Origin of the sequence: Bradyrhizobium sp. th-b2 (assembly GCF_000426785.1) — a bacterium.
In the GTDB taxonomy this organism is placed as follows: domain Bacteria; phylum Pseudomonadota; class Alphaproteobacteria; order Rhizobiales; family Xanthobacteraceae; genus Bradyrhizobium; species Bradyrhizobium septentrionale.
This window is the reverse complement of record NZ_AUGA01000015.1, coordinates 56,539-111,881: the sequence shown is the minus strand read 5'-3', so window position 1 is coordinate 111,881 and position 55,343 is coordinate 56,539. Positions and strand designations below refer to the sequence as shown.

Here is a 55,343-nt window from a genome sequence, read left to right as displayed (position 1 = left end):
CCTCCAGGCCGCTACGGGCGTCACGCTGGGCGGCATGGGTATGCTGGCCATCGGGATGCTGACGCACCGGCCCAAGAGCGATTGATCGGCTCTCATTCGACGAGCAGCCTCACGTGTGAAGCGGCGTGGCCGACACGGACGGACTTGACGCTGGTGTGCACACTGCCAAGCCAGTTGCTCGAGGTTTGGATCGGCGCGCTGGTCATCGCCTGTCACGCGCAGCAGGAGGCGGTACCCGGTTCGCCGGCACGCACGGCTTGAATGGGCGGACACGGCACCGAGCCGTAGGAACAGAACACGCAACAATCGCCCGACTTGGGCTTTAGCTTTGTGCCGCAGCCGGTGCATTCATAGAAGAACTGACAGGCGTCGGTCGGCATGATCTCCGTTTTCGCAACGGCGCAGTGCGGACAGGTGATCGTTGATTCAAGAAGCATCGGATCAGCCCTTGGGTGCGGACGGATAACCTGCCTTGGTGGTCGCCGTTGTGAGTTGGTTCACATCGGCTTTCGCATCATCATAAACAACCGTTGCGGTCTTGTCCTTGTAGGACACCGCAACCTTGGCAACGCCGGGAACGGCTTCAAGGCTTCCCTTGACGATGGATGGGCAGGCCGCGCAATCCATATTGTTCACGGCCAGGACAATCGTCTTGTCTGCGGCCATCACTGCCGGCGAAGCGATGATGCCGACGGCAAAAGCCGCGACGGCGACAAGCTTGTTCATGGGAAATTCTCCAGTCATGAGTCAAGAAAGAGAGGTGCGATGAAGTCGAGGCCGAGCGCGGCGACGACAAGGATCGTTGCGAGGATGAGGCTGGTTTTGACGATGCGGTTCGGCAGCGGGCGCGCGCAGGCCTCGCCATCGGCGCAGGCGCGCGTTGAGGATCGGCAGACCAGCCAATAGCCGTGCCCGAGGCACACGAGCGTGGCGGCGATGAAGTACGGCTGATAGGCGGCCAGCCGGGTGAAGTTCCCGATCCAGGCCCCGCTGACCCCGAGGCCAAACAGCGCAAGTGGCAGGATGCAGCAAGACGACGCCGCAAGCGCGCCAAGCAGGCCGCCCGCCGCGATTAGCCTTTGTCGCTGCCGATTGCCGGCAATGTGATCCGCCTGATTGCTCATCATGCGCTAAACCATGCATCCTGTAGTGACTACAGGATCAAGGGCTATTTCATGCGCGCCATCACGTCTTCGGGAGTCGGAAACATCTCGATCGGCGAGCTATCCGAGCTCAGCGGCGTGAACATCGAGACCATCCGCTATTATGAGCGGATCAAAATGCTGCCCGCGCGGTTCCGAACGGCGAGCGGTCGACGGGTCTACGGACCGGCCGAAAGACGGACATTGGTCTTCATCCGGCGATCCCGCGACCTCGGGTTCACACTTGAGGAGATTCGCGCCTTGCTGGCTCTGGGAGGGCCAGGACGCGCTCCGTGCGCCGACGTGCACAAGATCGCGAGCGCACATCTGGCGAACGTTCGTAAAAAACTCTCTGACCTCGTCAAGCTTGAATCCATCCTGGCGGAAACGGTTGCGCAATGCTCCGACGGCGCCACCCCCGACTGTCCGGTGCTTGATATTCTGGATGCCGGCCGGCCGACTAGCCAAATATCCGATGTCTGACGCACCGGTTGGACGCTCGTGAAGGAGGACGGTGGTCGAGGTGCGGTAGGCGACCTGGGGTCCCACGGCAGCCCAATTGCGAGGGGTCTTCACGGACTGCATCAGTGCTTCCAGGACAAGCCGAAAGTTCCTCGGAGGGAGCCGGAACGGACACGAACCCACGTTAGTTGAACAGAATGATTTTCGAAGATGGACCGTCATCACCGTGACCCGGAAAACCTTGCAGGCACGCTCCGAGCAAGCGCTCGTCGTCATCATTCTCAGCACCGGCGCGCTGATCGCCTATTTCGGCCTGGCGCTTTCGAGGATGTGAGAGGCTGGCTCCGAGGGTGCCTTGATGCGCCAAAGCCGGTGCCGCCCTGCCACTGAGTTGCCCGACGGCGCAAGCCCCTCGCGCAAAAATCTTTCTGTTTATCGGCACGCCCAACTCAGTGTATGAATCTCCCCGTCTCACCCGATCGAGGGGCGCTGCGCATCGTCACGGGTGTTGCGGTGAGATGCGGTGGACGCCGAGCGTGTGACTGACGAGAGCACGCGAAGCGGACGGGGAAGTCGTGTGGTCCTGACGCCCTAGCGGCCGGTGTCCCCAAGCAAAGCGCGAAAGCGTTTTGCGAAGGCGGTGACAAAAAAGCCCAGTCTCGCCGGGGAGAGCACGAAATAATCCGTAAGCCATCGCGCAGGGAAAGCCGGATTGCTCCGGTTACACCTGTGGTCCTACCCCCGAGCTTTCTACCTTTGCTCGGGGCCCATGGGTGCGATCGGCACCCGGCTTTCCCTGCGCCCTCTTCAAGGAGAGGGCGGAACGAGAAGCAAGGCTCGGACAAATCATGTCGCGAGAATGCGGGCGCATGCCCCACAGACCGTGCCACACATTCACCGTCGTCCCGGCGAAAGCCGGGACCCATAACCACAAAAGAATATTGTTGAGCGTCGCTGGAACGACGAGTCCCGTTCACTACAATTGCTGCGGCGTATGGGTCCCGGCCTTCGCCGGGACGACAGGGAAGTCGCATGCCTGCCGCACAAATCGGGGAGATTGCCGCCTGCCCGCAATTTTCGTACATGGTTTCACGCAATGACCTCGCAACTCTCTCCCACTTCCGTCGACGTGCTGCTGTTCGATATCGGCCGCGTCGTGCTCGATATCAGCCTCGACAAGGCGATGACGCACTGGGCACAGCATGCCGGTTGCGCGCCGGCCGACCTCGCCGGCCGTTTCGTCGTCGACGACAGTTACAAGCATCACGAGATCGGCCGGATCGACGACGCGACGTTCTTTACCAGCCTGCGCCGGTCACTCGGCGTCGAGCTCACCGACGCGCAATTCCTCGAGGGCTGGAATTCGATCTTCACCGGCGAGATGCCAGGCATCGCCCCCTTGCTCGCGGCCGCAGCCAGGCGAATGCCGCTCTACGCCTTCTCCAACACCAACCCGGCCCATGTCGCGCATTTCTCGGTCGCCTATGCCGAGTTGCTCAGCCACTTCCGGACCGTGTTCCTGTCCTCGAACATCGGCCTTCGGAAACCCGACGCCGCGGCCTACGATCATGTGATAGAAGCGATCGGCGTGCCGGCGTCGCGGATCCTGTTCTTCGACGATCTGGCTGCCAATATCGAAGGTGCGCGGGCGCGCGGCCTTCAAGCCATCCACGTGACATCGACGGATGACGTGGCAAGGGCGCTGACCGCACTTGGTATTTGACCATTTGCCTTGAGGAGTTTTGCGCGTGGCCCTGATGCCGGTTGCCGATGCCCTGTCCGCCGTTCTTGCCGGCGCCGAACCGCTGCCGGAGGAGATGGTCGCGCTCGATGCCGCCTACCACCGCACGCTGGCGCACGACCTCGCGGCGCGCCGCACCCAGCCGCCGGAGCCGATGTCGGCCATGGACGGCTACGCGGTGCGCGCCGCCGATGCGGCTCATCTCGAGGCCCGTCTCAAGGTGATCGGCGAAGTCGCCGCCGGCCGGCCGTTCGAGCGGACGCTCAGTGCCGGCGAAGCGGTGCGGATCTTCACCGGCGGCGTCATCCCCCATGGCGCCGACGCCGTCATCATCCAGGAAGACACCCGGCTCGACGGCGACCACATCTCGATCACGGAGGCTGCGAGCCCAGGACGGCACATCCGCCCGGCCGGCGTCGACTTCCGTGAGGGCGACCTGCTGCTGAACCGTGGCAGCCGCCTCTCCGACCGCGCGCTTTCGCTGGCGGCCGCCATGAACTATCCGGAACTCGCGGTGCGCCGCCGCCCGAAGGTCGCGGTGCTCGCCACCGGCGACGAGCTGGTGATGCCGGGCTCAAGGCCCGGCCCTGGCCAGATCGTCTATTCCAACGGCTATGCGCTGCGGGCACTGGCGCGCGCCGAAGGCGCCGAGACCGTCGATCTCGGGGTTGCCGCCGACACGGTGGCAGCGACCACCGCCGGCATCCGCCGGGCGCGCGAGACCGGCGCCGACATCCTGATCACCACCGGCGGCGCCTCGGTCGGCGACCACGATCTGGTCAAGCAGTCGCTGGAGGCCGAGGGCGTCGCGATGGCGTTCTGGCGGATCGCGATGCGGCCCGGCAAGCCGATGATGCACGGCCGGCTCGGGGCCATGCGGGTGATCGGCCTGCCCGGCAATCCGGTATCGTCCTATGTCTGCGCCTTCCTGTTTCTGGTGCCGTTGATTCGGGCTTTGAGCGGCCGGAACACGATCCATCATGTCCGCACGACCGCCCTGCTCGGCCGCGACCTCGCCGCCAACGACCAGCGCGAGGACTATCTGCGCGCGCGTCTCGAGGAGCGCGAGGACGGCGCGCCGATCGCGACTCCGGTGATGCAGCAGGATTCTTCGCTGCTCGGGAATCTCGCTGCGGCACGGGCACTTCTGGTGCGTCCGCCGTTCGCCCCCGCCGCCGCCAAGGGCAGTGAATGCGAGATCCTGATGCTGCCTGAGTGAGGTTTTCGCGGGCTAGCCGATTGCGCGCCGTCCTGATGCGTTCACCGGAAATTAAGTGGTTGCGGAACACATATCGAACATATAGTGTCCGTTCATGATTTGTTTCGAGTGCTGGTGTCTACAATCGGGAAGCCGCCAGGGAGCATTGCGCTCCCGAGATCAGGCCCCGTCTGAAGGCCCCAACTGAAGAGTCTCGGAATCGAACGACGCTACCAACCGGGGGAATACTCGAGATGCTCACGCGCAAACAGTACGAACTTCTGCGTTTCATCAATGAACGTCTGAAAGAGGCCGGCGTGCCGCCCTCCTTCGACGAGATGAAGGATGCGCTCGACCTGCGCTCGAAGTCCGGTATCCACCGCCTGATCACTGCGCTGGAGGAGCGCGGCTTCATCCGCCGCCTGCCCAACCGCGCCCGCGCCATCGAGGTCATCAAGCTGCCCGAGCTGTCGGCCGGCGGCGGCAACGGCCGCCGTGGCTTCACGCCAAGCGTCATCGAGGGCACCCTCGGCAAGCGCAGCAGCACGCCGCCGATCGCCGAGGACGACGGCAACCGTCCGGTCGCCGTCCCGGTGATGGGCCGGATCGCGGCCGGTACGCCGATCGAGGCGCTGCAGACCCGCAGCCACACCATCAGCGTGCCGCCCGACATGCTCGGCTCCGGCGAGCATTATGCGCTTGAGGTACGCGGCGACTCGATGGTCGACGCCGGCATCCTCGACGGCGATATGGCGCTGATCCAGCGCAACGACGTCGCCAACACCGGCGACATCGTGGTGGCGCTGATCGACGAGGAGGAAGCCACCCTGAAGCGCTTCCGCCGCCGCGGTGCATCGATCGCGCTCGAGCCGGCCAACACTGCCTATGAAGTGCGCATCCTGCCGCCGAACCGGGTCCGCATCCAGGGCAAGCTGATCGGGCTGTATCGCAAATACTGACGGCGGCGGAGCATGATCCGGAAAAGTGCGAAGCGGTTTTCCGAAAAGACCATGCTCGAACAGACATATGGAGCGGGATGACGATTTGAAGAAAAAGTCGTCCCGATCCAGGAACGAGCAACAGATCGGATCGTTCCTTGGAAGATAGCGCAGCGTGCGGACCAGCTTGGATGCGCCCCGATACCTCTCGCGCAGTGTAGCGCGTTTGTGATTGAGGCGTTCGACGGCCAGTCGTACAATCGCCCAGAAACGAGCAGACACTCGTTTGCTATCGTCCACTCTGGTAGAGGCCTGCGCCTCAGGGAGAGGCACGGGTCGCTACCTCGAAAAGAGGAGCCATCCGATGTGTGACTATAGTCTGCACGCCGTGGCATCGCGCCCCGCCATTGTCGGAGAGACGCTGATCACCACGACTTTCCGCGGCACGTCGACCCGCGGCTTTGCTTCGGAGAACGATCCCACTGTCGCGGTCTGCATGCTGCCGGGCACCGAGCTCGCTTTCGCCGAGAACGTTCGCTACGACAGCCGCTGGATCTGGACCAAGACGATGAATTTCCGCGTCGGCGTGTTCAACGAAGTCGAGCCCGACGTGCCCGATCGCCATCATGATGCGGTCGAATTCCCCGACGGCAGCCATGTTCTGGTAACCCAGCTCGTCGAGGGACAGCGCGTCAGCGTGCTGCAGTTGCCGGCACTGCATCCGCAGGTCGAGCACAAGCCGAAGGTTGTGGAGCGGCGCCCCTCCGCATTCGCGTCGCTGTTTTTGGGTTGAGCGCATCGTCGCCGCGGAATGAGCCATTCGGCGGCGGATGACCTTAAGCGATTTCGAGCGACCCCGGATTTCCGCTTCCGGGGCGCATGAGGAGATTTGCATCGGCGAGCGCCTTGGCGCATCATCGCGTACGGAAGACGTGCACTCACGGAAACCTGCGCAGTGGTCGACAAGGTCACATGGCAAAAGGCTGGACGCGTCACCGAGCCGGGCCGCTACTTGTTCCGGTTCGGCTGGCTGACAGTGACGGCCGATGATCTCAAGGTCTGGGAGCAGTTTCCCGAGGCCGTCTTCACCCTCGTCAAGAAGCCCGACGCCGGCCCCGATTCCGACGAGTACCATCTCGGCCTGTTCGAGCTGCCGACCGGCACCTCGCCCGGCAACGGCTAATCATCCCCCTGCAGGTCGGTCTCGGCCGGTGTCGCATCGACTGCGGGCCGCGGCGCGGCGGCGGGTGTACGGAGGACCGTCTCGCTCTCGCCGTCACCGGGAACCGCCGGCGACCACGGCCGGTCGATCCCGCCGGGCTTCACCGCATCGATGGCGTAGCCGTCCCTGTTTCGCCGTAGCACCAGCGCACCGTGGCGCCGCAGCCGCTCGGCATCGATCACCGAGGCCGCGCAGCCCTGCGGCGCCGGCCGCGCGGTGACGATCAGCGCCGCCCGCTCGCAATCGTCGGCCAGCGCCTCCGGCCGCATCGCCAGTGCGACGAAGGCACCGCCCGGACCCTGGGTCGCGCAGCCGCCCGGATCGCAGGAGACGCCCTCGCCGAGCGACGCATCGGCGGCGGTCCGCGCATCGGCATCCGCCGCCAGCCATTCCTTGACCAGGAAGGCATCCTTCGCGCTATGCATCAGATGCAGCCGCCCGTCGCCGCCGCGTACCGCGACGTTCCGGCCGTCGGCGGAAATCAGGACGTCAGGCAGCGGCACCCTCACCGCCCAGACTGTGGCCACTACCAGCAGCACCGCGCCGGACCAGCGCAGCGGCGTGCGCAGCAGTCCGAGCAGGATGATGCCCGCGCTTGCGACGATCAGCGGCCCGATGCCGAACGCCGCCATCCGCCCCACCGCGCCAGGCAGCGCGGCGACCCATTGCGTCACCAAAATCATCCAGTCGATGCCAAAGCCCATGATCGCCCAGAACACGCCATCAAAGCCGAACGGCATGGCGAGGAGGCCGAGCAGGCCCGCCGGCATCACGATCGCCGACACCACCGGCATCGCCGCGAGGTTGGCGAGCAGCCCGTAAGGCGTCACGCGATGGAAATGGAACGCGGCGTAGGGGGTCGTCGCCAGCCCCGCCACCAGCGAGGCCAGCATCAGCATCGTGAGCTCGCGCCCTCCCCACAGCGCGACCCGCGCGGTCGCCGAATGGTCGGGCGAGGCCAACAGGTTCGGCAGCCCGATCTGCACCAGCGCCACCAGCCCGAGCGTTGCGGCAAACGACATCTGGAAGCTCGGATGCACCAGCGCCTCCGGCGCGATCACGAGCACGATCAGCGCCGCCACCGCCAGGGTGCGAAAGGTGATCGCGCGGCGGTCGACCATCACCGCGATCAGCACCACCGCCGTCATGAGGAACGATCGCTGCGTCGCGACCTCGGCTCCCGACAGCAGAAGATAGAACGCCGCGGCGACGAGCGCGGCCGCGGCCGCCCATTTCTTGATCGGATGTGCCGCCGTGAGCATTGGGAACAGCGCGAGCAGCGCGCGCACCGCGAAGAACACCACGCCCGCGACCACGGCCATGTGGTAGCCGGAGATCGACAGCACGTGGCCGAGCCCCGAGATGAACATCGCATCATTGACCGGCGTCGAGATCGCGTCGCGCCGGCCGGTCAGCAGCGCGGTCGCGATCGCGCGCTGGTCGCCGTCGAGCGTGGTGCGGATGCGCGCATCGATGGCGTCGCGCAGGCCTTGCATGAAGGCGGCATAGCGCAGCGCCAAGCCGCCGGCCGCCGACGGTTCCCTGGTCTTGACTGCGCCCATCACGAAGCCGGAGGCGCCGATGCCCTGGAAATATAGGTCGCGGCCGAAATCATAGGAGCCCGGACGCTGCGGCCCGAGCGGCGGCATCAGCCGTGCCTTCAATTCGACGAAGCTGCCGACATCGGGCGCGGTGCCCTTCTTCACCGAAAGCCTGACGCGCTCGAGCTTCGTCATGTCGCGCGGGCTCTCCATCGAGACCACGCGCAGCACGAAGCGATCGGTCTTCTCGCGGATATCGCGCGTCTCGACGAAGCCGGTCAGCGCCACCGAGAACATCGGCCGCGCCAGCACGCCATGGGCGATCCGCGCCGTCTTCCACGTCGCTGTCGCAAAGCCCGCCGCGACCGCAGCCAGCATCACGATGGCGGGAAACACGCTCCGCCGCCGCAGCAGCAGCGCCAGCAGGCAGAGCGCAATTGCGACGGCGGCCGCGACCGACAGCACCGGCTCGTGCTCGGCCGCGAAATAGAGCGCGATGCCGGTGCCGAACGCCACCGGCACCCACGGCAACAGCCGGCCGGCGCCCGCCTCCGCGCGCGCCCATTGCCGCAATGTCTCGACGAAGGGCCGCCAGATGCTGGCGCGCATCGGGACATAGCCGCCGGCCGGCGCAGCCGCACGCGGCGGCCACGTCCCCGCGTAGCCGCGTCTGCCGCCCGGCGTCGTGCCCTGCTCCGCCATTCCGCTTGCGATCCCTGCCGGGACGAGAAGCTACCGGATGCTGTGACCTCACCGCTGGCGATATTATACTTGACGTACCCAAGCCGTAAATATAGTATTGCGGCATAAGGAGAAAGCGTCATGAAGTCCGTTCTCTCAGCCAAGCATTTCCACGACGAGGAAGCCGCCTACAAATTCGTTGAGGCGCGGCTTTGGCCGAACGGTCCCGTCTGCCCGCATTGCGGCGGCGTAGAGCGCATCTCCAAGATGGGCGGCAAGAGCACCCGCATTGGCACCTACAAGTGCTACCAGTGCCGCAAACCTTTCACCGTGAAGGTCGGCACCATCTTCGAAGCCAGCCACGTCCCCATGCGTCACTGGCTGCAGGCGATCTTCCTGATGACTTCGAGCAAGAAGGGCATCAGCAGCAACCAGCTCCACCGCACCCTTGGCTGCACCCTCAAGACTGCTTGGTTCATCTCGCATCGCATCCGCGAAGCCATGCGCGTCAATGGCCTGATGATGCCGCCCATGGGCAGCGGTGGCGGCGTTGTGGAGGCGGACGAAACCTTTATCGGCTTCGTTGGCGGCGCAAAGACCAGCGTTGCGTGGTCGAACAAGAATATCGTTTTCACTCTGGTTGAGCGTGGCGGCTCTGCGCGCAGCTTCCACGTTGACGGTGTGCGTGCCGCCGACCTCATGCCCATCATCCGCCAGAACCTCAGCCGCGAAGCCCAGCTTCAAACCGATGAAATGAACACATATTCCTATATCGCGAAAAAGGAGGGCATTGACCACGAAGCCGTCAAGCACTCAAAGGACGAATATGTGCGCCGCGAAGGTGACCGGCTTATCACCACCAACACCGTGGAAGGCTACTATTCGATCTTCAAGCGCGGCATGAAGGGCGTCTATCAGCATTGCAAAGAGAAGCATCTGCACCGATATTTGAGCGAATTTGATTTCCGCTACAGCAACCGCATCGCGACCGGATATGACGATCTGGCGCGCGCGGAGAAGGCGTTGAAGGGCGTTCGCGGAAAGCGCCTCACCTATCGAACGACTAATCAGTGAGACCGCACCATATGGCCCCAAAAGCAGGCGCGCCAAAAAAGAAAAAGGCAAAGCCTAAGCTGACTGACAAAGAGCAATCCGAGCGGTTCAAGCAGGCCGCTCGGGAGCTTGGCGTTGACGAAACGGGCGAAGAGTTCGAGAAGGCATTTAAGAAGATTGTGAGGCCGAAGAACTAGCGCCAACGGATGCGCTTGCCTTTTTCCTCCAGCCCTCCGCTTGCTAAACGATTCATGAATATTTCAACGTCACGAACTACTCGCAACGCGGTTAGGTCATCGTATGAACCGCGAGTATGAGACACGTAATTTCTGAATTCGTCCTTGAATCCCTGGAACGAGCGCAAAGACCCACGATAGAATTCTAGAAATCGATCTTTCAATGGGCCTTTGGTGATAGCGCTGGCGTCGCACTCAAATGCCTTCTCCGCTTCAGTGATCAATTCATTCCATTGCTGCCAAGCCACGGGACCTTTTCTAAAGGTTACTCGACGCTCAATAACAAGGGCACGCAAGCCTATCTCAACGCATCTCATCGCATGGAAAACAGCCGCAGTATTCCGTCCCAGAGCGTAGCAGGTGTTTGCTTCGATCATGTCCTCGTTCGCAGATTTGAAGGCCTCTTTTGCTTCCTGACCGAGTCCTAAGCCGTAGAATGGCTTTTTGGTCTGGGAAACTCGATGGAACCACTGCTCAATGAGTTCTCGTTCCAGAACCGCAATAAGCCCGTCCACACGGTCAACTAACTTGGCCGGATCATCGGCATACTTTGCGTCACGCATTTGAAGGTGGAAGGCGTCGAATTGGCGCGCAACCACATCCATGTCGATCTCTCGACACAGTTGAGCCAGCCTACTAGCCGCTATAGTCAGGGCTCCGTACCAGACGTCTAGGTTTTTTCCATCTCGAACGCTCATTGATAATTGCCTCAATGAACGGTTTTCGCTGATGGCGTTTCCAGCCCAGCGATCAAATGTTCGGCTAATTGCCATAAATCACCCCGACCGGGGGCAATACGATCCCCGGTGCTACTCACGGTAGCACCGCCAATCTGGGTACGCAAAGTATAATATCACCTCACCGCTAGCGGAACGGATGCAGAATACGGACCGGCAAGGCCGGATGCCTGGCTTCCGCGCCGGGCCACAGCTGCCGCCTGCGTCAAACCGATCGAGCCGAAAGTCTCATTAGGTACCGATCTCATTGGGATTAGACTGCCATGATGCCTCCACTCCCGGACAGACAGGGATGAGGCAGTGACGGCTCGCGGCACCTGAACGCCGCTGGAGCTCTTCTCAGGTGGCCCACAACTCCCCTGAGACCAGGCGTTGCGGACGAACTCGCAAATTTCGCCTGTAACGCCGTGCACCACGCGCACTCCGCGAGCGGATCAATCGCTGAAAAAACGCGAGGAGTAGCGTTTGCATTTAATAGGAGCAGCACATGGCAATTCAAGTACCGAGCGATTTTCGTCGCGTGATTGTCGCTGCGTCAGTGGGAAACATCATTGAATGGTACGACTTTTATATCTTTGGCAGCCTGGCCGCAGTTCTGTCGGTCAAGTTCTTTGAGCAATCCCACCCCGTCGCAGCCCTGCTGAGCACGATCGCGCTGTTCACTGCGGGATTCCTGATCCGTCCGCTGGGGGCCTTCCTGTTCGGATGGATGGGCGATCGGGTCGGCCGCAAATATACATTCCTGATTACGCTGACCGGAATGGGCCTGGGAACGGGAGCGATCGGACTGATCCCAACTTATGAGTCGATCGGCCTGACGGCCGCATTCCTTCTGTTCGGCTTGCGGATGATCCAGGGTCTATGCCTGGGCGGCGAATATGGCGGCGCCATCACCTATGTCGCCGAGCATGTTCCGGACGACAGCCGCGGCTACTACACGGGCTGGCTACAAACCTCGCCGACGCTCGGGATCGTGGTGTCGCTGGCCGTGATCGTTCTGACCCGGACCTGGGCCGGCAATCAGGCCTTTGACGAATGGGCGTGGCGCGTTCCGTTCCTGGTCTCGTTCCTGCTGGTGGCCATCGCCATCTACATCCGCCTCCAGCTCCAGGAGACGCCGATTTTCCAGGAGATCAAGGCACGCGGACAGATGACCAGGAATCCCTGGCGGGAAGCGTTCCTCGGCCCCAACATCAAGTACATCTTGATCGCCATCATCGTCCTGATCGGACAGGGCGTGGTCTGGTACAGCGGTCAATTCTGGGCACTGTACTTCCTGCAGCAGGTCTCCAAGGTCGATTCGATTACCTCGGCCTACATCGTCGGAACCGCGCTCCTGATCGCAACGCCGAGCCTGATCTTCTTTGGTTGGCTGTCGGATCACATCGGCCGCAAATCCGTGATCCTCGGAGGAATGCTGCTTGCCGCGATCACCTACTATCCGCTGTATCTTTGGCTCGGCATGGTCACGCAGCCGGGACACATCAACTATCCGGTCGCCGTCTTCATCATCTTCATCCTCGTCTGCTACGTCGGGATGGTGTACGGACCGGTCGGCGCGTTCCTGGCGGAGTTCTTCCCGGCCAGGATCAGGTACACCTCGGTCTCGGTGCCGTATCATATCGGCAATGGTTGGGGCGGCGGATTGGTGCCGTTCATCACATCAGCTGCCTTCGCAGCGACCGGCAGCATCGGCTACGCGCTGATCTACCCGATTGTGGTTCCCGCGGTGTGCTTCGTGATCGCCCTCTTCATCATGCCGGAGACACGCAAGACCAGAATTTGGGAACAGATCGAGGCGAGAGTCGCGTCGTGACGGAGCGACCTTGCTGAGGGGCGACTAGAGCATTTCCCGTTCCGATGGAATCGGAACGGGGCTCTAGAATCTTGTTTTGACGCGTTTTCATTACGCGAAACGGTATCCACTTCGCTCGAAAACGCTCTGCCCTGCAGCAAGAGCCATGGCCGCCTTCCAGCAAGTGCGGGACGATGGTTCTGAGTCGTCCCGTACTCGCCGTCTCCGGCGTGATTTTGCGGCAGAGCCTGCATCCGCGTTACGTCAACGCGGCCTGGAGGGGATCGTGCTCCACGCAATTCCAACCTCTCCGGCCGCCAGCGGTTTGCGGTCAGACCAACGTTTCAGTCGGCTTTCTCTCAGCCAACTCGGTGATGCCAGCGATCGTGCCACCAGGTGGCGAAATCACGATCCATCGTCAGCTCCCAGCAAGCGAGCACGATCACCACGATGCCGGCGAGCACGCTGCTCGTCGTGACCGATCCCTGTTCGTAGCTGAACGTCCAGGGTGCCAACACCAGAGCCAAGCCCATCAGCATCTCGCCCCATTCCTCCAGATAGGACGGAATGATGAATGCCTCCACGGCAAACAGCACGACGCCCAATCCGAGCACGATGGAAATCCAGAGAGCTGCCCCGGAGAAGCCCAGTGCAAACGGTGAGGCGACTAGCCAGACGCCCACCAACAGGCTGGCAGCATCCTGCCAGTGTTGAATGCGCATAATCCTCACCTCCTTCTTCCGAAGACATGGTGCGGCGGGGACAAAAAAGCATCTATCCGACCTGCGATGTGTTGCCGCTGCTGATCCGCGAGCCGACGACCATGCTGCCGTCCGTTCGCCCGGAAGCCGCTCGCCACAGCCTACGACCTTGGTCCCGCCTCGCGATGCAGCACGATCCAGGTAGCCTGCAAGTTGGGTGCAAGATCGCTGGATGAGCGGCAGCCGCGAGGCGCACGACGCCCGGCACCGCTCTGCGTACGTACTCTCCCTCACTACGAGGGCCCGCCGGCCCTCGACTTTGTGTCACGTTCCAGCGTGAAGCCTAGATCAATGGCGTCTGCGACGAGACGTGGTGGCAGGCGATCTTCCAGTCGCCGTCCTCGCGCGCGATCACCCAGGTGATCTTGACGGCGAGCGAAGGCGCATCGCCGTTGAGGAAGAAGGACGCGATAGCAGCCATGTTGACGAGACCGTCATTCACCTTTTCGGTTCTGACATCGCTGAACTGCACGCGCGGTGCGTCCCAGCGCGGCAGGCCGTTGAAATAGGCCTTCACGCCGTCGCGGCCGCGATAGAGTGTCGGGTTCGAGCCGAAGAAGAACGCGTGCTGCGAATAGAGCGCAGCAAGCGTCTCCGCATTGAGCTTGCTGAAACCCGCGGACCATCTTGCGATGATGGCGGAGGCGATATCGTCGGCTTCGTCAGGCATCGATCGCCTCCGTCTGTGATCCGCGCCGGACTGCGCTAACCCTTGCCACCGACTTCCTTGGCAAAGGTGTCGCGCAGGCCGATGGTGCGGTTGAACACCAGTCTGTCCGGCGTCGAATCTGCATCGCGCACGAAATAGCCCTGCCGCTCGAACTGCATCACGTCGGGTGAATTGCTCTCGGCAATCGCCGGCTCAACCCGCGCATCGGTCAGCACTTCCAGCGACTGCGGGTTGAGGTCGGCGGCGAAATTCGCCGCGTTCGGGCTCGGGTTGGCGAACAGCTGATTATAGATGCGGATCTCCGCCGGCTTCGACTGCGCCGCTGGAAGCCAGTGCATCGTCGCCTTCACCTTGCGGCCGTCGGGCGCGTTGCCGCCCCTGGTCGCGGGATCGTAGGTCGCGCGGAGCTCGACGATCTCGCCGGCGTCGTTCTTCACCACGCCGGTGCACTTGATGAAATAGGCATAGCGCAGCCGCACCTCGTTGCCGGGCGAGAGGCGGAAGAACTTCTTCGGCGGGTTCTCCATGAAGTCGTCGCGCTCGATATAGAGCTCGCGGCCGAAGGCGATCTTGCGGGTGCCGGCCTCCGGATTGTCCGGATGGTTGATCGCCTCGATCTCCTCGACCTGGCCTTCCGGATAGTTCTCGATCACGACCTTGAGCGGCCGCAGCACCGCCATGCGGCGCAGCGCGGTGCGGTTCAGCTCTTCGCGGATGCAGAACTCGAGCATGCCGACATCGACCACGCTGTTGGCCTTGGCGACGCCGATGCGCTTGATGAATTCGCGCACCGCAGCCGGCGGCACGCCGCGCCGCTTCAGGCCGGCAATAGTCGGCATGCGCGGATCGTCCCAACCCGAGACGTGGCCGTCGCGGACCAGCTGGGTCAGCACGCGCTTGGACAGCAGCGTGTAGGTCAAATTGAGCCGCGCCATTTCATACTGCCGCGGCTTCGACGGCACCGGCAGCTTGTCCAGCAGCCACTCATAAAGCGGCCGGTGATCCTCGAACTCCAGCGTGCAGATCGAATGGGTGATGCCCTCGATCGCGTCCGACTGGCCATGCGCGTAGTCATAGCTCGGATAGATCGACCATTTGTCGCCGGTGCGCGGATGGTGGGCGTGCAGGATGCGGTACAGCACGGGATCGCGCAGGTTGATGTTGCCGGCAGCCATGTCGATTTTTGCGCGGAGCACGCGGGCGCCGTTCGAGAACTCGCCAGCCTTCATGCGGCGGAACAGGTCGAGGTTCTCCTCGACCGAACGGTCGCGGAACGGCGAATCCTTGCCGGGCTCGGTCAGCGTGCCGCGGGACAGCCGGATCTCCTCCTGCGACTGATCGTCGACATAGGCGTGGCCGGCCTTGATCAGGCCCTCGGCCCAATCGTACAGGCGCTCGAAATAATCAGACGCAAAGAAGAGGTTGGTCCCCCAATCGTAGCCGAGCCAATGGACGTCGGCCTGGATGGAGTCGATGTACTCCTGCTCCTCCTTGGTCGGATTGGTGTCGTCGAAGCGCAAATTGCACTGGCCGCCGAACTCCTGGGCGATGCCGAAATTCAGGGCGATCGACTTGGCGTGGCCGATATGCAGGTAGCCGTTCGGCTCCGGCGGGAAACGGGTCACGATCCGGTTGTGCTTGTTGGAGGAGAGATCGGCCTGGACGATGTCGCGGATGAAGTCGCGCCCTGCCTCTGCCGTCGCCGTATCAGTCGTCATCAAAGGGTTCCCTGGAGGAGTCAGCTCAACCTTCTGCCAAATTCGCGCGGTCGGGCCAAGCCTAGTTTGGAGCCTGGTTTGGCGGGCAAAACGTCAACCAAAGCTTTAGTTATGTCCGGTTCCTGCTATACACCACCGCCGTTCCCGCATACGTCTCGCTTGATCATGACCAATTCCGTCGTTACCCGCTTCGCCCCCTCACCGACCGGCTTCCTCCATATCGGAGGCGCCCGCACCGCGCTGTTCAACTGGCTCTACGCCAGGAAGCTCGGCGGCAAGATGCTGCTCCGGATCGAGGACACCGACCGCGAACGCTCCACCAAGGAGGCGATCGACGCCATCCTGGACGGCCTGAAGTGGCTGGAGCTCGATTGGGACGGCGACGTCATCTACCAGTTCAGCCGCGCTGCCCGCCATCGCGAGGTCGCCGAAAGCCTGCTCGCCGCCGGGCGCGCCTATTACTGCTATGCCTCGCCGGAAGAGCTCACCGCGATGCGCGAGAAGGCCCGCGCCGAGGGCCGCACCCGCCTCTATGACGGCATGTGGCGCGACCGCGATCCGGCGACGGCCCCGGCAGGCATCAAGCCGACCATCCGCCTCAAGGCGCCGCAGACCGGCGAGACCGTGATCGAGGATCAGGTCCAGGGCCGTGTGGTCTGGCAGAATGAGAACCTCGACGACCTCGTGCTGCTGCGCGGCGACGGCACCCCGACCTACATGCTCGCGGTCGTGGTCGACGACCACGACATGGGCGTCACCCACATCATCCGCGGCGACGACCACCTCATCAACGCCGCCCGTCAGAAGCAGATCTACGACGCGCTGGAGTGGGAGCTGCCGAGCATGTCCCACATCCCGCTGATCCACGGCCCCGACGGCTCGAAACTGTCGAAGCGCCATGGCGCGCTCGGCGTCGATGCCTATCGCGCGCTGGGCTATCTGCCGGCCGCCTTGCGCAACTACCTCGTGCGGCTCGGCTGGAGCCATGGCGATCAGGAGATCTTCTCGACCCAGGAGATGATCGACGCGTTCGATCTCTCGGGCATCGGCCGCTCGGCGGCGCGGTTCGATTTCGCCAAGCTGGAAAACCTCAACGGCCACTATATCCGCCAGAGCGACGATCAATCCCTCGTGACCCAGTTCGAGAGCGTGCTGGATTATGTTCCTGACGGCGCCGCGCTGAAGGCCAAGCTCAACGCCACCACCCGCGCGCAATTGCTGCGGGCGATGCCGAGCCTGAAGGAGCGCGCCAAGACGCTGATCGAGCTGATCTCCGGCGCCTACTTCATCTTCGCTGATCGTCCGCTCGAGCTCGATCCGAAGGCGGCGGCGCTGCTGACGCCGGAAACGCGCGCGCTGATCGGCCGGCTGCGCACCGCGCTGGAAGTCGTGAACGACTGGACGGCGGAAACCACCGAGACCGCCATGCGGAATTTCGCCGAGCAGAACAACCTGAAACTCGGCGCCGTCGCCCAGCCGCTGCGGGTGGCGCTGACGGGACGGACGACATCGCCTGGTATATTCGACGTGCTGGCCGTGTTGGGACGCCAGGAGTGCCTTGCCCGTCTCGCCGATCAGGCGACGTGATCCTGCATGGACCCCCTCCAGGGTCCATCTTGCAGCGCACATTGCAATGAGCTACCCATCCCCGGACGCTTTCTTCACAAGCCGTTCCGCCCCGCCACGGGCCGCAAATTAGCGACTGGGCAAGGTCGGTTTTCGCAACGAATTCATCGGGGATATCGCGATGGACGCAAAATCCAGCAAGACAGCCACACTCACCATCGGCAACAAGAATTACGATTTCCCGATCCTGAGCGGCACGGTTGGGCCTGATGTCATCGACATCGGCAAGCTCTACGGCCAGGCCGGGGTGTTCACCTACGACCCCGGCTTCACCTCGACCGGCAGCTGCCAGTCGAAGATCACCTACATCGACGGCGACGCCGGTATCCTCGAATACCGCGGCTATCCGATCGAGCAGCTCGCCGAACACGGCGACTTCCTCGAAACCTGCTATTTGCTGCTCTACGGGGAGCTTCCGACCCCGGCGCAGAAGAAGGATTTCGACCATCGCGTGATCCATCACACGATGGTGCATGAGCAGATGGCCCGCTTTTTCCAGGGCTTCCGCCGCGACGCCCATCCGATGGCGATCATGGTTGCTGCCGTCGGCGCACTCGCCGCGTTCTACCACGACTCCACCGACATCAACGATCCGCGGCAGCGCATGATCGCCTCGATGCGGATGATCGCGAAGGTGCCGACGCTGGCGGCGATGGCCTACAAGTACACCATCGGCCAGCCCTTCATGTATCCGAAGAACTCGCTGTCCTTCGCCGAGAACTTCCTGCAGATGTGCTTCGGCGTGCCTTGCGAGGAATACAAGATCAACCCGGTGCTCGCCGACGCGCTCGACAAGATCTTCATCCTGCATGCCGATCACGAGCAGAACGCCTCGACCTCGACGGTGCGTATCGCCGGCTCTTCCGGCGCCAACCCGTTTGCCTGCATCGCGGCCGGCATCGCCTGCCTGTGGGGCCCGGCCCATGGCGGCGCCAACGAAGCGGCGCTCGCCATGCTGTCCTCGATCGGATCGGTCGACAAGATTCCCGAGTTCATCGCCAAGGTGAAGGACAAGAACAGCGAAGTCCGCCTGATGGGCTTCGGTCACCGCGTCTACAAGAACTATGATCCGCGCGCCAAGATCATGCAGAAGATGTGTCACGCTGTGCTGGCCGAGACCGGCCATGGCGACGACCCGATGCTGAAGGTCGCGCTCGAGCTCGAGAAGATCGCGCTCAGCGATCCCTATTTCATCGACCGCAAGCTCTACCCGAACGTCGACTTCTATTCGGGCATCACGCTGAAGGCGATGGGCTTCCCGACCTCGATGTTCACCGTGCTGTTCGCGGTCGCCCGCACCGTCGGCTGGATCAGCCAGTGGAGCGAGATGATCGAGGATCCGCAGCAGAAGATCGGCCGTCCGCGCCAGCTCTACACCGGCGTGGCGCGCCGCGACTATGTGACGATCGACAAGCGCAAGTAAGCTTCATTCTCAAGAGAATACGGAACGGCGCCATCATTCCCGATGGCGCCGTTTTCGTTTGCCCCGCGCAACTTCGGTCGCCAGCGCATCGAGGCGCGGCAGCCAGAAGGCCCTGAACCGGTCGAGCCAGTCATCGACCTCGCGCAGCCGCGCCGGCTCCACGGCATAGATGCGGCGCGTGCCATCGGCCCGCACCGTCGCGAAACCGGCGTCGCGCAGTATCCGCAGCTGCTGCGAGACCGCCGATTGGGTGATGCCGAATTCGCGTTGCACGACGGCAACGACGTCGCCCGAACTGTGCTCGCCGGTCGCAAGCAGCTCCAGGATTCGCCGGCGAACGGGATCGCCGAGGATGTCGAAGGCGTGCACGGCCGCTAGCCTCCGCCGCCCGACTCGGGCTCGCCGCAATAGAACGCCGTCGTGTTGGCCGCCGCCCTGCGCGCAGCGGTTTCTGCCGTGCCCGCCTTGATCGAGGCCATGCACCAGTCCGCGCTGCTGCGGCGAATGAAATCCTTGCCGTCGTCAGAACCGGGCCAGGCCGCCGCGCCGGCGCGATCGAATTCCCCGCTGGGGCCTGCGGCCACATAGAGGGCGAGCCCGATCAAAGCGAGGTCCCAGCCAACGCCGACCGCACCCGGTCCGTAACGATCCCAGAAGTCACCCTCGATGACCGAGAGATGCTCCAGTTCGAGCCGCGTGCCGCCGGCGCCATCGTCGGACAAGCTCACCGTGACCCAGCTGACGGCGCCCATCGCCTCCCAGGTCACGGCGAGCCGGCGCGGCGGCTCGCATGTCGTGATCTCGCCGCCCGCTTGCCCCTGGAACTGATAGCGGCCACCGAGCCTCAGATCACCGGAGATCGGCAGGAACCAGCGCGGAATGCGCTCAGGATTGGTCAGCGCGTCCCAGAGATCCGCAATGTCGGTGTCGTAGCTGCGGGTCGCGATGACAGCCCGCGCCGGTTTGCCGTCGCGTTCCCGGACGGCGACTTCGCGAACGACGGCTCCGACATAGGCGACCGGATCGATCTTCATGGGCGGCTCCCTGGTTGCATAATATTAGCTTTAGCTAATATTAGTCCACCCTAATTTTACAATGCAAGCGGAACCGCCGTGGCGGGATGCCGCCGCAGGCAAGCTCGTTGTCGGTGATTAGCCCGGCCGCCCGTTCATCGTCGCCAGCACGATGTCTGCCGCACGGACGCTCGGCGGCTGGTCGCCGGTCGACATCTTCGCATCCATCGTCGCGAACGCCACGAGCTGACGCAGACGCTCGGGCGTGTCCGCGAGCACCTCGCCCAGCGCCTCCGCGAGCTTCTCCGGCGTGCAGTCCTCCTGCAGGAATTCCGGGATGATCTCGCTGCCGATCACGAGATTGGCGAGGATCACCGACGACACCCGGATCGCACGGCGCAGGATGAACGCTTCGGCGGCGCCGACGCGATAGGCCGTCACCATCGGAATGCCCGACAGCGCGAGCTCGAGCGTCACGGTGCCCGACTTGGCGAGCGCGGCGCGCGCCACGCGGAATGCGGCGCGCTTCTCGGTCTCGCCGACCGCGAGCCGCGGCACGACCGGCCACGACGCGATGCCTTCGCGCACCATTGCCTCGAGATGCGGCATCGTGGGGAGCACGAGCTCGAACGATCTTTGTTTGCCGAGCTGACCGAGCGCCGCGCCGAACAGCGCCAGATGATGCCTGATCTCGCTGCGGCGGCTGCCCGGCAGCACCAGCAGGACCGGCGGCTCGGCGTCGCGCCGCTTCTGCTCCTCCGCGTTCGGCCGCAGCGAGGCGAATTGCTCGGTCAGGGGATGGCCGACATAGCTGCACGGTGGTCCCTGAAGCTTGCGATATTCCTCAGGCTCGAACGGCAGCAGCGCGAGCACGTGATCGACATAGCTTCGCATCGCGCGCGCCCTGCCCGGCCGCCACGCCCACACCGACGGCGAGACGTAGTCGACGATCGGGATATCAGGATTGCGCGCGCGGACACGGCGGGCGACGCGGTGGGTGAAGTCCGGGCTGTCGATGATGACGAGCATGTCGGGCGCATCAGCGAGCACCGCATCGGCGGCGCGGCGGATCAATCGCAAAATCTTCGGCAATTGCTTCACCACGGCGGCAAAGCCCATGATCGAGAGCTCTTCGATCGGGAACAGCGACGTGATGCCCTCGCTTGTCATCGCCCGGCCGCCGACGCCGGAGAATTTCACGGCATCGCCGAGGCGCTGGCGCAGCACCTTCATCAGCGCCGCGCCGAGCCGATCGCCGGATTCCTCGGTCGCGATGAGGAAGACCTTGCGGGGCGTGCTGGGAGGGCGCGCCTGCATCAGCCCGCCAGTCCGATGACAAAGAGCCCCCTGGCGTCGGCGGCCTCGATCAGGGCCTGCGGTTCGGCGGCCAGCGTGTTGCCGGCGATCACGGCGATGCCGGCGATGCCGGCCGCGGCCGCGCCCTCAACCGTCCGCGGACCGATGGTCGGCAGATCGAAGCGCAGGTCCTGGCTGCTCTTCGGCGCCTTCACCAGCACGCCGCGGCCGGCCTTGGCGCGAATCCGGCCCTCGGCGCGCAGCCGCCCCACCCGCGCCAAGAGCCCGTCGGTGCCTTCGATATCCTCGACCGCAACCACGTGCCCGTCGATCACCACCGCCGCCTGGCCGATGTCGAACGGGCCGAGTGCGTCGAGCACGCCGCGGCCGCGCGCGATGTCGGCAAGCGCAGCGCTGTCCGGCGTCGTGCGCGTCACGGCGCCCTCGGGCATCAGGAGATCGGGTGCGACATCCTTGATTCCGACCATGCGGAATCCCTGCTGCTCGAGAATGCGGCCGACACTCGACAGCAAATGATCGTCGCCGCCGCGAAACGCGCGCACGACATGGCCGAGCAGGCGCAGCGTGCCCCAGTCGAGCCGGATCTCCGACAGCGCGGGACGCACCAGGGTGCCGATGAAGATCAGGTCGCGGCAACCTTCATCGCGGAATAGCCGGGTCGCCCGCCCGAGCTGGCCGACCGAGATCCAGCGATGACGAAAGCGCTGCGCGCGCGCGGGATCGCAAGCGCCGCGCAACGCGAAGAGCACCGGCGTTATGCCGCGCGCGGTAAGCGAATCCGCAACCGCGAACGGCATGGCGCCGCCGCCGGCGATGACGCCGACCGGCGAGGAAAGCGAGGGAGCCGCTGACGTCATGCTGGCGGCCATCCGATGCTCAATCAGTGTCGGCTGGAAGGCAGAGCGGCCGGAGCTTGCCGCCCTCGATGAAGGCGAGGATTTCAGCGATCGCGGGATCCTCTGCCGCCAGCGGCTGCACCGAGGCCAGCCGCTCGGCAAAGATGCCGGGGCCGTGGAACAGCTTTTGATAGAACGCGCGCACCGCCGCCAGCCGCGACTTGGTGAACTGGCGGCGCCGCATGCCGATGATGTTGAGGCCTTCGAGCACCGCGTATTGGCCGTTGGCGAGCCCGAACGGGATGATGTCGCCGCGCACGCCGCAGACGCCACCGATCATCACCTGCGAACCGACGCGGGTGAACTGGTGCACCGCCGACAGGCCGCCGATATAGACGAAGTCGCCGATCTCGCAGTGGCCACCGAGCGTCGCCGACGTCGCGAAGATCACGCCATTGCCGACTATGCAATCATGGCCGACATGGCTGTTGTTCATGAAGAAGCCGCGATCGCCGACGCGGGTGAGCCCGCCGCCCTTGATCGTGCCGACATTCATCGTCACGCCCTCGCGGATCGTGCAGGCTTCGCCGACTTCGAGACGGGTCGGCTCGCCGCGATAGCTGAGATCCTGCGGCGGTCCGCCGAGCGCGGCAAACGGCGAGATGACGCAGCCGGCGCCGATCCTGGTATGCCCGCTGATCGTGACATGCGCGATCAGCTTGCAGTTCTCGCCGAGCACGACATTGGGGCCGATGATGCAGTACGGACCGATCTCGGTGCCGGCCCCGATCACAGCGCCATCCGCAATTCGCGCAGTGGGGTCGATCATGCTCATGCAGTTCAGGTCCGGAATTCGTTAATGGCGCCAAAGCGCTATGCTGTCAGTTGGGCGGTCGTTAGCGCGACTTTGCCTGCCCTGTCCAGTGACGTATGATGACGACCTGTTGCAAACGAGAAGGTCGCAACCGATTCATGGTCCGGGCCGCCGCGCTGATCCTCAGCCTGCTCTCTGCGCCGATCGGCCCGGAGACGGTCGATCTCGGCAACAGCACGACCGTCGACCTCTCGAGCTTCGAATGCCGCGACATCAATCGCAGCACGATCGTCCAGCGGGTCTGTTACAGCGCAGGCGAGCGCGCGCTGCTGGTCGCGGTCAGGGGCAGCTACCAGCACTATTGCGGCGTGCCCACTGAGACCTTCGACGCACTGATGAACGCGCCGTCGATGGGCGTCTTCCTCAATCGCGTGTTGCGGATCGCAGGTGCAGACGGCCGATATGTCTGCCGAACGTCCTGACGTGATTGTTAGTCCGTCAGCATCGCACCGACATCGGCTTCGGCGACGACCTGGCCGTTGACCTTGGCATCGCCGTGAAACCACCACATCGTCTTGCGCCGGCCGAGCGAGCGCATGTGGTACTCGATGGTGTCGCCGGGCATCACCGGCTTGCGGAATTTGCACTTGTCGATGGTGAGGAAATACACCGCGCGCGGCTTCTCGGTGCCTTCGACGGATTTGATGCCGATCACGCCGGCGGTCTGGGCCATCGCCTCGATCATCATCACGCCGGGATAAACCGGGCGGTCCGGGAAATGCCCCTGAAACGGCGGCTCGTTGAAGGTGACGTTCTTGATGCCGATGCCGCTGTAGTCGGTGCGGATCTTGACGACCCGATCGATCAACAACATCGGAAAGCGGTGCGGGAGCGTCTTGAGGATATCGTTGATATCCACCAGCTCGAATTTGACCGGTGCCTCCTCCATCACTCCTTCCCCTCGCCCTTCGTTTCGTTGTCGCGCGCCAGCCGCTCCACCGCGATGATTTCCCTGAACCACTGCTTGGTCGGCTTGGCAAAATGCCCGCCCCAGCGGCCGTTGGGTGGGATGTCGTCCTTGACCGCGCTCATCGCCGTCACCTGGGCACCGTCGCCGATCTTGAGGTGGTTATTGATTCCCACCTTGGCGCCGAGCGCGACGTTGTCGCCGATCGTCAGGCTGCCTGCGAGCCCGATCTGGGCCGCGAGCAGGCAATGCCGGCCGATGGTCACATTGTGGCCGATCTGGACCTGATTGTCGATTTTGGTGCCCTCGCCGATCACCGTGTCGCGCAGGGAACCACGGTCGATGGTCGAGGCGGCGCCGACCTCGACATTGTTCTGGATCACGACGCGGCCGGTCTGCGGCACTTTCACATGGCCCGCCGGCCCGAAGAAGATGAAGCCATAGCCGTCCTGGCCGATATTGCAGCCGGTATGGATCAGGACGTTGTTGCCGATCAGCGCGAACTGAATGGTGGTCTTGGCGCCGACATTGCAGTCCCGGCCGATCTTGACGTCGGCCCCGATCACCGCGCCGGCGCCGATGATGGTGCCCGCGCCGATCTCGACCCGCGGGCCGATCACGACCAAGGGATCGACGATGACGCCGTCCTCAAGACGCGCGGTGGGGTCGATGATCGCCGACGGTGCGATGCCCTCGGTATCGAACCAGGATCGCGGCCGCAGCGCATCGGCGTGCCATTCGCGGGCGAGTTCGACGAAGACCTGGAACGGCTTGTTGGCCCGCAGCACGGCCGTGCCCTTGGGAACCTGCGCCTCGAAGCGCGGGCTGACCAGGCACGCGCCGGCCTTGGTCGCCGCAAGCTGGTCGGCATATTTGAGATTGTCGAAGAAGGCGAGATGCATCGGACCGGCCTCGTCGAGCGAGGCCAGCCCTCTGATCTTGTGCGCGCCCCTCGCGGGGTCGACCAGATGCGCCTTCGTCAGCGCGGCGATCTCAGCCAGCGTTGACGAAGGGGGACTCTTGAAGAAGATCGGCTGCGCCATTCCATCCGTCGCAGTCCGGTCGGCAATCGGTCTTAGAACGTCGTACCGCCGCCAAACCGGAATTCTTGCACGCGGTCATACGCACCCTTGCTCAGCGGCACTGCGTAGTCGAAGCGCAGCGGACCGAACGGCGACTGCCAGATCAGGCCGACACCGACCGAGGTACGGACAACCTTGCTGTCGTCAAACGACAGGCCAAGGCAGGTGCCCGGAGTCGGCGGGTTATTCGTCGGCTTGATACAGCCGGGCACGTTGACTTCGCCGGTTGCCGTCCACGAGGTCGGGCCCTTGTAGTCGTACAGCCCGCCGGCGTCGGCATAGACCGCGCCCTTGAGCCCAACTTCCTTCGGCAGGAACCAGAACGGCATCTGCAGTTCCGCCGACACGCCCCAATACTTGGTGCCGCCGATCGCGTCCTGGGTACCGTAGGGATTGATGTCACGCGGACCGATGCCGTTCGGCGCGAAGCCGCGGACCAGGTTCGGTCCCATCTGGAAGTGATCGAGCATGCGAAGTTCGGTGCTGCCGAGCTGGTTCAAGATGCCGCCCTGGGCGTGGATCAGGCCGACGATATCAGAGACCAGAGGGGTGTAATACTTCGCGTCGATCGCGCTCTTGATGTAGCTGACGTCGCCGCCGACACCGGCGAAGTCCTGCTTGAAGTCGACGATCAGACCGTCAGTCGGGTTCTTGTTGTTGTCGAGGGTGTTGTAGTTGAGCGTGTAGCCCAGCGCCGAGGTCAGGGTCTTGCCGCCCGCCAGCTCCTTGCGAACCGGCAGCGAGGCTTCGCCGTCGAAGTAGCAGCCCAGCCCGTTAGTCGACACCAGGCTGATCCCGTTCAGGTTCGCATAGGCCGGGCTCGGATTGAACGCGGGATTGGGCGTCACGCCGTCAGCGAGAAATGGCACGTTGTTACAATTGTCGAGCGTCGACGGCAGCGTGATTTCCTGCTGGTAGATCGAGTAGCGCAGCTGCAACGAGAGATCTTCCCGCAGGCTGAAGCCGAGCCGCGGGCTGAAGCCCAGCGTCTTGGTGCCGTACGCGATGTAGCTGTTGGACAGTTGCTGGCGCTGATAGAAGTCGAGACCGAGCGCGACGCGGTAGTCGAGCAGATAGGGCTCGACGAACGACAACGAGTAGCCGCGCGCATACTGGCCGTAGGTCACCGACGCCTTCGCGAACAGGCCGCGGCCGAGCAGGTTGCGCTCGGAGACGCTGACTTCGGCCAGCGCGCCGTCGGTGGTCGAGTAACCGCCCGACACCGAGAAGTCGCCGGTCGACTTCTCTTCGAGATCGACGATCAGGATGACGCGATCGCTGGAGGAGCCTGGCTCGGTGGTGATCTTCACCGTCTTGAAGAAGTCGAGGTTCTTCAGCCGGCGCTCGGCACGGTCGACCAGCGCGCGGTTGTAGGCGTCACCCTCGGAAATATCGAACTCGCGGCGGATCACGTAGTCGCGGGTGCGGCTGTTACCGCGGACATTGATACGCTCGATATAGGTGCGCGGTCCTTCGTCGATCGCGAAGGTGATCGACACCGTGTGATTGTCGAAATTGCGATCACCGCGCGGCCGCACGACCGCGAAGGCGTAACCGCGGCGCGACGCCTCGATCTGCATTTCCTCGACCGACTTCTCCAGCGCCTCGGCGTTGTAGAGCGAGCCGACATTGACGCGCGAGTAGGTACGCAGCGCGTTCGGGTCGAGCGTTGAGATCGACGAGGTGTAGTTGACGGCAGCGACGCGATATTGCTGGCCTTCCTCGATCTTGAAGGTAACCAGGAAGCCCTTCTTGTCGGGATCGTATTCGGTCAGCGCGGCGACGACCTGGACGTCGGCATAGCCGTTCTTGAGGTAGAAGCGGCGAATCAGGTCGCGGTCGGCCTCGACCCGGTCGGGGTCGTAGACGTCGTTGCCGCCGAGGAAGCTCAGGAGGTTCGATTCGCGGGTCTTGATGACGTCGCGCAGGCGGGACGCCGAATAGGCGTTGTTGCCGATGAACTCGATCGACCGCACACCGGTCTTCACGCCTTCATTGACCTCGAAGATGAGGTCGACGCGGTTGTTCGGCTGCTCGATGATCTGCGGATTGACCCGCACGTCGTAACGGCCGGAGCGACGGTAGATTTCGGCGATGCGCAGGGCGTCGGACTGGACCATCGGGCGCGAGAAGGTGCCGCGCGGCTTGGACTGGACTTCGGCAGTGAGCTGCTCGTCCTTGACCTTTTTGTTGCCCTCGAAGGCGACACGGCCGATCACCGGGTTCTCGACCACGACGACGACAAGGCGCCCGCCTCGCTGGTCGATGTGGACGTCCTGGAACAGACCGGTCTCGATCAGCGCCTTCAGGCCGTCGTCGATCTGGGCCTGGCCCAGCCGACCGCCCGGTCCGGGATGGAAATAGGAGCGGATGGTTTCGAGTTCGACGCGGCGATTCCCCTCCACCGTGATCGAATCGACGGTCTGCGCATACGCAGGCGCAGAAACAGCTACGGCCGCCAAGGTGGCAGCCACCGGCACGGCGAACATGACCAAGGCGGCGAACAGCCCCCCCCTCACTCGCATTCCAAACATCATGCGCTGCGCGCCCTTATCTTAGCGATGCCGGATCGTTCCCCAACGCCCCGACAGATTCCCAATCTACCGCCCAGCTTGTAACCAAATTTGCCAAGGGGGCAAACTTACTACAGCCGAACATTTCCATTTTCGTACCAACACGTTGCTCATTGGCAACGCCACAGAAAAGCCCGCTTTAGGACCCGGCGATCCTGAGGATGTCGTTATACGTCGCAAACACCATCAGCATCAGGACCAAACCCAGTCCGATTCGGAAACCCACCTCCTGCGTCCGCTCCGACAGCGGGCGTCCACGGAGCGCCTCCGCGCCGTAGAACAGCAGGTGGCCGCCATCGAGAAGCGGGATCGGGAACAGGTTCAAGAGGCCAATCGAGACCGACAGGATGGCACAAAGGTTCACAACGAACTGGAAACCTGCGCTCGCGGCCTGACCGGACAGCTTTGCGATTCCGATGACCCCACTCACCTCGCCCGGATTGCCGGTTCCCACGAACAGCGACCCGAGGAACTTGAAGGTGCTCGCAATGATGTACCAAACCTGCTCGACACCGATTTTCAGGGCTTCCAGAACGCCGACCGAGGCGCTGGTTGCTTCGCCAGTCTGAGCCTTGTGCTCGATTCCGAGCACGCCGATTCGGTGGGCATTGCCGAAGGGGTCCTTGACCTCCTTGAGCGCCGGCGTGGCGGTCAGCGAGACAATCTGGCCATCCCGCTTCACTTTGAACCCAAGAGATGAACCGGCATTCGAAGCTACGATCCGCTGCATGTCGGCGAAGCTCTGAATAGCGCTGCCGTCGATGTCCACGACGATATCGCCGACCTTGAATCCTGAGTTCGCGGCAACGCTTTCGGCGACCAGACCATCGACCCGGGCGATCGTGCTCGGCTTGCCGTAATAGAGCGCCATACCCGCAAAGATCAGGGCGCCGAGAATGAAATTCGCCACCGGACCGGCGACGACGATGGCGGTGCGCTTTCCGACCGACTTGTGGTGGAAGCTGCCCTGGCGCTCCTCAGGCGTCATGGAGGCGAGCGTCTCCGTCGACGGCGTCGACGCCTCGCTGTCGTCGCCGAAGAACTTGACGTAACCGCCGAGCGGAATCGCCGAGAGCTTCCAGCGCGTGCCATGCCGGTCATTGAAGCCGGCAAGCTCCGGCCCGAACCCCAGCGAGAAGGTCAGCACCTTCACGCCAGCCCAGCGCGCAACCAGGAAGTGGCCGAGCTCGTGAAAGAAAACAACGATCGTGAGGACGAATAAGAAGGGAACGATGTAGCCAATGAGCCCGTGGCTCAACGCATTGAAATAATGAAGAAAAAACTCTGGCATTCGATTTCCCTCGACAAGAGCCAAAGGCTCCGTCCCCAACCCTCTAGGTTGCCTTTAAGGCAATTTGAGGCAATAGGGCGGCAGCTTTATTTCGCGCGATATGGTCAACGGAAATCGCATCATCCGCCGAGTGCAGTGGTGGCTGATTCCCCGACCTGATCCAATCGTTCATTGTCGCCTCGACCAGCCGGGCAATCGCACCGAATTTGATCTTGCCGGCGATGAACGCAGCAACCGCGATCTCGTTCGCGGCATTGTACACCGTGGTCGCTCCGTGCCCGCTGCGCAGCGCCTCATAGGCCAGCCGCAGCCCGGGGAAGCGCTGGAAATCCGGCGCCTCGAAGGTGAGCTGGCCGATCTTGGCGAGATCGAGCTTGGCCGACGGGCCGACGACGCGGTCCGGCCAGCCGAGGCAGTGCGCGATCGGGATCCGCATGTCGGGCGTGCCGAGCTGGGCCACCACCGAGCGGTCCGAGAACTCGACCATGCCGTGGATGATCGACTGCGGATGCACCAGCACGTCGATCTCGTCGGGCGCCAGCGCGAACAGATAGGACGCCTCGATCACCTCGAGGCCCTTGTTCATCATCGAGGCGGAATCGATCGTGATCTTCTGCCCCATGCTCCAGTTGGGATGCTTCAGCGCCTGTTCCAGCGTCGCCTGCTCGATCTCGGCGGGGGCCCAGGTGCGGAACGGCCCGCCGGACGCAGTGATGATCACCCGCGTCAGTTCCTCGCGATTGCCTGAAGCCAGCGCCTGGAACAGCGCATTATGCTCGGAGTCCGCCGGCAGGATGCAGGCGCCGGCCTTCTTGGCCCGCTCCATGAAGATGTCGCCGGCACAGACCAGGCACTCCTTGTTGGCGAGCGCGACGGTGGCGCCACGATCGACCGCGGCAAGCGCCGGCTTCAGTCCGGCCGCGCCGCTGACCGCCGCCATCACCCAATCGGCCGGCCGCGCGGCCGCTTCGATGACAGCGCTCTCCCCGGCCCCGCATTCGATCCGGGTTCCGGCGAGCGCGTCCTTCAGTTCGGAAAGCCTTTTGGGATCGGCAATGGCTGCGAACCGCGCACCGAACTCCCTGGCGAGCTTCGCCAGTCCCTCGACATTGCTGTTCGCGGTCAGCGCCTCGACCCGGTAACGGTCGCGCGCGCCCCGCAGCAGATCCATGGTGCTGTCGCCGATCGAGCCGGTGGCACCGAGGACGGTCACGGTCCGCGCGGCGGTTGCCGCCGCGGCCTTGTTGTTACGCAACGGAACTGCGCTCATCTCATCACCAAACCATAAGACCGCGCCCGACGCCATCGGCGCCACCACGGAGAAAGCCGAAAATCGCCGCCACAATGACGGCCGCGACGAATCCGTCCAGGCGGTCCAGGAGGCCGCCATGGCCGGGAATGATGTGGCTCGAATCCTTCACGCCGAACCGCCGCTTCACCGCGGATTCGAAGAGATCGCCGAGTTGCGAAACCACCGACAACACCGCGCCGAGCAACAGCAGCGGCCCGGTCGTGCCGATCTCGAAGGCGGCAAAGCCTGCGGCAACGAGCAGGCTCGCGACGAAGCCGCCGACGGCGCCGGCCCAGGTCTTCTTCGGACTGATCCGCACCCAGAGCTTCGGTCCGCCGATGCTGCGGCCCGCGAAATAGCCGCCGATATCGGTGACCCACACGATCAGCAATACGAACATCAAGGCGGCAAAGCCCTTCGCCGCATCCAGGCGCAGCAGCACCGATGCGACCTCGGCCCCCGCCGCATAGAGCAATCCCGCAACGGCCCAGTTGCGCCGCGCGCCCGACGTCAGGGCGACAACCACGGCGCCGACGGCGAGCACGATCAGGGCCACATCGATCCGGCCCGCCATCAGGCCAAGTCCGGCGAGCAGCAGCGCGACCACGCCAGGCACCACGACGCGGAGCTCGCGTCCAAGTCCGGTAACCGTTAGCCATTCGGCAAACAATCCGACCGCCGCCAGCGTCACCAGAAGCGACCAGGCGACGCCACCCATATAAGCCAGCGCGATCGCAATCGGCGCCAGCACGAGCGCTGCGACCACGCGCATCACGAGATTGCGCGACCCCTGCTCGCTTGCTGCCGCTGGCTGCTCGCTTGCTGCCGCCGGTGCGGCTTCGCCCTCGGTCACGAGCCGGTTTTCGCAGCGAGGCCGCCGAACCTGCGCTCGCGCTTGCCATATTCGGCAATCGCGCCTTCGAGCGCGGCCTTGTCGAAATCCGGCCAGTGAATCGGCACGAACACCAATTCGCTGTAGGCGGCCTGCCACATCAGGAAGTTCGACAGACGCTGCTCGCCGCTGGTGCGGATGATCAGATCGGGATCCGGAATGTCGGGCGCGTCGAGATATTGGCCGAGCGTGTCGGCATCGATGGAATTGGCGTCGCGCTTGCCTTCGGCGACCTCGCGCGCAAGGCGCCGCGCGGCGGCAGTGATCTCCGCCCGCGAACCGTAGTTGAAGGCGACCACGAGGTTGAGCTTGTCGTTGTTCCGGGTCAGCTCCTCAGCCTCGTTGAGCAGCGCGCAGATGTCGGGATCGAGCCCGTCCCGCTCGCCGATCACGCGCACCCGCACCCCGTCACGATGCAGCGTCGCCAGATCGTTGCGGATGAAGCGGCGCAACAGGCCGAACAGATCGCCGATCTCGCTCGCCGGCCGCGACCAGTTTTCGGAGCTGAAGGAGAAGATCGTGAGATAGACGATGCCGAGTTCATCGGCCGCACGCACCACGCGGCGCAGCGCCTCGACGCCGCGGCGATGGCCCTCGACGCGCGGCAGGCCGCGCGAAGCGGCCCAACGCCCGTTGCCGTCCATAATGATCGCCACATGCAACGGAGCACCGGAGCGATCCGGTCCGTCAGTTGCTGGGGCGGCGGCGTTCGACATCGGCTGGTTTCCGTGGCGCCTTCAGACCGTCAGGATTTCCTTTTCCTTGGCGGCAAGCAGCTGATCGACCTCGGCGATCATGCCGTCGGTCGCCTTCTGCACCTCGTTCGACAGGCGCTCCTGATCGTCCTCGGAGATCTCGTGATTCTTCTCGAGCTTCTTGATGACGTCGAGGCCGTCGCGGCGCACATGGCGCACGGCGACCTTCGCTGCCTCCGCGTATTTGTGCGCGACCTTGACGAGCTCCTTGCGGCGCTCTTCGTTGAGTTCGGGAATCCGCAGGCGCAACACCTGTCCTTCGGTCGCCGGCGACAGTCCGAGGTTGGAATCGACGATCGCCTTCTCGACCGCCTTCACCATCGTCTTGTCCCAGACCTGCACCGAGAGCAGGCGCGGCTCCGGCACGCTGATGGTCGCAACCTGGTTGAGCGGCATATGCGAGCCGTAAGCCTCGACGTGGACCGGCTCCAGCATGGAGGCCGCGGCGCGGCCGGTGCGCAGACCGCCGAGCTCGTGCTTGAGCGATTGCGTGGCGCCCTGCATGCGGCGCTTCACGTCGTTGATGTCAAAACCAGCTGCGGCCATGACCTTCTCCCTTTCACTTAGAAACCGGCTGTCGACGCCCGGAGGCGCGGCAATCAGCCGGCGACGACCGTGCCGTGTCCGGTACCGCGCAGAATCGCACCGATCGAACCGGGCTCCGCGATCGAGAACACGATGATAGGCAGCGACGTCTCGCGGGCAAGTGCGAAAGCGGTCGCGTCCATGACCTTGTAGCCGCCCTCAATCGCCTGCGAATGGGTCAGGCGGTCGAAGCGCTTGGCTTTGGGGTCCTTCTTCGGATCGGCGCTGTAGACGCCGTCGACATTGGTGGCCTTCAACACCGCCTGCGCACCGATCTCGGCCGCGCGCAGCACGGCCGTGGTGTCGGTGGTGAAGAACGGGTTACCGGTTCCGCCGCCGAGCAGGACGATGCGTCCCTCGGCGAGGTATTTGTGCGTTGCACTACGGGTGAACAGCTCGGAAATCTCCGGCATCACGAATGCCGACAAGGTCCGCGCCGGGCTCCCCTTGCGCTCGATCGCCGCCTCCAGCGCGAGGCAGTTCATCATGGTCGCAAGCATGCCCATGGTGTCGCCGGTCGGCCGCGACACGCCGCGTGAGGAGACTTCGACGCCGCGGACGATGTTGCCGCCGCCGATCACGACCGCGACCTCGATGCCGAGCTTGCGGGCCGCGATCAGGTCGTCGGCGACGCGGTCGACCGTCGGTTGATCGATCCCGAAGCCGTGGGAGCCGGCCAGGTACTCGCCGGACAGCTTGATCACCACGCGACGATAGATCGGCTCAGCCATGATGCGATCGCTTTCCTATCCGCGCAGGTAGGCTTCCGGCGCGTGCGCCGGACGCCTGGTGTCAGCGGTTACTTCTTGCCGCTGGCGGCCGCGACTTCGGCGGCGAAGTCGCTTTCCTGCTTCTCGATTCCCTCACCGAGAGCATAGTTCACAAATCCAGCGATTTTGATCGGCCCGCCGACCTTACCCTCAGCTTCCTTCACCGCCTGGGCAACCGACTTGCCGCTGTCGTGGATGAAGGCCTGATCGAGAAGGCAGACCTCCTTGTAGTAGGTCTTCAGGCCGGAATCGACGATCTTCTCGATGACGTTCTCCGGCTTGCCCTGCTGACGGTACTTGTCGGCGAGCACGTCCTTCTCGCGCTTGACGGTCTCGGGATCGAGCCCGGCCGGATCGAGCGCCAGCGGCTTCGCCGCGGCGACGTGCATGGCGAGTTGGCGGCCGAGCACAGCGAGCTCGTCGGTCTTGCCGACCGACTCGAGCGCCACAATCACGCCGATCTTGCCGGCGCCCTCGACGACGGCGTTGTGGACATAGCTCGACACCACGCCCTTGCTCACCTCGAGCGAAGCGGCGCGGCGCAGCGTCATGTTCTCGCCGATGGTCGCGATGGCGTCGGAGATCGCGGTCTCGACGGTGACGTCGCCGACCTTGGCCGCCTTGATCGTCTCGACATCGGCGGCGTTATGCAGCGCGACCTGGGCGATCATCTTGACCAGGCCCTGGAACTGCTCGTTGCGCGCGACGAAGTCGGTCTCGGAGTTGACCTCGACCAGCACGCCCTTGGTGCCGGAGGTCAGCGCGCCGATCAGGCCCTCGGCCGCCACGCGGCCGGCCTTCTTGGCCGCCTTGGAGAGGCCCTTCTTGCGCAGCCAATCCTGCGCGGCCTGCATGTCGCCGTCGTTCTCGGTCAGCGCCGCCTTGCAATCCATCATGCCCGCGCCGGTCGATTCGCGGAGATCCTTGACCATCGCTGCTGTGATCGTTGCCATCGTTCAATGTCCTTCTTGCCTGTACAGGAACTGCGGCGCCCGATGGCGCCGCCGTCAGCGACAGGGAAATCGTTGTTCGTGGAATAGAAGCGGCGGCCGGGTGAGTTCCGGCCACGCCGCGTAACGCTTATTCCGCTTCGGCGAGCGTCTTGGCCTGGGCGACCCAGGCGTCGGCACGGCTCGGCAGACCGACTTCTTCGCCGATCTTGTGCGCGGTGTCGTGGTCAAGCTCGGCGAGCTGCCAGTAGTGGAAGATGCCGAGGTCGTTGAGCTTCTTCTCGATCGTACCGGACACGCCGGTGAGCTTCTTGAGGTTGTCGGCGGTGCCGCGCGGACCGGCAAGGCCCTGGAAGCCGGACGGTGCAGCCGCCGGGAGCTCTTCCTGCACGGGGGTCGCGGACGCACCGATGTCGATCCCGGAATCGCCCTGAGCGCGCGAGATGCCGTCGATGGCGGCGCGCGCCACCAAGTCGCAGTACAGCGAGATCGCGCGGCCGGCGTCGTCATTGCCCGGCACCACATAGGTGATGCCCTTCGGGTCCGAATTGGTGTCGACGATCGCAGCCACCGGGATGTTGAGCCGCTGCGCTTCCTGGATCGCGATGTCTTCCTTGTTGGTGTCGATCACGAAGATCATGTCGGGAAGACCGCCCATGTCCTTGATGCCGCCGAGCGAGCGGTCGAGCTTGTCGCGCTCGCGTTGCAGCGTCAGCCGCTCCTTCTTGGTGTAGGAGTTGGCTTCGCCGGACCCGAGCACGTCGTCGAGATGACGCAGCCGCTTGATCGAGGCCGAGATCGTCTTCCAGTTGGTCAGCGTGCCGCCGAGCCAGCGCGAATTGACGAAGTACTGCGCCGAGCGCTTGGCAGCGTCGGCAACGCCGTCCTGCGCCGAGCGCTTGGTGCCGACGAACAGGATGCGGCCGCCCTTGGCGACGGTATCGCTGACCGCCTGCAGGGCACGGTGCAGCATCGGCACAGTCTGCGCGAGGTCGATGATGTGGATGTTGTTGCGGGCGCCGAAGATGTAATCCTGCATCTTCGGGTTCCAGCGGTGGGATTGGTGACCAAAGTGAACGCCAGCTTCCAAAAGCTGACGCATATTGAATTCGGGCAGCGACATAGTTCTAATTCTCCGGTTGGTTCCTCCGGAAACGTGTGAGCAAACGAGCCTGACTGGCCCGGTTGCCACCGGACGGCCTTTGAGAGCCATGTTTCCGTGTGAGATGGCGCGGTATATAGCGCGATTTGCGCCATAAGCAAGGAAATACGGCCGGTTAGGCCGGCCGGATCGACCCTCTGAACCCCGAAACAGGGCCGTTCTGGCCCAAACTGACCCGGTCTGGCCGGTCGAGGCCCCCTGCAAGGTGCGTCCCTACTGTGCCAATTGCAGGTCCGCCAGCGTCGTGCGCGCGGTCGCCTCGTCCAGTGCAACGAATTCCGCCGGCCCGGGGTTGCCGGCGGTCGCAGTCGCGGCCGATGCGACGACTGCACCGACCAAACCTCCCACCATCGTCACACCCATGACGGCGTCATGCCGCTCACTCGATCTCACCAGAAAGAAGTAGGTGCGGCCCGGCTCGGTCGCGAAGTTGTGCGCGGTATCGCCGGGAAACATCAGCTCGCTCGCGACCAGTTGATGCCGGCCGGCGGGGCGATCGGCGAACGCATAGGTTCCGACGATGACCTTGCCGATCGGCGCGCCATCGAGCTTCACGTCGCAGGCGCAAAGCGCCATGCTCAGTCCCTTGCGCTTCTCCTGGAGCACGACGATGCGGGAATGTCCCGGTTTCGGCGGCCCGAACTTCTGCGAGATCGCCGCATAGTCGGCGCCGACACCATCGCTGACGCAGCCCGACACCATCAACACACCAGCCAGCAAGGCCGCGTAACGTCCGAACATCCCGCCCCCGGAATTTCCAACGGGCGTAACCATAGTGAGAAACACGGCGTGGTTGCAATAGCGCTTACGCCGTAGTCAAGTGCATTCCGCAGCATCGCCGGGACTTTTGCCTACAGCGTCTGCACGTCGACCACGCCCGTCACCGCCTTGATCGCGCCGGCGATCTGCGGGGAGACCTTGTAGCGGCCGGGCAGCTTCATCTCGACCTCGGTTTCGAGGTCGAGCATCATCACCAGCGAGACGTCGCCATCGGCCGCGCCTGCCGTCGGCGCTGCTGCCGACGCGGGCTTTGCCGCCGGGACCTTCGCGCCGCCACCCGGGACAGGCGCAGCGTCCGGCATGTTGAGCCGGCGGGCGATCGAATCCAGCGGCTTGGTGTCGCGCACGAAGATGCGCAGGCCCTTTTGCGTCTTGGCCGCGGCGTGATCCAGCGGCTCGGCGTGCAGCACCCTCGCCCGCACGTCCTCACCCTGCAGCTCGGCGCCGAGCTGCAGCAGCACGGCCGCCCCCGGCTCGAGCACGTCGCGATACTGCGCAAGCCCCTCGGAGAACAGCACCGCCTCGAAATGGCCGGTCGGGTCCGACAAGCCCATGATGCCCATCTTGTTGCCGGTCTTGGTGCGCCGCTCCATGCGCGAGACCACGGTTGCCGCGACCTTGCCGGCGGTGGCACCGGTCTTCACTGCGCGCGAGAACTCCGCCCAGGATTGCACGCGCAGCCGCTTCAGCGCGGTCGCGTAATCGTCGAGCGGATGGCCCGACAGGAAGAAGCCGATCGCGTCATATTCGCGTCGCAGCCGGTCCGCGGGCAGCCACGGCTCGACCTGCGGCAGGATGATGCTCGGCGCATCCGGAGCGCTGCCGAACATGTCGTTCTGGCCCGAGGTTGCCGCCTCGTGGCTGCGCTGGCAGGCGGCGAGGATCGCGTCCGCACCGGCGAAGACGCGCGCGCGGTTCGCCTCGAGCGTGTCGAAGGCGCCCGCCGCCGCGAGGCTCTCGATGATCCGCTTGTTGACGGCGCGCGGGCTGACCCGCGCGGCGAATTCGGCGAGCGAGGTGAAGGCGCCCTTCTTGTTGCGCTCCTCGATGATCTGCTCGACCGCCTGGATGCCGACGCCCTTCAGCGCCGCGAGCGCGTAGTAGATCGTGTTGCCGCTGACCTCGAAGGTCGGGCCGGAGCGATTGATGTTGGGCGCCTCGACCTTGATGCCGAGCCGCTGCGCCTCGGAACGGAATTCGGAGAGCTTGTCGGTGTTGTTGAGTTCGAGCGTCATCGACGCCGCCAGAAACTCAACCGGGTAATGCGCCTTCATGTAGGCGGTGTGGTACGACACCAGCGCATAGGCCGCCGCGTGGCTCTTGTTGAAGCCGTAATCGGCGAACTTGGCGAGCAGCTCGAAGATCGTCTCGGCCTGGCCCTTCCCCACCCCGTTCTTCATCGCGCCGGCGACGAAGACGTCGCGCTGCTTGTCCATCTCGGCGCGGATCTTCTTGCCCATCGCGCGGCGCAGCAGGTCGGCCTGGCCGAGCGAGTAGCCGGCCATCTGCTGCGCGATCTGCATCACCTGTTCCTGATAGATGATGACGCCGAAGGTCTCCTTCAGGATCGGCTCCAGGATCGGATGCAGATATTCCGACTCCTCGTCGCCATGCTTGCGCGCGCAATAGGTCGGGATGTTCGCCATCGGACCGGGACGGTATAACGCCACCAGCGCGATGATGTCCTCGAAGCGGTCCGGCCGCATGTCGATCAGCGCGCGCCGCATGCCCTGGCTTTCCACCTGGAACACGCCGACGACATCGCCCCGGGCCAGCATCTGATAGCTCGGCGCGTCGTCGATCGGCAGCGTCGCGAGGTCGACGTGAACGTCGCGCTGCTTGAGCAGCTTGACCGCGACATCGAGCACCGTCAGGGTCTTGAGGCCGAGGAAGTCGAACTTCACGAGGCCCGCCGGCTCGACCCATTTCATGTTGAACTGGGTGACCGGCATGTCCGATTTCGGATCGCGGTACATCGGCACCAGCTCGCTCAGCGGCCGGTCGCCGATCACGATACCGGCGGCGTGGGTCGAGGCGTGGCGGGTCAGCCCCTCGAGGCGCTGCGCGATGTCGAAGGCGCGCGCCACCACCGGATCTTCGTCGCGGAACGCCTGCAGCTTGGGTTCGCCTTCGATCGCCTGCGCCAGCGTCACGGGTGCGGCGGGATTCTGCGGCACCAGCTTGGTCAGCTTGTCGACCTGCCCGTACGGCATCTGCAGCACGCGCCCGACGTCACGCAGCACGCCGCGCGCCTGCAGCGTACCGAAGGTGATGATCTGCGCCACCTGGTCGCGGCCGTAGCGGTCCTGCACGTACTGGATCACCTCGCCGCGGCGGTCCTGGCAGAAGTCGATGTCGAAGTCCGGCATCGAGACGCGCTCGGGATTGAGGAAGCGCTCGAACAGCAGCGCAAACCGCATCGGATCGAGGTCGGTGATGGTGAGCACCCAGGCGACCAGCGAGCCTGCGCCGGAGCCGCGGCCCGGTCCGACCGGGATCCCCTGCGCCTTCGCCCATTTGATGAAGTCCGAGACGATCAGGAAGTAGCCCGCATATTTCATGCGGGTGATGACGTCGAGCTCGAAGGCGAGGCGCTTGCTGTAGTCCTCGTCGGTCATGCCCGGCGACAGACCGTGCACCCGCAGACGATTGGCAAGCCCCTCCTCGGCCTGGCGCTTCAGCTCGGCGGCCTCGTCGGCGGCGGCGTCCGAGCTCGCCGCGGCACCGACGGTAAAGAACGGCAGGATCGGCTTGCGGGTCTTCGGCCGGAACGAGCAGCGCTCGGCGATCTCGACCGTCGAGGCCAGCGCCTCCGGAATATCGGCAAACAGCACCGCCATTTCCGCACGGGTCTTGAAACGGTGATCCGGCGTCAGTTGCTCGCGATTGGTCTCGGCGATCAGATGGCCGCCGGCGATGCACAGCAGCGCGTCATGCGATTCGTAATCGTCAGTGCTGGCGAAATACGGCTCGTTGGTCGCAACCAGCGGCAGGCCCTTGCTGTAGGCGAGATCGATCAGGCCGCCCTCGGTGCGGCGCTCCTTATCGATGCCGTGGCGCTGCAATTCGATGTAGAGGCGATCGCCGAACAGACCAGCCAGGCGCTCGCAACGGGTCGCCGCCAGTGCCGCCTGTTCGGCACGCAGCGCCAGCGCGATCGGCCCGTCCGGGCCGCCGGTCAGCGCGATCAGATCCTCGGCGTCGTCGGTGAGCCAATCGATCTTGATGTGCGGGGTCTGGTTGACCGGCGTCTCCAGGAACGCCCGCGAGTTCAGCCGCATCAGGCTGCGATAGCCGCGCTCGCGCGCCGCCAGCAGCACGATCCGCGTCGGCGCCGTCGCCAGGATGCTGCGCGCATTGGGATCGACGTCGCCAAAGTCCACCGCAAGCTCGCAGCCGACGATCGGCTGGATGCCGTAGCCGGCCATCTTGTCGGAGAATTCCAGCGCCCCGAACATGTTGTCGGTATCGGTGAGCGCCAGCGCCGGCTGGCGGTCGCCCTTCGCAAGCTCGCCCAGCTTGGCGATCTTGATCGAGCCCTTTAGCAGCGAATAGGCGGAATGAACGTGAAGGTGGACGAATCCGGCATTCGGCATGGCTGCTTACGGGATCTCTTAAGTCAGGAATGGAGCGAGCGCCAAAGCCGGAACTCGATGAGCTTCAGACCGACTCGCAACCCCATCGTGGGCGATGGATCCTGCCAAGTCCACGCCGAAGGCGGCATGGCGGCCGGTCTTCCCGCTTTTCCCCAGGAGCCGGCCAAGTCGCCTTCTATGCCCCTGTCCCCACGAGCACATTTTCAGAACTGGGTGATCAGCTGAGCCCACACCGCGATCATCCCGACGAACAGCGTGATCGATGCCAGCGCTGCAGCTTCCTGCACGAAAATCTTCAACATGGCCGCTCTCCCTGAACTGGAACGTATGCAGAACATTGTTCCTTTTTTGTTCTAAGAGTCAAGCGACGGTCATGGGTCAGTTCGAGATCTGCCCCCGAAAGATTCTCCTTGGTTAATTGGTGGGCGGTGAGCGATGGCGATTTCTATTTCGCGCCGTTGCTAAGGCACAAACTGCACTGGCTTACCGAGTTCCATCGGGCGTAGGCTTCTGAACGCAGGGGCTGTGTCATGGGCAATGGCATACTTGAAAGCGTGTGCATCGTACTACTCGGGCTAAGCCCGCTCGTGATCATCGGCATCGCGTTGTACGCACAGTAACGGCAACCTAGCCCGCGCCAACACGACCCTCAACGCCACAGAAGGCTCAACGAGTTCACCCACCGGATCATTGTGAACGGCGGGAGAGTCGCGGCTTACCCGCAACAATTCCCGGCTTGCATTGGCGGGCACGGGACGGGCCGCAGGATGGGCAGGTCAGTTCGGAGATCAGCCGTCGTTCCGTCACGCATCCGAATATGCGGTGTTGGTGGCTAGTGCGAAACCCCCGCCCTGCCCTTCATCGCCGATGGCTCATCGCCAAACAAAAAACCCCGGGCCAAGGCCCGGGGTTTTCGAGGTCGCTTGGATTAAGCGAACAATCAGTAACGCGCGACCATCGGGCCACCGAACTTGTAGTTCAGACGGCCGAGCACCATGTCGGTGTCGCCACCGGTGCGGAAGCCGGTCACACCGATGCCACCAGGAACGACGAACGTCGCATCGTGCGTGTCTTCGAAGATGTGGTTGTACTCGACGCCGAGCGACCAGCCCTGGGCGAAGGCGAACTCGAGGCCAACACCGACCGTCGGGCTCCAACGGGTGTCGTAGCCAGTTTCGGACGCCAGCGCGCCGCCGGGAGCCAGGAACTGGTAGTTGCGATCGGTGACCGCAGCACCGCCCTTGGCGTACAGCAGGACGTTGTTCCAGGCGTAACCGATCTGACCGGTGAACAGGCCGAACGCATCCATCTTCGAGCGAACGACGCCGCCCGGGACGACGAGGTTGCCGGTGCTGCCCGAGACGTCAGCCCAGTTGCCCTGAGCTTCCAGACCGAACACCCAGCCGCCGGTCTGCCAGCGGTAGCCGACCTGGCCGCCGACGGTGCCGCCGTTGGCGTCGAAGCTGCCGACGGTGCCGAGACCGGTCACCGAACGGTTGTCGTGGGCCTGGGCCCAACCGCCGTTGATACCAATGTAGAAGCCGGTCCAATCATAAACAGCGGCAACCATGGGCGGCGGAGCCTTGGTGTAAGGGCGAGCCGCGAGGTCAGCCGCGGAAGCAGCGGTCGCGCTGAGCGCGAGCAGGCTGGCGGTGACAAGCAAAATCTTCTTCATTTTTCCCGTTCCAACTTTTCTACAGGGCCCCCAAGGCCGCGAGACACCGTCATAGCAGCCTCGAACAGAATTGCTGTAACTTCGCTGCAACAGGGAGGCCCAAACGACTTCGCTCAAATTTGAAGTTAATACTGTATTACAAGCACTTCTTGGAACTTTTGCCACATACCTGCCGCATAATCTTCACAATTCAAACCTGCGTGCAGAATTCCCAGCGTAAGCCCTCGCAAGACGGTGTTGACCGGAACCGGCTTGTTCGATTTGGATCGTCGCCGAGATCGAATCTTCGCAGCAAAGGAATGCACATGCGGACGATGATTCTTGCTGCGGCATCTGTGGCCGCGCTCGCGACCCTGGGGACTTTACCCGCGCATGCCGTCGGCGTGCGCTACCCGTTCTGCATTCAGGGCGATCGCTATCCCGGTCTGAGCAACTGTTCCTACCCGTCCTATCAGGCGTGCCTGGCCACCGCCTCGGGCATCGGACAGAACTGCATCGCCAACCCCTACTATGCCGGCGACAACGACCCGCGCTCCTATCTGAACGTGTCGCCGCGGGAGCGGCGCGACGACGGCAATTTCTTCAACCTGTTCTTCCACTGACGGCCGATCCGGCAAGGCACGGGTGCGGGAACGTTAATTGATGCACGCCCGGGCAGATGCCCCTTCACGCGCACGCTCCAGCACGAGCGTCGCCGGCGCCTTACCGACAGGAGATCTCTCGATGCGCAGGCTGATTCTGGCACCGTTGGCCATACTGTTGGCCTTGGAGGCAGTCGCGATCGCGCCGGCCAACGCGCAGAAGTACGATTCGACCTCGCCGGTCTGCAAACGCAACTACCGATGGGGCGGTGAGGACACCGACTGCGGCTACACCTCGATGGCGCAGTGCCAGGCCTCGGCGTCCGGCCTGGCGGCGATGTGCATCGACAACCCCTATTATGCCGGGCCGCCGATCGACCGTCGGCCGATGGAGCCTGGCAGACGGCCCCGCCCGGTCTATTGAGGTCTGAAGCCTTTTGCGCAGCGCTTGAAGCGAAGGCTCCAGCCTCTTGTTTTCACGCGATTTCTTTGCGCGAACCGTTGGCCGCTTCGCTCCGAAAGGCGTTATTCGAGCTCGACGATCTGTCCGTTCGTCAGCGACACCCGGCGATCCATCCGCGCGGCGAGATCCATGTTGTGGGTCGCGATCAGCATCGCGACCCGGGTCGCCTTGACGAGTTGCATCAGCGCGCCGAAGACGTGATCGGCCGTGCCGGGATCGAGATTCCCGGTCGGCTCGTCCGCAAACAGCACCCGCGGTGCATTCGCAACCGCGCGCGCGATCGCCACGCGTTGCTGTTCGCCGCCCGAGAGCTCGGCCGGACGATGAGTGATGCGGTCGCCAAGCCCGAGATAGGACAGGATCTCGGTCGACCGTTTCACGGTCTCGGAGCGCTTCAGGCCCCGAATCATCTGCGGCAACATGACGTTCTCGAGCGCCGAGAATTCCGGCAGCAGCCGGTGCTGCTGATAGACGAAGCCGATGTCGGAACGGCGAATCTGGGTGCGGTCGACATCGGACATCTGCGAGGTCGGTGTACCCGCGACATAGACCTCGCCGTCATCGGGACTCTCGAGCAGGCCCGCGATGTGCAGCAAGGTCGACTTGCCCGATCCGGACGGCGCCACCAGCGCCACCGATTGGCCGGGCCACAGCGCGAGCTTGGCGCCGTTCAGGACCGTCAGCGTTGCCTCGCCCTGCCGGTATTCCCGCTTGATGTCATGAAGATAGACGACCGGTACGTCTTCCGCCCCCTCCGCCATGTGCCCGCCTCACTCGTACCGGAGCGCATCGACCGGATCGAGGCGCGCGGCGCGCCACGACGGGTAGAGCGTCGCCAGGAAGGACAGCGTCAGCGCCATGATCACGACGGCGAGCGTCTCGCCGAAATCGACTTCAGCCGGCAGCTTGGAGAGAAAATAGAGCTCCGGCGAGAACAGCTCAGTGTTGGTGAGCCATGACAGGAACTGCCTGATCGATTCGATGTTCAGGCAGATCAGCATGCCGACAGCGAAGCCGGTCAGCGTTCCGACCACGCCGATCGAGGCGCCGGTGATCAGGAATATCCGCATGATCGAGCCTTGCGAGGCGCCCATGGTGCGCAGGATCGCGATGTCCTGCCCCTTGTCCTTCACCAGCATGATCAGGCCCGAGACGATGTTGAGCGCGGCGACCAGCACGATCATGGTCAGGATCAGGAACATCACGTTGCGTTCGACCTGCAGCGCGTTGAAGAAGGTCGAGTTGCGCTGCCGCCAGTCGACCAGGAAGACCGGCCGGCCGGCCGCCTCCGTCACTAGCTTGCGATAGGTGTCGATCTTGTCCGGATTGGTGGTGAACACCTCGATCGAGGATACGTCGTTGTTGCGGTTGAAATAGGCCTGCGCCTCGGCCAGCGGCATGAAAACGAAGGTCGAATCGTATTCCGACATGCCGATCTCGAACACCGCAGTGATCTTGTAGGGCTTGATGCGCGGCGTGGTGCCCATCGGCGTCACCGCGCCCTTGGGCGAGACCAGCGTGATCATGTCGCCGGCGTGCAGCGAGAGCTGGTCGGCGAGCCGGCGGCCGATCGCAACGCCCTGCCCTTCATCGAAGCCCTCGAGCGTGCCCTGCTTGACGTTCTTGGCGATCGAGGTGAGGTTGTTGAGATCGTCTGAGCGAATGCCGCGGATGAACACGCCGGCGGCGTTGAATGGCGACGAACCGAGTCCCTGCCCGTCCACCACGGGCGCGGCCAGGCGAATGCCCTGCACCTGGCTGATGCGGTCGGCGACGTCCTTCCAGTCGGTCAGCGGCGATTCCAAGGGCTGCACCAGAAGATGTCCGTTGAGGCCGAGGATCTTGTCCAGGAGCTCCTTGCGGAAGCCATTCATGACGGCCATCACCACGATCAGCGTGGCGACGCCGAGCATGATGCCGAGGAACGAAAAGCCGGCGATGACTGAAATGAACCCTTCCTTGCGGCGTGCGCGCAGATAGCGTCCGGACAGCAGCCATTCGAATGGCGCAAAAGGCCGGGTACGGAGTGGCTCGTTCATGGTCTCATCCATCTGTCGATAATCCCATGATTCGGACCAAATGTGGCCGGATTACCCCGTCGATAAGCGCGGCGTGAATAAACTTTAACCCGCGAGCTTCGCGAGCACGTCGGCGGGGCTCATGTTGTCGCGTGACCCGTCGCTGCGGCGCTTCACCTCGACCTTGCCGTCGGCCAGCCCCTTCGGTCCGACCAGAATCTGCCAGGGGATACCGATCAGATCGGCCGCGGCGAACTTGGCGCCGGCGCGCTGATCGGTGTCGTCATAGAGCACGTCGACGCCCTTCGCCGAGAGATCGCGATAGAGCTGCTCGCAGGCGCCGTCGAACGCGGCATCGCCCTGCTTGAGATTGAGGATCGCAACGCGGAACGGCGCGACCGCCTCGGGCCATTTGATGCCGGCGTCGTCGTGACAGGCCTCGATGATCGCGCCGACCAGACGCGACACGCCGACGCCGTAGGAGCCGCCATGGATCGGCACGTCGACGCCATCGGGTCCGGCCACCATCGCCTTCATGGTGTCGGAATATTTGGTGCCGAAATAGAAGATCTGGCCGACCTCGATGCCGCGGGTGTTCAGTCGCTTTGCTTCAGGCACTTCCTGCTCGAAGCGCGCGGCCTCGTGGACGTCTTCCGTCGCAGCATAGACCGAGGTCCACTGCTTGATGATCGGCGTCAGGTCGCCGTCATAATCGACGTCCGCGCCCGGCACCGGCAGGTCAAGCACATCGCGGTTGATGTAGACGCCGGACTCGCCGGTCTCCGCGAGCACGATGAACTCGTGGCTGAGATCGCCGCCGATTGGGCCGGTCTCGGCCCGCATCGGGATCGCCTTGAGGCCCATCCGCGCAAATGTGCGCAGGTAGGCCACGAACATCTTGTTGTAGGAGCGCCGCGCGCCGGCCTCGTCGAGGTCGAACGAATAGGCGTCCTTCATCAGGAATTCGCGGCCGCGCATCACGCCGAAGCGCGGACGCTGCTCGTCGCGGAACTTCCACTGGATGTGATAGAGGTTGAGCGGCAGGCTCTTGTAGGACTTGACGTAGGAGCGGAAGATCTCCGTGATCATTTCCTCGTTGGTCGGTCCGTACAGAAGCTCGCGCTTGTGACGATCGAGGATGCGCAGCATCTCCGGGCCATAGGCGTCGTAACGGCCGCTTTCACGCCAGAGATCGGCGAGTTGCAGCGTCGGCATCAAAAGCTCGAGCGCGCCGGCGCGGTCCTGCTCCTCGCGAACGATCTGCTCGATCTTCTTCAGCACCCGGAAGCCGAGCGGCAGCCAGGCATAGATGCCGGCCGCCTCCTGCCGCATCATGCCCGCACGCAGCATCAGCCGATGCGAGACGATCTCCGCCTCTTTCGGGTTTTCTTTCAGAATGGGCAGGAAAAACCGCGACAATCGCATGGCGTTACTCGGGAATCAGGAAAGCGTGGGAAGAGTTGCAGTGAAACCGGATCGGGTGTGAAAACACAAGGGCCGCCAAATGACAAAAGCCCTTCAAATCAGGCTATTTTCGGCCATTTGAACGAATTGCGTCCCGCCGACCTGCCCGGCGCGCTGATCGTGCGTTTACCTGACCTCGAAATCGTCTTCCAGCGTCACTTTCTTGAAATCGGTCACCAGGGCATCGATCTGCATGTGCCAGCGGCCCGGGACCGGCAACGGCACCTTCTTCACGTGCCAATAGCCGTCGGCACCCAGCACTGCGCTACGTTCCATCGGCTCGATGCCGCGATCAGGCAGGCTCAGCGTCAGCGTCGCCTCCTTGGCCACGAATGGGCTGGCATCGCCATTCATCAGCTGCAGCACAAAATCGTTCTGCCCGACCTTGCCGGGCGCGATCAGCACCTGGAACATCGCCGCATCGGTGTGGATGTGAACCGCGAGCGGAACGTCGGTCGACATCGCCAGCGCGCGCGGCGGCGGCGTGAAGCGCCAGAGCGCGACGAGGCCGAGAATGGCGATCATCAGCACGAATTCGAGCGCGATCGAGCGCTGCAGCGGCCGTGTGCGGTGGAATTCGCGCGCGATGGCCGGCGTGAACACCAACCGATTCAGCGCCGCGAGCCCGAGCAACAGCAACACCAGCACAAGTTTCACCAGGAGGATGTTGCCGTATCCGGTATCGATCAGCGCGCGGAAACTTTCGATCTGGACGACGGCGAGTGCGAGGCCCGACAGAGCGATCAAGGCGACGACCGGCACCGCGATCGTCGAAAAACGCTGCAGCACCCGCAACAGCGAATCCTTGCGCTGCCAGGCCAGCACCGCCAGTGGCGCCAGCGCGCCCATCCAGAAGGCGAGGCCAACGCCATGGATGAACAGCGCGGTCCGGGTCAGCCATTGCGGAGGGGCGGTGGCGGCATGGCCGCTGACCGCAAATGACAGCCCGACACAGATCATTGCGATCGCGGTGCGCACGAAGGCCGCACCGAACGACGGGCTGCGCCAGGCAATCGCCGCGATCAACATTGCGGCGATCGCGAGCAGCATGGCAGGAAACAGGCTGGTGCCGGCGGCGCTGGCCCACGCCGCCCATGTCAGCATGCCTGAGAGGGGCAGGTTCAAGAGGTCGACGCCCTGCAAGCCAAGCGAGGCGATCGCGCCGACAAGGCCGATTGCAAGCGACCACATGATCAGTCGTTCGCCGGCCGGGCCCTGCCCGATCCAGGCGGCAAAGAACACGCCGCCGACGCCGGCAAATAGCCCCAGATAGAGCCCGAGCCGCGCCAGCCACACCAGCGCGTCGAGCACGCCGTCGCCGGACGGCGCTGCCGAGCCGGTGACGGCGCCGATCGAGAACAGCAGCGAGCCGGCGACCGGGTGACCATCCTGCGAAACCACGCGATAGCTGATCACCTGCGTGCCCTGGGGCAAATTCGCCGGCAGCGTCACCATCACCGATTGATCGACGGCGCGGATCGCGACGTCGCGCGGCTTGCCCGCAGCGTCGAGCAGACTGACCGCAGTCGGCGCCACCGCTTCGTTGAAACGGAGTAACACCGTCTTCGGCGCCTCCGTCAGCACGCTGCCATCGGCCGGCTCGGCGGCGATCAGGACGGCATGCGCATGGGCCGAAGTCGCAAGGCACAGCACCACGAGCAGCGCGGCAAGATTTGCTGAGAGGCTTGCTGCAAGGCTCGCGACCTGCCGCACGGCTTATGACTTCGGCAGCAGCTTGACGCCGGGCGCCGGCGTCTTGCTGCCACGCTCGTGCCCGACGCCCTGCCCGTCGGCCGGGATGTCGATCCAGCGGCTGACGCCCTGCTCGCATTCCTGCACGACCGGGAAGTACAGCGTGGTGTTGGGTTTCAACGTATCGGTGAGAAACGTCTGCATCACGAACTCGTCGTAGTTCTGGTCCGAGAGCTTGCCGCCGCTCCAGGCAACTTCCTTCACGCCCTCAGAGAGCCTGGCACCGTGATAGTCGTATTGCGCGGCGTATTGGCCGGTGACCGTATCGAGGGTCCAGCCAGGCTTCGGCATCGGCTTCACCCCGATCACGCCTTCCGGAATCTGCACACGGAGCTTGATCGTTGCCGATCCCGCGCAGCCATGCGGCACGGCGAACACGGCCTTGTAGTACGAACCGACCGGCGCCTGCTTTCCTTCCAGCGTAATATGGGCGATCGCCGGCGACGCTGCGAGCAGCGCCACCGTAGCAACGAGGAGCGTGTGTGACCGCATGACTCCCTCACATCTTCTTCATCATCATGTGGCCGGAATGGTCGTCACCACCAGGCGCCTGCGCGCCGACGGCCTGCACGTCCAGCGAGACCGAGACCTTGCCGGCCTTCTCGAATTCGAGCGTGACCGGCACCTTGTCGCCCTGCTTCAGCTGACTCTTCAGGTCAAACATCATCAAATGATAGCCGCCGGGCGCAAGCTTCACGGTCTTGCCGGGCTCGATCGTCAGCCCCTTGTCGAGCGCGCGCATCTTCATCACGCCATTGTCCATCGACATCTCGTGGACTTCGATCTTGCCGGCAACCTCGCCCGAGCCTGACACCAGCCGGTCGGGCGTCGTGCCCTTGTTCTCGATCGTGAGGTAGCCGCCGCCGATCTTGGCGCCATTCGGCGTTGCCCGCGTCCAGGCCTGCGTGATCACGAGGTCGCCGGCCTTGACGTCCTCGGCGCGTGCGGACGTCGACGCGAGTGTAGCAGCCAGCGCTGCGAGAGCGAGGATGCGGGAGATCGTCTTCATGGCGGCTGATTCCTTTCAGGTTGAAGTCGTCGTGTTATCGGATTGTTGCAGCCTGCGCGTCAGACCATTTGTTCAAATCGGCGATTTCGGCCGATCCTTCGATCGTCGTGACGGTTCCGTCGCTGGCAATCAGCATGGTTCGCGGGATATCGCCTTGCCAGGCCGGATCAATCTCAAATCTCAATCGTTCGGCGAAGCCGTCGTCAAAAATCCAGTTCTCGGCCGAGCCGAGTCCAGCGTGGTCCAGCATCGATCGCGTCGCCTCCGGCAGGTTCGGAACCAGATCCGCGCTGATCGTGACGACGTCAATATCAGGATGATCCTTCATGAACTGGCCGAGCTGCGGCAGCTCGACCTTGCATGGTCCGCAGGTGACACCCCAGAAATGCACCAGGGTCGGATGGCCGGCATGCGCATGCAGCAGCTTCTGCCAGCTGCCGCGTTCGAACGGCTTTGGCGCGCCCTCGCCCGCCGCCAGTGCGGACGACAGCGTTGCGAGCAGGATAAAGGCAGCGAGCAAATGACGTTTCATGGTTCGCCCTCGATCGCTTGAAAATGGTAGCCGTCGGCCTTCGTCATCCACGACAAATAGGTCTGCCGACTGTCCGAGACGAGCAGCGGATGGTCGGAGCTGTCGGCGGCGTCGGCGATATCAGTGGGCTTCGACCATGTCGCTCCATCGTCGTGCGATGTCATCAGATTGATCGATGTCTTCCGCCCGTCGAACTCCTTCCAGGCCATCACAAGACCCTGCGGCCCTGCGATGATCTGCGGCCGTGACGGGCTTCGGTTCGGCTGACCAACGGGGAGCGGATCGGAGAAGGTTTTGCCGCCGTCGCGCGACCGCGCGTAGAACAACCCTTTGCGGGCCTTGCCGTTGGTGTACCACGTCACGTGGTAGGTTCCTGCGGGCGAAATGGTCAGGCTCGGACCGTGGTGCGGACATGCCGCGATCTGCCAGTCGTCGCGGCTCACCCGATGCACCTCGCCGGGGCTGGCCAGATCGGTGAAGGTCACGATCGCATGGTCGCGCACGCCGCCTTCGAAAATGTTCCGGAACACGACCACCGGATGGCCTGCCCCATCGAACGCCAATCCGAGACGGCAGCATTCGCAGGTGTTGTCGGCCACGAGCCGCGCACCGGAATAGGTCGCGCCACCGTCTTTCGATGCAGCGAAGAACAATCCGGCACCGTCATACTTCTCGCCGCGCTGCTGCGCCGGCACGCGGTTGCGCTTGTCGAGCCAGACCGCGAACACGGCGCCGGCAGGATCGAAGCCGATCGCCTCGAACCGCTGGCTCTCGTTGTTTGCCGTGATCGGCTTCGGCGGATCAAAGCTGCGCCCGCCATCGCTCGATCGCGTGGTCAGCACCTGGCCGTTGAAGGCCTGATCGCGGAAGGTCGAGAAGGCCAGCGCGATGTTTCCCTTGGCGTCGATCGCCAGCTTCGGCCGCGCGTCCGGTCCCCAATCCAGGTTGAGCCGGTCCCGGGTCACCTGCACCGGCGCGGAAAAGCTCTTGCCTTGATCCCTCGAGCTCGCGACGGAGATTTGGCCGCCGGCCATCCATGCCAACCACAACGTCCCATCCGGCCCAAAGGCGGGAGTGACCTTGGTCGCGCAGCGCAACACGGTCTCTTCGCACGCCGCTTCGGAGGCGTGCTGGTGGCTCATCTGTGCATTGGCAAGGTTCGGCAAGACCACAAGCATGACCGTTGCCAGCACCGCCAGAGCCACAGGTTTGCGATATGTCATCCATGCGCCCCTCACTTGAACGCAATCCTCATGCCTGCCACGAAGGCGCGTGGCGATCCGGCATAGATCGAGTTGGTCGTGTTCGCCAGTACGCTCGCGGGATTTTGAATGCCGCCCGCCGTCACCGAGTTCGCGATATTGTTCGCGGAAGCGATGTAGGTCCGGTCGAACACGTTCCGCACCTCGATGTACAGGCTCAACGCCTTGAAATAGTCGGAGACGAGATCGGTCTTGTAGTGCAGGTTGAGGTTGACGAGCTCGTAGCCCGGCGCCCTCAAGAGATTGGCGTTGTCCATGTAGAAGCTGTCCTTCCACTGGACCTCGACGAACCCGCCGAGTCCCTGGAGCGGACCTGACAACTGGTCGTAGCCCAACCGCGCCGTGAGCTCGTTCGGCGAAATGCCGGGGATCTTGTTGCCGGCGCGATTGAAGCTGAAGACCGCGCCGTTCGTGATGTTCTCGACATATTCGGTGTAGACCTCGTCGAGATAGGTGTAGGCGGCCGAGAACCGCCAGCCCGGCAGGAACTTCCAGTCGGCGGCCAGTTCGACACCACGATGCTCCGACCGTGGCGCATTGAACGTGTACGAGATGCCCGCGAGCGGCGTGGCCTGGGAGACCAGTTCGTCCTTGAAGAACTCGTAGAACCCGGTGGCGCTCAGCTTGACCGCGTTGTTCGGCGTCCAGTCGGCTCCGACATCGTAACCGAGGTTCTTTTGCGTCCGCAGCTGGGTGTTATTGCCTGACGTGCCGTCCGGCAGGATGAAGAGGTTGCTGACTTGCGGTGTGCCATATCCGGTCGCCACGCGCCCGCGGAATTGCCACTCGCTGTTCAACCGGTAGAGCAGTGCAAGTTCAGGCGCGGTGTTCTGGAATTGCCGGTCCGCTGTCGTGATCGCCGTGGTCGTGGTTCCGGCAGCGCCCGCGTAGCTATAGGCGGTGTTTCGCCCCGTGAGATTGGTGGTCTCCCAGCCGATACCGGCAACGGCCGTCAGCGCGGGGGTGAGCTTCAGTTCCTCTCGCGCGCGCAGACCGTAATTCGTCGTCGTGCTGAACAGGTTGCTGGACAGGCTTCCAAGCGTCGCATTTCCGCCCGGCATCACATTGCGGGTATCACTCGAAGCCGTGAGCGTATTGTAGAAGCCGCCAAAATAGGTCGTCGAATCCATCCCGAACAGTTCGCTGCGCCTGACGACGTCGCTCATGTAGTTGTAGGACGGGAAGTCGCCGATCGCGCTCGTCGATCCCGTCGGCTGGCTGATATTGCGGTCGTCGAAGACAAACTGGTTGCGCCAGGTGGTCTGGTTGTCGAAATCGTGCTCCCAGCGGCCACCGACGATGGTGCGGCGGTCGTCGCGCCCGAGGCCCGCCTGGACCGCCGTTTCCTTGTCGGTCCCTGCCGCCGAATTGAAGCCATTGTTGAACAGGGTAACGGTTCCGCATCCCGGCGCGGCCGTCGCTCCGGTAGTGCAGCCCTGCTGGAACGGGTTCTGGTTGAACTGATTGAGCGACGAGCGGATCGGCAGGCGTGTCGTCAGGTCGTTGTTGATGAGCTTCACCGTGAAACGGTCGTCCGGCGTGACCTGCAGCGTGCCGAGGAAATTGACGGTCTGGGTGTTGAACCAGCTGTTCCCGATATAGCCGTCGCCGCGGACGTCACTCGCGAACAGCGAGCCCTCGAAATTGCCGACCTTCTTGCCTGCGGCAAGATAGTTGTTGAGATAGCCGAAGCTGCCGCCCTCGACGCCATACTCGACGCCGTCGATCGTGCCGCCCGGCCGGGTGCGGAAATTCAGCGCGCCGCCGGTCGCGTAATTGCCGTAGAGCGCCGATGACGGCCCGCGGATCACGTCGATCGCGCCATAGGCATGCGGATCGATCAGATCGGTGCGCGACAGACCGTCCGGCTGGGTGACCGGGAATCCGTCATCGAAGATGACGAGGTTGCGGATGCCGAAGCCGTTCCGCGCATTCGATCCGCGGATCGAGATGCCGAAATCACGCGGGCCATTGCCCTGCTTGATCGAGATGCCGGGACTGTCGCGCAACACGTCGGCGACGGAGAACGCCGGCCGATTGTCGAACTGGCTGCGGTCGATGGTGGTCTGGGTCTGGCCCGTGGGCGCCCGGTTCAAGCCGTCGCGGATCGCTGCGAGCGTCTCGCCCGGCCTCGCGCCGCCCGCTGGGGCCGCGGCCACGGTCGGCGCTGTCGCCAACTTGGGTGGCCGCCGGACGGATGCCGCTCGAGCGCGCGGCTTGGGCCCTGCCGGTTTGGCACGCGCCGCCGCCGCGGGCGCCTCGACGGTGACGGAGGGCAGCGCCGTCTGGGCCTTCGCCCAGCAGGTGATTATGGAAAGGGCCGCGCCCAGCATGAGCGCACTGGCCCCGCCGTGCGGTTGAAGCCGAAACATGGATGGTTCCTGACACCGGCTCTTCGGCCGGCTTGTTCAAGGGCACTCGCCGGCGCAGGACGCGCACCGGCAGCGAGAACGTCGTCAGGAAAACAGCGGTGGCGCGCGGGCTTGCGCCGAGAGACCGGCCGGCGAACGATCGCGTTCGCTGGCGAAATCGAGCCATACGATCAGGCGCGGCAGGCGTTCGACGGCCTGGGCGGCAACTTGCGGGTTATCAACCGGCGCACCGGTCTGCAGCACGCTGCATACAGAGCAACAGCCGTCATGGGCGCGGTGACCGGTCTGGTCGCCCTGCCCGGTGCCTGAGTCGGCATTGCCGTGGCAGATGGTGGCGGCCGCGAGCGGATCGGACGCGGCAGGGCTCGCCGCCCAGCAGGCCCCGATCGGTGCAAAAATCTGCACCAACAGGGCAACCAGGACTATGGGCAGAAAATTGTTCAGCCGCCGACGCATCGCAAAACCCATCCGGAACGGAACTAACCACCACAGGTGTCGAAAGTCGAGATCGCGGACACCAGCCGTTTCTTCCGGCCCACGGAAATCACCCAGCGTGACACTTGCGTCACGGCTGCGTCCGGCTGTTTCGGACGTAGCCGTATCTCCTTACCCAGCCACGTGTTTTCGGACCACTTTCGCAACCGGCAGTGGCACCATGCCAATCATTTCGCAAATTGATCGAAATTTGAACAATCGTTGCCGAAAATGGTGACAAGCCCAGAAAGATGGTCTACCAATTCGGCCTCAGGCCAGCCGCGAGGTGTGTCCTGGTGGTCCAAGTCTCGGGAGGAGCCCGACGCGCACAAGCAGCGTCACCCCATTAATCAAGATCAAATCGAATTCTTGGGGCAAATAGGGTCGACACAATTTTTGGAGCAGGGCTTGGAGCCCTGCTCTTTTTTTATGTGATGATCGCAAAGCGCTATGACTCCATCAGCCAATCCAATCGAACGCAGCTTCGAACTCGCAGCCGCGGCTTGCGATGATCTGACGCCGTCCGTTTACCGACGCCTGTTTCGCGAACATCCCGAAGCGCAGGCGATGTTCCGCACCGAAGGCAGCGAGCCGGTGAAGGGCTCGATGCTGTCGCTGACGATACAAGCCATCATCGATTTCGCCGGCGAGCGCCGCGGACATTTTCGCCTGATCGAATCGGAAGTGTTCTCGCACGACGCCTACGGAACACCGCGCGAACTGTTCGTCGCCTTCTTCGCCGTGATTGCGGACGAGCTCCGCGAAATTCTCGGCGAGCAATGGTCCGATGAGATCGATGCTGCGTGGCACAAGTTGCTCCGCGACATCGCGGCCGTCGTGCAGCAGAAACATCTCGTGGACGACAGGGCGTAGCGTCACCGTTCCGATTGTGACACACTCCCTTTATCCGCGGCGCGTGCAACTGACGCCGACGGAGAGAAAAAATGAAGAGGGAGCAAGCAATGTCAGGGATCGACAAGGGGATGGACAAGGCGTCGACGACGCGGCGCGACCTTCTGCAATTGGCGGCGGCCGGTGGAGCTGCGGCAGGATTGTTCGGCGGAATGGGCGTGACGTCTGCGCTCGCAGCCGAAATGGGCCGCTCGGAAAAGCCGCTCAAGGCCGCATTCTCCAACGCCGGACTGCAGGCGACGTGGTGCGCGCAGGGCAAGCAGGCCGCCGAGTTCTGGGGCAAGCTGTTCAATGTCGAAGTGACCTGGTTCGACGGCCAGCTCGACGCCGTCAAGCAGCGCGCCGCGATCGACAACATGGCTTCGCAGAAATGGGATTTCGTCGCGATCCAGGCGTTCGGCATCGGCACGCTGACCCAGCCGGTGCAGAAGATGATCGACGCCGGCACTCCCGTGATCGACATGGACACGCTGATTGCGCCGCTCGACCAGATCAACGTCCACTCGTTCCTCGCGCCCGACAACGAGTTCATGGGCGCATCGGTCACGCAGGCGCTGTGCAACGCGATCGGCGGCAAGGGCAAGGTCATCATGACCCAGGGTGCGCTCGGCCACACCGGCGCGCAGGGCCGCGCCAAGGGCTTCAACACTGTCATCAAGCAGTTCCCGAACATCGAGGTGCTGGATACCCAGCCCGCCGACTGGGACGTCTCCAAGACCGCCCGCCTCTGGGAAACCTATCTGACGAAATATCCGCAGATCGACGCGGCGTTCTTCCACAATGACGACATGGCGCTCGCCGCCTACAACATCATGAAGGCGCGCAACCGCACCAACATCCTGATCGGCGGCGTCGACGCCATGCCGCCGGCGATCCAGGCGGTCAGCGAAGGCCGCATGTTCGCCACCGTCCGCAATCCGTCCTGCCGCATCCATGGCGGCGCGATCGTCGCGGGTGTCGCGGCCGTGGTCGGCGGCGAGAAGAGCGGCCAGGGCATTCCGAAGAATGTCGTGACCGACGGCCCCGTCGTGACCAAGGCCAACGCCGCCGGCATGCAGTGGATGGAGGATCACTTCCTGATCTGAGCGGCCCTCATGTCGCAGGGACGTTCCCCGATCCTCGAGTTGAACCAGATCACGAAGGCCTTCGGCGGTGTCGAAGCCCTTCGTGGGGTCGACTTCGCGCTTCACGCCGGCGAGATCCATGGTCTC

General features: G+C 63.9%; 55 protein-coding genes (2 of these 55 only partly in view). 18 read left to right on the top strand and 37 right to left on the bottom strand.

What is annotated here, in order from left to right:
- On the top strand, positions 1 to 85 hold the final stretch of the coding sequence (locus K359_RS0119335) for a hypothetical protein (RefSeq protein ID WP_029080831.1). The gene continues 224 nt to the left of window position 1, outside the view; only the last 85 of its 309 coding nucleotides appear in the window; its start codon lies off the left edge, out of view; its stop codon occupies positions 83 to 85.
- A gap of 127 nt (positions 86 to 212) precedes the next feature.
- Here K359_RS0119335 and K359_RS64455 read toward each other — a convergent pair whose 3' ends face one another.
- Genes K359_RS64455 through K359_RS0119320 form a run of 3 tightly spaced genes read right to left on the bottom strand, consistent with a single transcriptional unit; the run spans position 213 to position 1,127 of the window.
- Positions 213 to 437, bottom strand: coding sequence for a GDCCVxC domain-containing (seleno)protein (locus K359_RS64455; protein ID WP_029080830.1), 225 nt, complete (start codon positions 435 to 437; stop codon positions 213 to 215).
- A 4-nt stretch (positions 438 to 441) separates the two neighbouring features.
- Entirely contained in the window at positions 442 to 726 is a 285-nt protein-coding gene (locus tag K359_RS0119325; protein WP_029080829.1) for a cation transporter, read from the bottom strand.
- A 14-nt stretch (positions 727 to 740) separates the two neighbouring features.
- Entirely contained in the window at positions 741 to 1,127 is a 387-nt protein-coding gene (locus K359_RS0119320) for a mercuric transporter MerT family protein (protein WP_029080828.1), read from the bottom strand.
- A gap of 48 nt (positions 1,128 to 1,175) precedes the next feature.
- Between K359_RS0119320 and K359_RS0119315 the strand changes: the two genes are divergently transcribed.
- From K359_RS0119315 to K359_RS0119280, 6 genes are all read left to right on the top strand, one after another.
- Positions 1,176 to 1,625 carry a helix-turn-helix domain-containing protein gene (locus K359_RS0119315; RefSeq protein WP_029080827.1) on the top strand — a complete coding sequence of 150 codons (450 nt, stop codon included), beginning with the start codon at positions 1,176 to 1,178 and terminating at the stop codon, positions 1,623 to 1,625.
- A 1,075-nt stretch (positions 1,626 to 2,700) separates the two neighbouring features.
- Positions 2,701 to 3,327, top strand: a complete 627-nt coding sequence (locus K359_RS0119300) for an HAD family phosphatase (RefSeq protein ID WP_029080826.1) — start codon at positions 2,701 to 2,703, stop codon at positions 3,325 to 3,327.
- A gap of 25 nt (positions 3,328 to 3,352) precedes the next feature.
- A complete protein-coding gene (gene glp / locus K359_RS0119295; protein ID WP_029080825.1) occupies positions 3,353 to 4,564 on the top strand; it encodes a gephyrin-like molybdotransferase Glp in 1,212 nt (403 codons plus the stop codon).
- A 233-nt stretch (positions 4,565 to 4,797) separates the two neighbouring features.
- Positions 4,798 to 5,502, top strand: coding sequence for a transcriptional repressor LexA (gene lexA / locus K359_RS0119290; RefSeq protein ID WP_029080824.1), 705 nt, complete (start codon positions 4,798 to 4,800; stop codon positions 5,500 to 5,502).
- A 343-nt stretch (positions 5,503 to 5,845) separates the two neighbouring features.
- Positions 5,846 to 6,274, top strand: a complete 429-nt coding sequence (locus tag K359_RS0119285; RefSeq protein ID WP_029080823.1) for a hypothetical protein — start codon at positions 5,846 to 5,848, stop codon at positions 6,272 to 6,274.
- A gap of 162 nt (positions 6,275 to 6,436) precedes the next feature.
- Positions 6,437 to 6,664 carry a hypothetical protein gene (locus K359_RS0119280; RefSeq protein ID WP_029080822.1) on the top strand — a complete coding sequence of 76 codons (228 nt, stop codon included), beginning with the start codon at positions 6,437 to 6,439 and terminating at the stop codon, positions 6,662 to 6,664.
- On the opposite strand, the gene K359_RS0119275 is transcribed toward K359_RS0119280, so the two are convergent.
- On the bottom strand, positions 6,661 to 8,946 hold the full coding sequence (locus K359_RS0119275; protein WP_029080821.1) for a ComEC/Rec2 family competence protein: 2,286 nt from the start codon (positions 8,944 to 8,946) through the stop codon (positions 6,661 to 6,663). The genes K359_RS0119280 and K359_RS0119275 overlap by 4 nt on opposite strands.
- A gap of 120 nt (positions 8,947 to 9,066) precedes the next feature.
- Between K359_RS0119275 and K359_RS0119270 the strand changes: the two genes are divergently transcribed.
- Both K359_RS0119270 and K359_RS61320 read left to right on the top strand, forming a co-directional pair.
- The gene (locus K359_RS0119270) at positions 9,067 to 9,999 is read left to right on the top strand and encodes an IS1595 family transposase (protein WP_029080820.1); all 933 of its coding nucleotides are present in this window, start codon (positions 9,067 to 9,069) and stop codon (positions 9,997 to 9,999) included.
- 11 nt (positions 10,000 to 10,010) lie between these two features.
- On the top strand, positions 10,011 to 10,175 hold the full coding sequence (locus tag K359_RS61320; protein ID WP_156928567.1) for a hypothetical protein: 165 nt from the start codon (positions 10,011 to 10,013) through the stop codon (positions 10,173 to 10,175).
- Here the strand turns inward: K359_RS61320 and K359_RS0119260 are convergent.
- Positions 10,172 to 10,819, bottom strand: a complete 648-nt coding sequence (locus K359_RS0119260; protein ID WP_198031157.1) for a HEPN domain-containing protein — start codon at positions 10,817 to 10,819, stop codon at positions 10,172 to 10,174. The genes K359_RS61320 and K359_RS0119260 overlap by 4 nt on opposite strands.
- A 619-nt stretch (positions 10,820 to 11,438) precedes the next feature.
- Between K359_RS0119260 and K359_RS0119255 the strand changes: the two genes are divergently transcribed.
- Positions 11,439 to 12,767 carry an MFS transporter gene (locus tag K359_RS0119255; RefSeq protein WP_029080818.1) on the top strand — a complete coding sequence of 443 codons (1,329 nt, stop codon included), beginning with the start codon at positions 11,439 to 11,441 and terminating at the stop codon, positions 12,765 to 12,767.
- Between the two features lie 338 nt (positions 12,768 to 13,105).
- On the opposite strand, the gene K359_RS0119250 is transcribed toward K359_RS0119255, so the two are convergent.
- The 3 genes from K359_RS0119250 to K359_RS0119240 all read right to left on the bottom strand — a co-directional run bounded on the left by K359_RS0119250 (position 13,106) and on the right by K359_RS0119240 (position 15,895).
- Positions 13,106 to 13,468 carry an SPW repeat protein gene (locus K359_RS0119250; protein ID WP_029080817.1) on the bottom strand — a complete coding sequence of 121 codons (363 nt, stop codon included), beginning with the start codon at positions 13,466 to 13,468 and terminating at the stop codon, positions 13,106 to 13,108.
- A gap of 322 nt (positions 13,469 to 13,790) precedes the next feature.
- Complete coding sequence (locus K359_RS0119245) at positions 13,791 to 14,177, bottom strand: nuclear transport factor 2 family protein (protein WP_029080816.1); 387 nt, start codon at positions 14,175 to 14,177, stop codon at positions 13,791 to 13,793.
- A 35-nt stretch (positions 14,178 to 14,212) separates the two neighbouring features.
- Positions 14,213 to 15,895, bottom strand: a complete 1,683-nt coding sequence (locus tag K359_RS0119240) for a glutamine--tRNA ligase/YqeY domain fusion protein (RefSeq protein WP_035976787.1) — start codon at positions 15,893 to 15,895, stop codon at positions 14,213 to 14,215.
- A gap of 165 nt (positions 15,896 to 16,060) precedes the next feature.
- Between K359_RS0119240 and gltX the strand changes: the two genes are divergently transcribed.
- Both gltX and gltA read left to right on the top strand, forming a co-directional pair.
- Complete coding sequence (gltX, locus tag K359_RS0119235) at positions 16,061 to 17,482, top strand: glutamate--tRNA ligase (RefSeq protein WP_029080814.1); 1,422 nt, start codon at positions 16,061 to 16,063, stop codon at positions 17,480 to 17,482.
- Between the two features lie 160 nt (positions 17,483 to 17,642).
- A complete protein-coding gene (gltA, locus tag K359_RS0119230; RefSeq protein ID WP_029080813.1) occupies positions 17,643 to 18,944 on the top strand; it encodes a citrate synthase in 1,302 nt (433 codons plus the stop codon).
- Between the two features lie 33 nt (positions 18,945 to 18,977).
- Here the strand turns inward: gltA and K359_RS0119225 are convergent, their stop codons facing one another.
- The 5 genes from K359_RS0119225 to lpxA all read right to left on the bottom strand — a co-directional run bounded on the left by K359_RS0119225 (position 18,978) and on the right by lpxA (position 22,945).
- Positions 18,978 to 19,313 carry a helix-turn-helix transcriptional regulator gene (locus K359_RS0119225; protein WP_029080812.1) on the bottom strand — a complete coding sequence of 112 codons (336 nt, stop codon included), beginning with the start codon at positions 19,311 to 19,313 and terminating at the stop codon, positions 18,978 to 18,980.
- A gap of 5 nt (positions 19,314 to 19,318) precedes the next feature.
- Entirely contained in the window at positions 19,319 to 19,978 is a 660-nt protein-coding gene (locus K359_RS0119220) for an SRPBCC family protein (RefSeq protein ID WP_029080811.1), read from the bottom strand.
- A gap of 117 nt (positions 19,979 to 20,095) precedes the next feature.
- Positions 20,096 to 21,274, bottom strand: coding sequence for a lipid-A-disaccharide synthase (gene lpxB, locus K359_RS0119215; protein ID WP_029080810.1), 1,179 nt, complete (start codon positions 21,272 to 21,274; stop codon positions 20,096 to 20,098).
- Positions 21,274 to 22,131 (bottom strand): LpxI family protein, encoded by an 858-nt coding sequence (locus K359_RS0119210; RefSeq protein WP_035976786.1) that lies wholly within the window; start codon positions 22,129 to 22,131, stop codon positions 21,274 to 21,276. Before K359_RS0119210 ends, lpxB begins: the two co-directional genes overlap by 1 nt.
- Positions 22,132 to 22,150: 19 nt before the next feature.
- On the bottom strand, positions 22,151 to 22,945 hold the full coding sequence (gene lpxA, locus K359_RS0119205; RefSeq protein ID WP_029080808.1) for an acyl-ACP--UDP-N-acetylglucosamine O-acyltransferase: 795 nt from the start codon (positions 22,943 to 22,945) through the stop codon (positions 22,151 to 22,153).
- Positions 22,946 to 23,082: 137 nt separating this feature from the next.
- On the opposite strand from lpxA, the gene K359_RS0119200 reads away from it, so the two are divergent.
- Positions 23,083 to 23,406 (top strand): KTSC domain-containing protein, encoded by a 324-nt coding sequence (locus tag K359_RS0119200; protein WP_029080807.1) that lies wholly within the window; start codon positions 23,083 to 23,085, stop codon positions 23,404 to 23,406.
- 8 nt (positions 23,407 to 23,414) lie between these two features.
- Here the strand turns inward: K359_RS0119200 and fabZ are convergent, their stop codons facing one another.
- From fabZ to K359_RS0119120, 14 genes are all read right to left on the bottom strand, one after another.
- Positions 23,415 to 23,873: a 3-hydroxyacyl-ACP dehydratase FabZ gene (gene fabZ / locus K359_RS0119195; protein ID WP_029080806.1), complete on the bottom strand. Its 459-nt coding sequence runs from the start codon at positions 23,871 to 23,873 to the stop codon at positions 23,415 to 23,417.
- Positions 23,873 to 24,934 (bottom strand): UDP-3-O-(3-hydroxymyristoyl)glucosamine N-acyltransferase, encoded by a 1,062-nt coding sequence (lpxD, locus tag K359_RS0119190; protein WP_029080805.1) that lies wholly within the window; start codon positions 24,932 to 24,934, stop codon positions 23,873 to 23,875. Before lpxD ends, fabZ begins: the two co-directional genes overlap by 1 nt.
- 32 nt (positions 24,935 to 24,966) lie before the next feature.
- The gene (gene bamA / locus K359_RS0119185; RefSeq protein ID WP_029080804.1) at positions 24,967 to 27,510 is read right to left on the bottom strand and encodes an outer membrane protein assembly factor BamA; all 2,544 of its coding nucleotides are present in this window, start codon (positions 27,508 to 27,510) and stop codon (positions 24,967 to 24,969) included.
- 175 nt (positions 27,511 to 27,685) lie between these two features.
- Positions 27,686 to 28,837 carry an RIP metalloprotease RseP gene (rseP, locus tag K359_RS0119180; RefSeq protein WP_029080803.1) on the bottom strand — a complete coding sequence of 384 codons (1,152 nt, stop codon included), beginning with the start codon at positions 28,835 to 28,837 and terminating at the stop codon, positions 27,686 to 27,688.
- A gap of 43 nt (positions 28,838 to 28,880) precedes the next feature.
- Entirely contained in the window at positions 28,881 to 30,107 is a 1,227-nt protein-coding gene (dxr, locus tag K359_RS0119175; RefSeq protein WP_029080802.1) for a 1-deoxy-D-xylulose-5-phosphate reductoisomerase, read from the bottom strand.
- Positions 30,108 to 30,111: 4 nt separating this feature from the next.
- Entirely contained in the window at positions 30,112 to 30,981 is an 870-nt protein-coding gene (locus K359_RS0119170; RefSeq protein ID WP_029080801.1) for a phosphatidate cytidylyltransferase, read from the bottom strand.
- Positions 30,978 to 31,736, bottom strand: a complete 759-nt coding sequence (locus tag K359_RS0119165; RefSeq protein ID WP_029080800.1) for an isoprenyl transferase — start codon at positions 31,734 to 31,736, stop codon at positions 30,978 to 30,980. The genes K359_RS0119170 and K359_RS0119165 overlap by 4 nt, the downstream gene beginning before the upstream one ends.
- A gap of 21 nt (positions 31,737 to 31,757) precedes the next feature.
- The gene (gene frr, locus K359_RS0119160; RefSeq protein ID WP_029080799.1) at positions 31,758 to 32,321 is read right to left on the bottom strand and encodes a ribosome recycling factor; all 564 of its coding nucleotides are present in this window, start codon (positions 32,319 to 32,321) and stop codon (positions 31,758 to 31,760) included.
- Positions 32,322 to 32,374: 53 nt separating this feature from the next.
- Positions 32,375 to 33,091, bottom strand: a complete 717-nt coding sequence (gene pyrH / locus K359_RS0119155; RefSeq protein ID WP_029080798.1) for a UMP kinase — start codon at positions 33,089 to 33,091, stop codon at positions 32,375 to 32,377.
- Positions 33,092 to 33,159: 68 nt separating this feature from the next.
- A complete protein-coding gene (gene tsf / locus K359_RS0119150) occupies positions 33,160 to 34,083 on the bottom strand; it encodes a translation elongation factor Ts (RefSeq protein ID WP_029080797.1) in 924 nt (307 codons plus the stop codon).
- Positions 34,084 to 34,210: 127 nt separating this feature from the next.
- Complete coding sequence (locus tag K359_RS0119145; protein WP_035976768.1) at positions 34,211 to 35,203, bottom strand: 30S ribosomal protein S2; 993 nt, start codon at positions 35,201 to 35,203, stop codon at positions 34,211 to 34,213.
- Positions 35,204 to 35,455: 252 nt separating this feature from the next.
- Positions 35,456 to 35,983 (bottom strand): DUF2846 domain-containing protein, encoded by a 528-nt coding sequence (locus K359_RS0119140; RefSeq protein ID WP_051346210.1) that lies wholly within the window; start codon positions 35,981 to 35,983, stop codon positions 35,456 to 35,458.
- A gap of 110 nt (positions 35,984 to 36,093) precedes the next feature.
- A complete protein-coding gene (gene dnaE, locus K359_RS0119135) occupies positions 36,094 to 39,618 on the bottom strand; it encodes a DNA polymerase III subunit alpha (RefSeq protein ID WP_029080794.1) in 3,525 nt (1,174 codons plus the stop codon).
- Positions 39,619 to 40,558: 940 nt separating this feature from the next.
- Positions 40,559 to 41,293 (bottom strand): outer membrane protein, encoded by a 735-nt coding sequence (locus K359_RS0119120; protein WP_029080793.1) that lies wholly within the window; start codon positions 41,291 to 41,293, stop codon positions 40,559 to 40,561.
- A gap of 305 nt (positions 41,294 to 41,598) precedes the next feature.
- On the opposite strand from K359_RS0119120, the gene K359_RS52390 reads away from it, so the two are divergent.
- A complete protein-coding gene (locus K359_RS52390; protein WP_063618943.1) occupies positions 41,599 to 41,895 on the top strand; it encodes a DUF3551 domain-containing protein in 297 nt (98 codons plus the stop codon).
- A gap of 121 nt (positions 41,896 to 42,016) precedes the next feature.
- Positions 42,017 to 42,298: a DUF3551 domain-containing protein gene (locus tag K359_RS0119110; RefSeq protein ID WP_029080791.1), complete on the top strand. Its 282-nt coding sequence runs from the start codon at positions 42,017 to 42,019 to the stop codon at positions 42,296 to 42,298.
- Positions 42,299 to 42,399: 101 nt separating this feature from the next.
- Here the strand turns inward: K359_RS0119110 and K359_RS0119105 are convergent, their stop codons facing one another.
- The 10 genes from K359_RS0119105 to K359_RS0119060 form a co-directional block, all read right to left on the bottom strand.
- Entirely contained in the window at positions 42,400 to 43,098 is a 699-nt protein-coding gene (locus K359_RS0119105) for an ABC transporter ATP-binding protein (protein WP_029080790.1), read from the bottom strand.
- A gap of 9 nt (positions 43,099 to 43,107) precedes the next feature.
- Positions 43,108 to 44,388 carry a lipoprotein-releasing ABC transporter permease subunit gene (locus tag K359_RS0119100; RefSeq protein ID WP_029080789.1) on the bottom strand — a complete coding sequence of 427 codons (1,281 nt, stop codon included), beginning with the start codon at positions 44,386 to 44,388 and terminating at the stop codon, positions 43,108 to 43,110.
- A gap of 72 nt (positions 44,389 to 44,460) precedes the next feature.
- The gene (gene proS / locus K359_RS0119095) at positions 44,461 to 45,780 is read right to left on the bottom strand and encodes a proline--tRNA ligase (protein WP_029080788.1); all 1,320 of its coding nucleotides are present in this window, start codon (positions 45,778 to 45,780) and stop codon (positions 44,461 to 44,463) included.
- Positions 45,781 to 45,945: 165 nt separating this feature from the next.
- A complete protein-coding gene (locus tag K359_RS0119090; RefSeq protein WP_029080787.1) occupies positions 45,946 to 47,532 on the bottom strand; it encodes a CopD family protein in 1,587 nt (528 codons plus the stop codon).
- A gap of 3 nt (positions 47,533 to 47,535) precedes the next feature.
- A complete protein-coding gene (locus K359_RS0119085) occupies positions 47,536 to 48,063 on the bottom strand; it encodes a YcnI family protein (RefSeq protein ID WP_029080786.1) in 528 nt (175 codons plus the stop codon).
- A 7-nt stretch (positions 48,064 to 48,070) separates the two neighbouring features.
- Positions 48,071 to 48,580 (bottom strand): copper chaperone PCu(A)C, encoded by a 510-nt coding sequence (locus K359_RS0119080; RefSeq protein WP_029080785.1) that lies wholly within the window; start codon positions 48,578 to 48,580, stop codon positions 48,071 to 48,073.
- A gap of 34 nt (positions 48,581 to 48,614) precedes the next feature.
- The gene (locus K359_RS0119075) at positions 48,615 to 49,112 is read right to left on the bottom strand and encodes a TlpA disulfide reductase family protein (RefSeq protein WP_029080784.1); all 498 of its coding nucleotides are present in this window, start codon (positions 49,110 to 49,112) and stop codon (positions 48,615 to 48,617) included.
- On the bottom strand, positions 49,109 to 50,335 hold the full coding sequence (locus K359_RS0119070) for a sialidase family protein (RefSeq protein WP_156928564.1): 1,227 nt from the start codon (positions 50,333 to 50,335) through the stop codon (positions 49,109 to 49,111). The genes K359_RS0119075 and K359_RS0119070 overlap by 4 nt, the downstream gene beginning before the upstream one ends.
- Positions 50,336 to 50,346: 11 nt before the next feature.
- Positions 50,347 to 52,746: a TonB-dependent receptor gene (locus K359_RS0119065; protein WP_029080782.1), complete on the bottom strand. Its 2,400-nt coding sequence runs from the start codon at positions 52,744 to 52,746 to the stop codon at positions 50,347 to 50,349.
- 84 nt (positions 52,747 to 52,830) lie between these two features.
- The gene (locus tag K359_RS0119060; RefSeq protein WP_035976766.1) at positions 52,831 to 53,214 is read right to left on the bottom strand and encodes a DUF2946 domain-containing protein; all 384 of its coding nucleotides are present in this window, start codon (positions 53,212 to 53,214) and stop codon (positions 52,831 to 52,833) included.
- 456 nt (positions 53,215 to 53,670) lie between these two features.
- Between K359_RS0119060 and K359_RS0119055 the strand changes: the two genes are divergently transcribed.
- From K359_RS0119055 to K359_RS0119045, 3 genes are all read left to right on the top strand, one after another.
- Positions 53,671 to 54,093, top strand: a complete 423-nt coding sequence (locus tag K359_RS0119055; RefSeq protein ID WP_029080780.1) for a globin — start codon at positions 53,671 to 53,673, stop codon at positions 54,091 to 54,093.
- 89 nt (positions 54,094 to 54,182) lie between these two features.
- Positions 54,183 to 55,217, top strand: coding sequence for a sugar ABC transporter substrate-binding protein (locus K359_RS0119050; protein ID WP_029080779.1), 1,035 nt, complete (start codon positions 54,183 to 54,185; stop codon positions 55,215 to 55,217).
- Between the two features lie 9 nt (positions 55,218 to 55,226).
- Positions 55,227 to 55,343: the start of a sugar ABC transporter ATP-binding protein gene (locus K359_RS0119045; protein WP_029080778.1), read on the top strand. 1,386 nt of this gene lie beyond the right edge of the window; the window shows 117 of its 1,503 coding nt (coding positions 1-117); the start codon lies at positions 55,227 to 55,229; the stop codon falls past the right edge of the window.

Excerpts from the sequence above, each read along its gene's own strand:
- lpxA (WP_029080808.1), bottom strand. The coding sequence starts at position 22,945 with ATGAGCATGATCGACCCCACTGCGCGAATTGCGGATGGCGCTGTGATC.
- K359_RS0119325 (WP_029080829.1), bottom strand. The coding sequence starts at position 726 with ATGAACAAGCTTGTCGCCGTCGCGGCTTTTGCCGTCGGCATCATCGCT.
- gltX (WP_029080814.1), top strand. The coding sequence starts at position 16,061 with ATGACCAATTCCGTCGTTACCCGCTTCGCCCCCTCACCGACCGGCTTC.
- K359_RS64455 (WP_029080830.1), bottom strand. The coding sequence starts at position 437 with ATGCTTCTTGAATCAACGATCACCTGTCCGCACTGCGCCGTTGCGAAA.
- K359_RS0119070 (WP_156928564.1), bottom strand. The coding sequence starts at position 50,335 with ATGACATATCGCAAACCTGTGGCTCTGGCGGTGCTGGCAACGGTCATG.
- K359_RS0119270 (WP_029080820.1), top strand. The coding sequence starts at position 9,067 with ATGAAGTCCGTTCTCTCAGCCAAGCATTTCCACGACGAGGAAGCCGCC.
- K359_RS0119080 (WP_029080785.1), bottom strand. The coding sequence starts at position 48,580 with ATGAAGACGATCTCCCGCATCCTCGCTCTCGCAGCGCTGGCTGCTACA.
- K359_RS0119250 (WP_029080817.1), bottom strand. The coding sequence starts at position 13,468 with ATGCGCATTCAACACTGGCAGGATGCTGCCAGCCTGTTGGTGGGCGTC.
- gltA (WP_029080813.1), top strand. The coding sequence starts at position 17,643 with ATGGACGCAAAATCCAGCAAGACAGCCACACTCACCATCGGCAACAAG.
- proS (WP_029080788.1), bottom strand. The coding sequence starts at position 45,780 with ATGCGATTGTCGCGGTTTTTCCTGCCCATTCTGAAAGAAAACCCGAAA.
- K359_RS0119050 (WP_029080779.1), top strand. The coding sequence starts at position 54,183 with ATGTCAGGGATCGACAAGGGGATGGACAAGGCGTCGACGACGCGGCGC.
- K359_RS52390 (WP_063618943.1), top strand. The coding sequence starts at position 41,599 with ATGCGGACGATGATTCTTGCTGCGGCATCTGTGGCCGCGCTCGCGACC.
- K359_RS0119055 (WP_029080780.1), top strand. The coding sequence starts at position 53,671 with ATGACTCCATCAGCCAATCCAATCGAACGCAGCTTCGAACTCGCAGCC.
- K359_RS0119315 (WP_029080827.1), top strand. The coding sequence starts at position 1,176 with ATGCGCGCCATCACGTCTTCGGGAGTCGGAAACATCTCGATCGGCGAG.
- K359_RS0119210 (WP_035976786.1), bottom strand. The coding sequence starts at position 22,131 with ATGACGTCAGCGGCTCCCTCGCTTTCCTCGCCGGTCGGCGTCATCGCC.
- K359_RS0119140 (WP_051346210.1), bottom strand. The coding sequence starts at position 35,983 with ATGTTCGGACGTTACGCGGCCTTGCTGGCTGGTGTGTTGATGGTGTCG.
- K359_RS0119275 (WP_029080821.1), bottom strand. The coding sequence starts at position 8,946 with ATGGCGGAGCAGGGCACGACGCCGGGCGGCAGACGCGGCTACGCGGGG.
- K359_RS0119300 (WP_029080826.1), top strand. The coding sequence starts at position 2,701 with ATGACCTCGCAACTCTCTCCCACTTCCGTCGACGTGCTGCTGTTCGAT.
- bamA (WP_029080804.1), bottom strand. The coding sequence starts at position 27,510 with ATGATGTTTGGAATGCGAGTGAGGGGGGGGCTGTTCGCCGCCTTGGTC.
- K359_RS0119060 (WP_035976766.1), bottom strand. The coding sequence starts at position 53,214 with ATGGGTTTTGCGATGCGTCGGCGGCTGAACAATTTTCTGCCCATAGTC.
- K359_RS0119110 (WP_029080791.1), top strand. The coding sequence starts at position 42,017 with ATGCGCAGGCTGATTCTGGCACCGTTGGCCATACTGTTGGCCTTGGAG.
- pyrH (WP_029080798.1), bottom strand. The coding sequence starts at position 33,091 with ATGGCTGAGCCGATCTATCGTCGCGTGGTGATCAAGCTGTCCGGCGAG.
- K359_RS0119255 (WP_029080818.1), top strand. The coding sequence starts at position 11,439 with ATGGCAATTCAAGTACCGAGCGATTTTCGTCGCGTGATTGTCGCTGCG.
- K359_RS0119285 (WP_029080823.1), top strand. The coding sequence starts at position 5,846 with ATGTGTGACTATAGTCTGCACGCCGTGGCATCGCGCCCCGCCATTGTC.
- K359_RS0119145 (WP_035976768.1), bottom strand. The coding sequence starts at position 35,203 with ATGTCGCTGCCCGAATTCAATATGCGTCAGCTTTTGGAAGCTGGCGTT.
- K359_RS0119320 (WP_029080828.1), bottom strand. The coding sequence starts at position 1,127 with ATGATGAGCAATCAGGCGGATCACATTGCCGGCAATCGGCAGCGACAA.
- K359_RS0119120 (WP_029080793.1), bottom strand. The coding sequence starts at position 41,293 with ATGAAGAAGATTTTGCTTGTCACCGCCAGCCTGCTCGCGCTCAGCGCG.
- K359_RS0119075 (WP_029080784.1), bottom strand. The coding sequence starts at position 49,112 with ATGAAACGTCATTTGCTCGCTGCCTTTATCCTGCTCGCAACGCTGTCG.
- dnaE (WP_029080794.1), bottom strand. The coding sequence starts at position 39,618 with ATGCCGAATGCCGGATTCGTCCACCTTCACGTTCATTCCGCCTATTCG.
- lpxB (WP_029080810.1), bottom strand. The coding sequence starts at position 21,274 with ATGCAGGCGCGCCCTCCCAGCACGCCCCGCAAGGTCTTCCTCATCGCG.
- K359_RS0119100 (WP_029080789.1), bottom strand. The coding sequence starts at position 44,388 with ATGGATGAGACCATGAACGAGCCACTCCGTACCCGGCCTTTTGCGCCA.
- K359_RS0119260 (WP_198031157.1), bottom strand. The coding sequence starts at position 10,819 with ATGGATGTGGTTGCGCGCCAATTCGACGCCTTCCACCTTCAAATGCGT.
- K359_RS0119200 (WP_029080807.1), top strand. The coding sequence starts at position 23,083 with ATGGTCCGGGCCGCCGCGCTGATCCTCAGCCTGCTCTCTGCGCCGATC.
- fabZ (WP_029080806.1), bottom strand. The coding sequence starts at position 23,873 with ATGGAGGAGGCACCGGTCAAATTCGAGCTGGTGGATATCAACGATATC.
- rseP (WP_029080803.1), bottom strand. The coding sequence starts at position 28,837 with ATGCCAGAGTTTTTTCTTCATTATTTCAATGCGTTGAGCCACGGGCTC.
- K359_RS0119105 (WP_029080790.1), bottom strand. The coding sequence starts at position 43,098 with ATGGCGGAGGGGGCGGAAGACGTACCGGTCGTCTATCTTCATGACATC.
- K359_RS0119245 (WP_029080816.1), bottom strand. The coding sequence starts at position 14,177 with ATGCCTGACGAAGCCGACGATATCGCCTCCGCCATCATCGCAAGATGG.
- lpxD (WP_029080805.1), bottom strand. The coding sequence starts at position 24,934 with ATGGCGCAGCCGATCTTCTTCAAGAGTCCCCCTTCGTCAACGCTGGCT.
- lexA (WP_029080824.1), top strand. The coding sequence starts at position 4,798 with ATGCTCACGCGCAAACAGTACGAACTTCTGCGTTTCATCAATGAACGT.
- K359_RS61320 (WP_156928567.1), top strand. The coding sequence starts at position 10,011 with ATGGCCCCAAAAGCAGGCGCGCCAAAAAAGAAAAAGGCAAAGCCTAAG.
- frr (WP_029080799.1), bottom strand. The coding sequence starts at position 32,321 with ATGGCCGCAGCTGGTTTTGACATCAACGACGTGAAGCGCCGCATGCAG.
- K359_RS0119240 (WP_035976787.1), bottom strand. The coding sequence starts at position 15,895 with ATGACGACTGATACGGCGACGGCAGAGGCAGGGCGCGACTTCATCCGC.
- K359_RS0119165 (WP_029080800.1), bottom strand. The coding sequence starts at position 31,736 with ATGTCGAACGCCGCCGCCCCAGCAACTGACGGACCGGATCGCTCCGGT.
- K359_RS0119220 (WP_029080811.1), bottom strand. The coding sequence starts at position 19,978 with ATGAAGATCGATCCGGTCGCCTATGTCGGAGCCGTCGTTCGCGAAGTC.
- dxr (WP_029080802.1), bottom strand. The coding sequence starts at position 30,107 with ATGAGCGCAGTTCCGTTGCGTAACAACAAGGCCGCGGCGGCAACCGCC.
- tsf (WP_029080797.1), bottom strand. The coding sequence starts at position 34,083 with ATGGCAACGATCACAGCAGCGATGGTCAAGGATCTCCGCGAATCGACC.
- K359_RS0119085 (WP_029080786.1), bottom strand. The coding sequence starts at position 48,063 with ATGCGGTCACACACGCTCCTCGTTGCTACGGTGGCGCTGCTCGCAGCG.
- K359_RS0119065 (WP_029080782.1), bottom strand. The coding sequence starts at position 52,746 with ATGTTTCGGCTTCAACCGCACGGCGGGGCCAGTGCGCTCATGCTGGGC.